The organism is Bradyrhizobium sp. USDA 376, assembly GCF_054063675.1.
The window spans coordinates 8,454,439-8,509,811 of sequence record NZ_JBSSGN010000001.1 but is presented as its reverse complement, the minus strand read 5'-3'; the positions used below and the strand labels follow the sequence as shown (position 1 = coordinate 8,509,811).

Annotated in this window: 53 protein-coding genes, 1 tRNA gene, 1 pseudogene and 1 riboswitch (2 of these 56 only partly in view); of the genes and pseudogenes, 28 read left to right on the top strand and 27 right to left on the bottom strand. The window is 63.6% G+C overall.

Going from position 1 to position 55,373, the window contains the following annotated elements; genetic code table 11:
* Positions 1 to 789 carry the 3' portion of an extensin family protein gene (locus ACVJ19_RS40030; RefSeq protein WP_453954553.1) on the top strand. The gene continues 294 nt to the left of window position 1, outside the view, so the window shows 789 of its 1,083 coding nt (coding positions 295–1,083); its start codon lies beyond the left edge, outside the window; the stop codon is at positions 787 to 789.
* A gap of 36 nt (positions 790 to 825) precedes the next feature.
* Here ACVJ19_RS40030 and ACVJ19_RS40025 read toward each other — a convergent pair whose 3' ends face one another.
* Entirely contained in the window at positions 826 to 1,512 is a 687-nt protein-coding gene (locus ACVJ19_RS40025) for a L,D-transpeptidase (RefSeq protein ID WP_453954551.1), read from the bottom strand.
* 326 nt (positions 1,513 to 1,838) lie between these two features.
* Between ACVJ19_RS40025 and ACVJ19_RS40020 the strand changes: the two genes are divergently transcribed.
* On the top strand, positions 1,839 to 2,816 hold the full coding sequence (locus ACVJ19_RS40020; protein WP_453954550.1) for a magnesium transporter CorA family protein: 978 nt from the start codon (positions 1,839 to 1,841) through the stop codon (positions 2,814 to 2,816).
* Between the two features lie 205 nt (positions 2,817 to 3,021).
* Positions 3,022 to 3,255: a hypothetical protein gene (locus ACVJ19_RS40015; RefSeq protein ID WP_211401638.1), complete on the top strand. Its 234-nt coding sequence runs from the start codon at positions 3,022 to 3,024 to the stop codon at positions 3,253 to 3,255.
* Between the two features lie 77 nt (positions 3,256 to 3,332).
* On the opposite strand, the gene ACVJ19_RS40010 is transcribed toward ACVJ19_RS40015, so the two are convergent.
* From ACVJ19_RS40010 to pdxH, 3 genes are read right to left on the bottom strand one after another with little or no spacing between them, the layout of a single operon-like run.
* Positions 3,333 to 4,109: a class I SAM-dependent methyltransferase gene (locus ACVJ19_RS40010; RefSeq protein WP_453954548.1), complete on the bottom strand. Its 777-nt coding sequence runs from the start codon at positions 4,107 to 4,109 to the stop codon at positions 3,333 to 3,335.
* Positions 4,110 to 4,116: 7 nt separating this feature from the next.
* The gene (locus ACVJ19_RS40005) at positions 4,117 to 4,869 is read right to left on the bottom strand and encodes an SDR family NAD(P)-dependent oxidoreductase (RefSeq protein WP_453955304.1); all 753 of its coding nucleotides are present in this window, start codon (positions 4,867 to 4,869) and stop codon (positions 4,117 to 4,119) included.
* Positions 4,870 to 4,919: 50 nt separating this feature from the next.
* Positions 4,920 to 5,561 carry a pyridoxamine 5'-phosphate oxidase gene (pdxH, locus tag ACVJ19_RS40000; RefSeq protein ID WP_453954547.1) on the bottom strand — a complete coding sequence of 214 codons (642 nt, stop codon included), beginning with the start codon at positions 5,559 to 5,561 and terminating at the stop codon, positions 4,920 to 4,922.
* A gap of 113 nt (positions 5,562 to 5,674) precedes the next feature.
* On the opposite strand from pdxH, the gene ACVJ19_RS39995 reads away from it, so the two are divergent.
* Both ACVJ19_RS39995 and ACVJ19_RS39990 read left to right on the top strand, forming a co-directional pair.
* A complete protein-coding gene (locus tag ACVJ19_RS39995; RefSeq protein WP_453954544.1) occupies positions 5,675 to 6,082 on the top strand; it encodes an RT0821/Lpp0805 family surface protein in 408 nt (135 codons plus the stop codon).
* 109 nt (positions 6,083 to 6,191) lie between these two features.
* Positions 6,192 to 7,157 (top strand): DnaJ C-terminal domain-containing protein, encoded by a 966-nt coding sequence (locus tag ACVJ19_RS39990; protein WP_453954543.1) that lies wholly within the window; start codon positions 6,192 to 6,194, stop codon positions 7,155 to 7,157.
* Positions 7,158 to 7,558: 401 nt separating this feature from the next.
* On the opposite strand, the gene ACVJ19_RS39985 is transcribed toward ACVJ19_RS39990, so the two are convergent.
* Together ACVJ19_RS39985 and ACVJ19_RS39980 are read right to left on the bottom strand one after the other, a co-directional pair.
* Positions 7,559 to 8,329 (bottom strand): anti-sigma factor family protein, encoded by a 771-nt coding sequence (locus tag ACVJ19_RS39985; RefSeq protein WP_453954541.1) that lies wholly within the window; start codon positions 8,327 to 8,329, stop codon positions 7,559 to 7,561.
* A gap of 106 nt (positions 8,330 to 8,435) precedes the next feature.
* Positions 8,436 to 8,924 (bottom strand): sigma-70 family RNA polymerase sigma factor, encoded by a 489-nt coding sequence (locus ACVJ19_RS39980; protein WP_011085414.1) that lies wholly within the window; start codon positions 8,922 to 8,924, stop codon positions 8,436 to 8,438.
* Between the two features lie 172 nt (positions 8,925 to 9,096).
* Between ACVJ19_RS39980 and fabI the strand changes: the two genes are divergently transcribed.
* From fabI to ACVJ19_RS39960, 4 genes are all read left to right on the top strand, one after another.
* The gene (gene fabI, locus ACVJ19_RS39975) at positions 9,097 to 9,924 is read left to right on the top strand and encodes an enoyl-ACP reductase FabI (protein ID WP_453954539.1); all 828 of its coding nucleotides are present in this window, start codon (positions 9,097 to 9,099) and stop codon (positions 9,922 to 9,924) included.
* A 12-nt stretch (positions 9,925 to 9,936) separates the two neighbouring features.
* Entirely contained in the window at positions 9,937 to 10,536 is a 600-nt protein-coding gene (locus ACVJ19_RS39970) for a histidine phosphatase family protein (RefSeq protein ID WP_453954538.1), read from the top strand.
* 179 nt (positions 10,537 to 10,715) lie between these two features.
* Positions 10,716 to 11,804 (top strand): chorismate synthase, encoded by a 1,089-nt coding sequence (gene aroC, locus ACVJ19_RS39965; protein WP_453954537.1) that lies wholly within the window; start codon positions 10,716 to 10,718, stop codon positions 11,802 to 11,804.
* 231 nt (positions 11,805 to 12,035) lie between these two features.
* Positions 12,036 to 13,226 (top strand): adenylate/guanylate cyclase domain-containing protein, encoded by a 1,191-nt coding sequence (locus ACVJ19_RS39960; protein ID WP_453954535.1) that lies wholly within the window; start codon positions 12,036 to 12,038, stop codon positions 13,224 to 13,226.
* Between the two features lie 43 nt (positions 13,227 to 13,269).
* On the opposite strand, the gene clpS is transcribed toward ACVJ19_RS39960, so the two are convergent.
* From clpS to ACVJ19_RS39935, 5 genes are read right to left on the bottom strand one after another with little or no spacing between them, the layout of a single operon-like run.
* Complete coding sequence (gene clpS, locus ACVJ19_RS39955; RefSeq protein ID WP_018648662.1) at positions 13,270 to 13,575, bottom strand: ATP-dependent Clp protease adapter ClpS; 306 nt, start codon at positions 13,573 to 13,575, stop codon at positions 13,270 to 13,272.
* Between the two features lie 43 nt (positions 13,576 to 13,618).
* Positions 13,619 to 13,960 carry a DUF190 domain-containing protein gene (locus tag ACVJ19_RS39950; RefSeq protein ID WP_453954534.1) on the bottom strand — a complete coding sequence of 114 codons (342 nt, stop codon included), beginning with the start codon at positions 13,958 to 13,960 and terminating at the stop codon, positions 13,619 to 13,621.
* 2 nt (positions 13,961 to 13,962) lie between these two features.
* Positions 13,963 to 14,388 carry a fluoride efflux transporter CrcB gene (gene crcB, locus ACVJ19_RS39945; RefSeq protein WP_453954533.1) on the bottom strand — a complete coding sequence of 142 codons (426 nt, stop codon included), beginning with the start codon at positions 14,386 to 14,388 and terminating at the stop codon, positions 13,963 to 13,965.
* Positions 14,389 to 14,394: 6 nt separating this feature from the next.
* On the bottom strand, positions 14,395 to 14,784 hold the full coding sequence (crcB, locus tag ACVJ19_RS39940; protein ID WP_453954531.1) for a fluoride efflux transporter CrcB: 390 nt from the start codon (positions 14,782 to 14,784) through the stop codon (positions 14,395 to 14,397).
* A 16-nt stretch (positions 14,785 to 14,800) separates the two neighbouring features.
* A complete protein-coding gene (locus tag ACVJ19_RS39935) occupies positions 14,801 to 16,009 on the bottom strand; it encodes an MFS transporter (RefSeq protein ID WP_453954530.1) in 1,209 nt (402 codons plus the stop codon).
* Positions 16,010 to 16,104: 95 nt separating this feature from the next.
* Positions 16,105 to 16,194, bottom strand: a riboswitch (Fluoride riboswitch).
* Between the two features lie 248 nt (positions 16,195 to 16,442).
* On the opposite strand from ACVJ19_RS39935, the gene ACVJ19_RS39930 reads away from it, so the two are divergent.
* Positions 16,443 to 17,312 carry a DUF1194 domain-containing protein gene (locus ACVJ19_RS39930; protein ID WP_453954527.1) on the top strand — a complete coding sequence of 290 codons (870 nt, stop codon included), beginning with the start codon at positions 16,443 to 16,445 and terminating at the stop codon, positions 17,310 to 17,312.
* A gap of 131 nt (positions 17,313 to 17,443) precedes the next feature.
* Here the strand turns inward: ACVJ19_RS39930 and ACVJ19_RS39925 are convergent, their stop codons facing one another.
* Together ACVJ19_RS39925 and ACVJ19_RS39920 are read right to left on the bottom strand one after the other, a co-directional pair.
* Positions 17,444 to 18,217, bottom strand: coding sequence for an enoyl-CoA hydratase/isomerase family protein (locus ACVJ19_RS39925; RefSeq protein ID WP_453954526.1), 774 nt, complete (start codon positions 18,215 to 18,217; stop codon positions 17,444 to 17,446).
* A 200-nt stretch (positions 18,218 to 18,417) separates the two neighbouring features.
* Positions 18,418 to 18,849: a hypothetical protein gene (locus ACVJ19_RS39920; RefSeq protein ID WP_453954525.1), complete on the bottom strand. Its 432-nt coding sequence runs from the start codon at positions 18,847 to 18,849 to the stop codon at positions 18,418 to 18,420.
* Positions 18,850 to 18,982: 133 nt separating this feature from the next.
* Between ACVJ19_RS39920 and ACVJ19_RS39915 the strand changes: the two genes are divergently transcribed.
* Complete coding sequence (locus tag ACVJ19_RS39915; protein ID WP_453954523.1) at positions 18,983 to 19,366, top strand: bleomycin resistance protein; 384 nt, start codon at positions 18,983 to 18,985, stop codon at positions 19,364 to 19,366.
* A 30-nt stretch (positions 19,367 to 19,396) separates the two neighbouring features.
* On the opposite strand, the gene ACVJ19_RS39910 is transcribed toward ACVJ19_RS39915, so the two are convergent.
* On the bottom strand, positions 19,397 to 20,455 hold the full coding sequence (locus ACVJ19_RS39910) for a class I SAM-dependent methyltransferase (protein WP_453954522.1): 1,059 nt from the start codon (positions 20,453 to 20,455) through the stop codon (positions 19,397 to 19,399).
* Positions 20,456 to 20,676: 221 nt separating this feature from the next.
* Between ACVJ19_RS39910 and ACVJ19_RS39905 the strand changes: the two genes are divergently transcribed.
* On the top strand, positions 20,677 to 21,279 hold the full coding sequence (locus ACVJ19_RS39905; RefSeq protein WP_453954521.1) for a hypothetical protein: 603 nt from the start codon (positions 20,677 to 20,679) through the stop codon (positions 21,277 to 21,279).
* A 4-nt stretch (positions 21,280 to 21,283) separates the two neighbouring features.
* Here the strand turns inward: ACVJ19_RS39905 and ACVJ19_RS39900 are convergent, their stop codons facing one another.
* The 9 genes from ACVJ19_RS39900 to ACVJ19_RS39860 form a co-directional block, all read right to left on the bottom strand.
* The gene (locus tag ACVJ19_RS39900; protein WP_453954520.1) at positions 21,284 to 22,348 is read right to left on the bottom strand and encodes an Acg family FMN-binding oxidoreductase; all 1,065 of its coding nucleotides are present in this window, start codon (positions 22,346 to 22,348) and stop codon (positions 21,284 to 21,286) included.
* A gap of 161 nt (positions 22,349 to 22,509) precedes the next feature.
* Positions 22,510 to 23,757, bottom strand: coding sequence for a class I SAM-dependent RNA methyltransferase (locus ACVJ19_RS39895; RefSeq protein ID WP_453954519.1), 1,248 nt, complete (start codon positions 23,755 to 23,757; stop codon positions 22,510 to 22,512).
* Positions 23,750 to 24,484: a TlyA family RNA methyltransferase gene (locus ACVJ19_RS39890; RefSeq protein WP_453954517.1), complete on the bottom strand. Its 735-nt coding sequence runs from the start codon at positions 24,482 to 24,484 to the stop codon at positions 23,750 to 23,752. Before ACVJ19_RS39890 ends, ACVJ19_RS39895 begins: the two co-directional genes overlap by 8 nt.
* A gap of 38 nt (positions 24,485 to 24,522) precedes the next feature.
* Positions 24,523 to 25,077 (bottom strand): nucleoside 2-deoxyribosyltransferase, encoded by a 555-nt coding sequence (locus ACVJ19_RS39885; protein ID WP_453954516.1) that lies wholly within the window; start codon positions 25,075 to 25,077, stop codon positions 24,523 to 24,525.
* Positions 25,078 to 25,308: 231 nt separating this feature from the next.
* Positions 25,309 to 27,237, bottom strand: coding sequence for a 1-deoxy-D-xylulose-5-phosphate synthase (dxs, locus tag ACVJ19_RS39880; RefSeq protein WP_453954515.1), 1,929 nt, complete (start codon positions 27,235 to 27,237; stop codon positions 25,309 to 25,311).
* 588 nt (positions 27,238 to 27,825) lie between these two features.
* The gene (locus ACVJ19_RS39875) at positions 27,826 to 28,077 is read right to left on the bottom strand and encodes an exodeoxyribonuclease VII small subunit (protein WP_061021206.1); all 252 of its coding nucleotides are present in this window, start codon (positions 28,075 to 28,077) and stop codon (positions 27,826 to 27,828) included.
* A gap of 73 nt (positions 28,078 to 28,150) precedes the next feature.
* Positions 28,151 to 29,080: a histone deacetylase family protein gene (locus ACVJ19_RS39870; RefSeq protein ID WP_211409783.1), complete on the bottom strand. Its 930-nt coding sequence runs from the start codon at positions 29,078 to 29,080 to the stop codon at positions 28,151 to 28,153.
* A gap of 137 nt (positions 29,081 to 29,217) precedes the next feature.
* Positions 29,218 to 30,873 carry a bifunctional metallophosphatase/5'-nucleotidase gene (locus tag ACVJ19_RS39865; protein ID WP_453954513.1) on the bottom strand — a complete coding sequence of 552 codons (1,656 nt, stop codon included), beginning with the start codon at positions 30,871 to 30,873 and terminating at the stop codon, positions 29,218 to 29,220.
* 512 nt (positions 30,874 to 31,385) lie between these two features.
* The gene (locus ACVJ19_RS39860; protein ID WP_453954511.1) at positions 31,386 to 32,144 is read right to left on the bottom strand and encodes an enoyl-CoA hydratase-related protein; all 759 of its coding nucleotides are present in this window, start codon (positions 32,142 to 32,144) and stop codon (positions 31,386 to 31,388) included.
* A gap of 113 nt (positions 32,145 to 32,257) precedes the next feature.
* Here ACVJ19_RS39860 and ACVJ19_RS39855 point away from each other — a divergent pair, with 113 nt between their 5' ends.
* The 3 genes from ACVJ19_RS39855 to ACVJ19_RS39845 all read left to right on the top strand — a co-directional run bounded on the left by ACVJ19_RS39855 (position 32,258) and on the right by ACVJ19_RS39845 (position 34,783).
* Positions 32,258 to 32,470: a hypothetical protein gene (locus ACVJ19_RS39855; RefSeq protein WP_453954510.1), complete on the top strand. Its 213-nt coding sequence runs from the start codon at positions 32,258 to 32,260 to the stop codon at positions 32,468 to 32,470.
* Complete coding sequence (locus ACVJ19_RS39850; RefSeq protein WP_453954508.1) at positions 32,448 to 33,695, top strand: MFS transporter; 1,248 nt, start codon at positions 32,448 to 32,450, stop codon at positions 33,693 to 33,695. The genes ACVJ19_RS39855 and ACVJ19_RS39850 overlap by 23 nt, the downstream gene beginning before the upstream one ends.
* A 131-nt stretch (positions 33,696 to 33,826) precedes the next feature.
* A complete protein-coding gene (locus ACVJ19_RS39845; RefSeq protein ID WP_453948050.1) occupies positions 33,827 to 34,783 on the top strand; it encodes an IS481 family transposase in 957 nt (318 codons plus the stop codon).
* A 192-nt stretch (positions 34,784 to 34,975) separates the two neighbouring features.
* Here ACVJ19_RS39845 and ACVJ19_RS39840 read toward each other — a convergent pair whose 3' ends face one another.
* Entirely contained in the window at positions 34,976 to 36,751 is a 1,776-nt protein-coding gene (locus tag ACVJ19_RS39840) for an acyl-CoA dehydrogenase (RefSeq protein ID WP_453954507.1), read from the bottom strand.
* A gap of 265 nt (positions 36,752 to 37,016) precedes the next feature.
* On the opposite strand from ACVJ19_RS39840, the gene ACVJ19_RS39835 reads away from it, so the two are divergent.
* Together ACVJ19_RS39835 and ACVJ19_RS39830 are read left to right on the top strand one after the other, a co-directional pair.
* Positions 37,017 to 37,091, top strand: a tRNA-Gln gene (locus ACVJ19_RS39835).
* Positions 37,092 to 37,189: 98 nt separating this feature from the next.
* Positions 37,190 to 39,169, top strand: coding sequence for a hypothetical protein (locus tag ACVJ19_RS39830; protein ID WP_453954506.1), 1,980 nt, complete (start codon positions 37,190 to 37,192; stop codon positions 39,167 to 39,169).
* A gap of 489 nt (positions 39,170 to 39,658) precedes the next feature.
* Here ACVJ19_RS39830 and ACVJ19_RS39825 read toward each other — a convergent pair whose 3' ends face one another.
* Entirely contained in the window at positions 39,659 to 40,672 is a 1,014-nt protein-coding gene (locus ACVJ19_RS39825) for a CarD family transcriptional regulator (protein WP_453954505.1), read from the bottom strand.
* 788 nt (positions 40,673 to 41,460) lie between these two features.
* On the opposite strand from ACVJ19_RS39825, the gene ACVJ19_RS39820 reads away from it, so the two are divergent.
* Positions 41,461 to 42,363: an ArdC family protein gene (locus ACVJ19_RS39820; RefSeq protein ID WP_453955303.1), complete on the top strand. Its 903-nt coding sequence runs from the start codon at positions 41,461 to 41,463 to the stop codon at positions 42,361 to 42,363.
* A gap of 108 nt (positions 42,364 to 42,471) precedes the next feature.
* Here the strand turns inward: ACVJ19_RS39820 and ACVJ19_RS39815 are convergent, their stop codons facing one another.
* Positions 42,472 to 42,840 carry a hypothetical protein gene (locus tag ACVJ19_RS39815; protein ID WP_453954504.1) on the bottom strand — a complete coding sequence of 123 codons (369 nt, stop codon included), beginning with the start codon at positions 42,838 to 42,840 and terminating at the stop codon, positions 42,472 to 42,474.
* Between the two features lie 52 nt (positions 42,841 to 42,892).
* A complete protein-coding gene (locus tag ACVJ19_RS39810) occupies positions 42,893 to 43,126 on the bottom strand; it encodes a hypothetical protein (protein ID WP_453954503.1) in 234 nt (77 codons plus the stop codon).
* 87 nt (positions 43,127 to 43,213) lie between these two features.
* Between ACVJ19_RS39810 and ACVJ19_RS39805 the strand changes: the two genes are divergently transcribed.
* From ACVJ19_RS39805 to ACVJ19_RS39760, 10 genes and pseudogenes are all read left to right on the top strand, one after another.
* Entirely contained in the window at positions 43,214 to 43,588 is a 375-nt protein-coding gene (locus tag ACVJ19_RS39805; RefSeq protein WP_453954502.1) for a relaxase domain-containing protein, read from the top strand.
* Complete coding sequence (locus ACVJ19_RS39800; RefSeq protein ID WP_453954500.1) at positions 43,582 to 44,478, top strand: cytochrome d ubiquinol oxidase subunit II; 897 nt, start codon at positions 43,582 to 43,584, stop codon at positions 44,476 to 44,478. The genes ACVJ19_RS39805 and ACVJ19_RS39800 overlap by 7 nt, the downstream gene beginning before the upstream one ends.
* A complete protein-coding gene (locus tag ACVJ19_RS39795; protein WP_453954499.1) occupies positions 44,471 to 46,369 on the top strand; it encodes a sensor histidine kinase in 1,899 nt (632 codons plus the stop codon). The genes ACVJ19_RS39800 and ACVJ19_RS39795 overlap by 8 nt, the downstream gene beginning before the upstream one ends.
* Complete coding sequence (locus ACVJ19_RS39790) at positions 46,359 to 47,735, top strand: sigma-54-dependent transcriptional regulator (RefSeq protein WP_453954497.1); 1,377 nt, start codon at positions 46,359 to 46,361, stop codon at positions 47,733 to 47,735. The genes ACVJ19_RS39795 and ACVJ19_RS39790 overlap by 11 nt, the downstream gene beginning before the upstream one ends.
* A 152-nt stretch (positions 47,736 to 47,887) precedes the next feature.
* On the top strand, positions 47,888 to 49,606 hold the full coding sequence (locus ACVJ19_RS39785; RefSeq protein WP_453954496.1) for a PHA/PHB synthase family protein: 1,719 nt from the start codon (positions 47,888 to 47,890) through the stop codon (positions 49,604 to 49,606).
* A gap of 604 nt (positions 49,607 to 50,210) precedes the next feature.
* Positions 50,211 to 52,588, top strand: a pseudogene (locus tag ACVJ19_RS39780) (TonB-dependent receptor).
* 362 nt (positions 52,589 to 52,950) lie between these two features.
* Positions 52,951 to 53,178, top strand: coding sequence for an MbtH family protein (locus ACVJ19_RS39775; protein ID WP_453954492.1), 228 nt, complete (start codon positions 52,951 to 52,953; stop codon positions 53,176 to 53,178).
* A 12-nt stretch (positions 53,179 to 53,190) separates the two neighbouring features.
* A complete protein-coding gene (locus ACVJ19_RS39770) occupies positions 53,191 to 53,946 on the top strand; it encodes a thioesterase II family protein (protein ID WP_453954491.1) in 756 nt (251 codons plus the stop codon).
* The gene (locus tag ACVJ19_RS39765; RefSeq protein ID WP_453954489.1) at positions 53,915 to 54,883 is read left to right on the top strand and encodes a TauD/TfdA family dioxygenase; all 969 of its coding nucleotides are present in this window, start codon (positions 53,915 to 53,917) and stop codon (positions 54,881 to 54,883) included. Before ACVJ19_RS39770 ends, ACVJ19_RS39765 begins: the two co-directional genes overlap by 32 nt.
* A 64-nt stretch (positions 54,884 to 54,947) precedes the next feature.
* A protein-coding gene (locus tag ACVJ19_RS39760; protein WP_456739507.1) for an amino acid adenylation domain-containing protein crosses the window boundary here: on the top strand, positions 54,948 to 55,373 show its beginning. The gene runs 6,195 nt beyond the window's last position; the window shows 426 of its 6,621 coding nt (coding positions 1–426); its start codon is at positions 54,948 to 54,950; its stop codon lies off the right edge, out of view.

The window sequence follows — 55,373 nt, the reverse complement described above, 5'->3', positions numbered from 1 at the left end:
GACACCAAGCCCGCCGAGGCTGCGCGGCCGCCGGAGAAGCAGGTTTCGGCCTGCCGTCTCGCGCTGACCGAGGAGGTCGCGGTCGCGCCGTCCATCCCGGATATCCGCGGCCCCGGCGCCTGCGGCGGCGAGGATCTGGTGCGGCTGGAGGCCATCGTGCTGCCGGACAAGCGCAAGGTGACGGTGAAGCCGGCGGCGATCCTCCGCTGCACCATGGCCTCCGCGATCGCGGACTGGGTGCGCAAGGACATGGCGCCGCTGGCCGCGAGCCTCGGCTCCACCATCAGCGATCTCGACAATTTCGACAGCTTCGAGTGCCGCGGCCGCAACCGCATCGCTGGCGCGATGCTGTCCGAGCACGGCAAGGCCAACGCCCTCGACGTCCGCGCCATCAAGCTCGCCAACGGGCAGTCGATCGGCCTCACCGACCGCTCCATGTCGCGCGACGTGCGCGAGCGCGTGCTGCATTCGGTCTGCGCGCGCTTCTCCACCGTGCTCGGTCCGGGCTCGGACTGGTACCACGAGGACCATATCCATCTCGATCTCGCGCAGCGGCGCAACGACTACCGGATCTGCCAGTGGAACGTCTGGGATCCCCTGCCGCAGGTCGCGCCGCTCTTGCCGGCGGAGCGCCCCGAGGGGGCGCCGCCGCGCGAGGTCGCGGCCAAGCCTGAGGCAAAGGAAGGCGCAGATGACGAGGCGGCGGAGAAATCCTCTCCGCCCGAGGACAAGTCGACACCCGAGAAGAAGGCTCAGCCGCACAAGCCGGCAACAAAAAAGCGCCGGTAAGACCGGCGCTTTTGGATTTCAGAGATCAGGAGGCGATCAGTAGCTGCCCGCCTGGCCGGTGGCACTGCCGCCGAGCGCCAGCCGCGAATTGTAGGGGGAGTCGCCATGCTTCGGCTCGAGCACGACCACGATCGTGCCGACCTTGACGCGATCATAGAGATCGATCGCGTCCTCGTTGGTCAGGCGGATGCAGCCTGACGAAATCGAGGCGCCGATATATTCCGGCTGGTTGGTGCCGTGGATGCGGAACAATGTGTCTTTCCCGCCGGAATAGAGGTAAATCGCGCGAGAGCCCATCGGATTGTCCGGGCCGGGTGCGACATAGGTCGGCACGCCCAGGCGCGAAATTTCGCCGGGGGTGGGGTGCCAAGCCGGCCACTCGGTCTTGCTGCCGACCTTGGCGATGCCCGACCAGGCCATGGCCTCTTCGCCGACGGTGATGCCGTAACGGATCGCCTTGCCGCCATCCTGCACGTAATAGAGATAGTGATTGTCCGAATCGACCACGATCGAGCCCGGCGATTCCTTGCGGTGGTACTCGACGATGGCGCGGCGGAACGGCTCCGCGACCGGGGTGTTCTCATACCGAACCTTGGCAAGAAGTTCCTTGTCCTTCGGCTTGAAGGCCTTGGTGTCGGTCGCCTCGAAATGCGTGGCCTGCATGCAGCCCGACAGCATCAGGCCCGCGGCCAAAATTCCCAACTTAACTTTCAGCGACGACATGGTTTGGTTCCAATCAAAACAATACCGTGCGGAAGGCCCGAGCCTAGCGCCCAAGTTCCTCGACTCCGTTAGTCCCATTATCGTTGAAATCTGCCACAATTCCAGCGCGGAAGGTCTTTTCCCGCGCTGCGAGACCCAAGCTGTGGCTTTTCTGCCGCAAGTTTTGCGATGCTATGGGGATTTTTTGGCAAAGGAGGTCCGGACTGTCGATTTCGCGCCACAGTAGCGCCGCAAATGCAAACCCTCCGTTAATGTTGTTGTCATCGTGAACCTGCCAGAATCGCGCTAAAGGCTGTCATTCTGTCGCAGGTCCTCTGGAGTTGTTCATGTTTTCGGTGTTTGTTCCCTCCGAGTCCTCCCTCAAGAAGGCGGTCGTCGAGGATCTCACGGCGCTGCCGGAGAACGCGGTCTGGATCGACCTCGTCAACCCCTCAGCCGCCGAGGACAAGGCCGTGGAGCGGCTGGCGGGCATCGCCATCCCGACCCGGGAAGACATGCAGGAGATCGAGATCTCCAGCCGCCTCTATATCGAGAACGGCGCGCGCTACATGACCGCGACGCTGATGTGCCACTCCGATACCGACATGCCCCGGACCACGGCGGTGACCTTCATCCTCGGCGATCATCGCCTGGTGACGGTGCGCTACGACCTGCCGAAGCCGTTTGCGCTGGTCGAGGCCAAGCTGGCCCGCTCCTGCACGCCGTCCATCACCGGCGAGATGGTGCTGATGGAACTCGTGGACGCCGTGATCGACCGCTGCGCCGACATTCTGGAGCGCTGCGGCGCCGAGATCGACCAGGTCTCGCACGACATCTTCGAGCCCGAGAGCGAACGCCACGGCCACGCCAAGCAATATTCCCAGATCCTGATCTCGATCGGCCGCAAGGGCGATTTGACCTCCAAGGTTCGCGAGAGCCTGGTGTCGATCGGCCGTGTCGTCGCATTCCTCTCGGCGGTGGTGGAAGGCGTCAAATGGTCGAAGGACATGCGCGAGCAGCTCAAGACCATGCAGCGCGACGTCGTCTCGCTGACCGACCATGCCTCCTATCTCTCCAACAAGATCACCTTCGTGCTCGACGCCATGCTCGGCGTCGTCAATCTCGAGCAGAACAACATCATCAAGCTGTTTTCGGTCATGGCCGTTGTCCTGATGCCGCCGACGTTGATCGCCTCGATCTACGGCATGAACTTCAAGGCGATGCCGGAACTCGAATGGGTGCACGGCTATCCGATGGCGCTGGTGATGATGCTGATCGCTGCGATCGTCCCGTACTGGATCTTCAAATGGAAGAAGTGGCTGTGATCGTTCCCGCTCTCGGAAAATAGCTACCGAGACCTTACGCCGGTCGCAGAGACACGGCGCATCGTGTCGCAGAATAGAGCGGGATTGCGGCGTCGCGGTGATGTGTGCGCTCCGCCCCAATTCCTCCGGTAAAATTTGAGCGGTGGGCTGAACGTTTGCGCGAAACTTGTCTGCGATAAGTGGTGCGTAGCCGCGAGGAACAACCATGGTTGAAAAACACATAACGTCGCCCCGCAACGTCATCGATCTGGCGAACTATCGTCAGGTCCTGGCGAGCGGCAAGGCGTCGTCAATGTCGGCACGCCTGTGCCGGCACTGTGGTGCTCCGCTGCTCGATGGCGAGAACGACGACGACTGCTCGACCGCATTCAATGCCGGAGCTCCAAGTGCTTCAGCTCCAAGACTGCGCGATCGGTCGCGTCGGATTCGAGTCGATTGAGGAACGGAAGGAAGGGCGGGCGATCCAGGTCTTGCGGCGGCGTTGTCTGGATCGCCTTGCTTCCATCCTTCGGCATATCAATCAGCGCGCTTCACGATCTGCGCCGTCGAGACAATGGTCTCGGCGATGACGCCGTTGCTACTGAACGGCGCCAGATGCTCCCCGACATCATTTAGCATCGCCTCGACATTGTCGCCCAATGCATCCGGCGACGACGACGAGTAGGTGAGGGTGCGCCGCGTCAGGTCCTCGACGCTCACGGTGTGGCTGGTCTCGACCGTGACGAGCTCGGTGGGCTGGAACGCGCTGTCGCGAAAGAATGCGGGGAGGTCGCGGTGCGTCCGCGTGCCCCGGCCTGCCTCCTCCCACAGCTTGGCCGGCGACCAGCGGCGGCGGATCTCATTGTAGCCATCGAGCCAGGGATTGCTGCCGTCGGTGGCTGAGAACGAGGCGCAGATCGCAATCGCGCCCTCGCGTGCAACCAATGTGTCGAGCCGTGCCAGTGTCGGCTCGGGATCCATCCAGTGCAGCGCGCGGCCGATGGTCACGACATCGAATGTGCCGATATCGGGGGCAAGCGTTTCGGCCTTGCCTTCGATCAGCGTGAGCGCGTGGCCCGCGCTCGCGGCTGCACGGCGCGCCGCATCGAGCATTGCAGGTTCAGGGTCGATGCCGACGATGCGGCCGACATAGGGAGCGAAGCCGAGTGCCAGCAGCCCGGGCCCGGTGCCGAGGTCGATCAGGCTGCTTTGTTTGGAGAGGCCGAGCTTATGCGCGACGCGGCGAAAGAATTCGCTCGGGTAGGGCGGCCGCAAATGCTCGTAGAGCGACGCCGTGCTCGCGAACCGGCCCATGCTTCGCCTACACGTGCTGGCCGCCGTTGATGTGGATCTCGGCGCCGTTGACGTACGAGCTGGTGTCCGTGCACAGCACATAGATGATCTTGGCCACTTCGTCAGGCGTGCCGAGGCGGTGCATCGGGATCTGCTGATCGACGATCTTCTCGGTCCCCGGCGACAGGATCGAGGTGTCGATCTCGCCCGGCGCGATGGCATTGACGCGCACGCCGACGCGGCCGAAGTCGGAGGCCATCTCGCGGGTCAGGGATGCGAGCGCGGCTTTGGAGGTTGCGTAGGCCGCGCCTGCGAATGGATGCACCCGCGAGCCCGCGATCGAGGTGACGTTCACGACCGACCCCCTGGCCGCCTTCAACTCATCAATCAGCCCGCGTGCGATCATGATCGGCGCGAAGAAGTTGACGTGGAAGACGTGTGTCCAGGTGTCGAGATCGGTGTCGACCGAGCCGAGCCGGGAGCCGCCCGGGCCCTTCGGCGAGATCGCGGCATTGTTGACGAGCGCATGGAGCATGCCGCCTTCGAGCCGGTTGCGGATTTCGGAGATCGCGCGCGCGGTGTCCTGGGGATCGCCGAGGTCGACCTGGATGTGATCCTCCGGCCCCGCGTCCCACGGGCAGTCCTCGGGGAAGGCATGCCGCGAGCAGGTGATCACACGCCAGCCCGCCGAGGAGAAGCGGATCACGGTGGCGTGGCCGATGCCCCGGCTTGCACCGGTCAGGAGTAGCGTGCGGCGCGGCGCATTGGACGAATGCGGCATGGACATCTTTCAGGTCAGCCCAAGAATCAAGGTAAGGCTCAGGATAAGGCTCAAGGATACATCCGCGTCTTGGACCACGGCTGGCCGGCCGCGTCACGGCGAAATTCGATGCGGTCGTGCAGGCGGAATGGGCGGTCGTGCCAGAATTCGATGCGTAGCGGCGTGATGCGCCAGCCACTCCAGCCCGGCGGCCGCGGTACCTCGCCGATGACATATCTGGCCGCGACCTTGGCGATGGCCTGCTCGAAGGCGAAGCGGCTCTCCAGTGCTTCGGATTGCTTGCTCGCCCAGGCGCCGATCTGCGCCTGCTTGGGCCGCGTCGCGAAATAGGCGTCGGCTTCAGTGTCGGTCACCGGCGTCACGTTGCCGCGGATGCGGACCTGACGGCGCAGCGACTTCCAGTGAAAAAGTAACGCTGCCTTAGGATTTGCGGCGAGTTCACGGCCCTTCTGGCTGGCGATGTGGCTGTAGAAGACAAAACCCTCGGTATCGAAGCCCTTCATCAGCACCATGCGCACATCGGGCAGCCCGTCGGGATCGACGGTTGCGAGTGCCATGGCGTTCGGATCGTTCGGCTCGCTCTTGATCGCCTCGTTCAGCCAGGCCTCGAACAGCGCAAAAGGCTCGTCGGCGGCGGTGAAATCACCGGATGTTAAGGGTGTCTGGTGTTTGATCGAGGTCGTGTCGGTCATGTCTGGAGTCCGAGTTGCGTCCCGCGGTCCAAAACGCGTTGTTGTCCGCTACCGCCCTATATAGGACATGGGGACGCGTTGGCCTATCGGCGATCCGGCCGTCCGGCCTTGCCATGACGATCATTCTGATCGGGCTGGGCGCCGGCGGCTGCAGCTTCTCCCGTGGTGACAAGAGTGCCTATGCCAAGGCGGACAACAGCGACCTCACCGGCTCGATCGTGCGGCCGGCGAAAGACACCGCGCCGACGGAGACCGATCTCGCCTTCGCCCGCAACGCCGCCTCGGACGTGCTGAGCAAGGGCGACAAGGATTCCAGCCAGCACTGGGAGAACCCGGACACGGGGGCGCGGGGCTCGGTGACGCCGATCGCGCAGTCCTATGCCGCCGAGGACGGCCGCAAGTGCCGCGATTTCCTGGCGAGCTACGTCAACGGGAACACGGAAAGCTGGCTCCAGGGCGCCGGCTGCCAAAGCAGTCGTGGCCGTTGGGAGATTCATACGCTAAAGCCGTGGCGGAGCTAGGAATCGGCGCGCGCCCCTAGTTGCAAAAATGCCACTCTCTCCCCACATCACCCGGAGTGGGGCGGGGAGCCCTTTGAACAATTTCGATTCCTTGAAGGAGACGTGACGGATGCGCGACCCCTATGAGGTCTTGGGGGTGCCGCGGAGCGCCAACGCTGCCGCCATCAAGAGCGCCTATCGCAAGCTTGCCAAGAAGCATCATCCCGACAGCAACAAGGGCGACCCGAAGGCTGCCGAGCGCTTTTCCGAGATCAACTCGGCCAACGAGATCATCGGCGACGAGGACAAGCGCAAGCAGTTCGATCGCGGCGAGATCGACGCCGAGGGCAAGCCGCGCTTCCAGGGCTTTCCGGGCGGCGGCGGGCCGCGCGGTCGCGCGGGTCCCGGCGGGTTCGAGAGCTATACGTTCCGGAGCGGCGGTGCGGGCGGCCCGGGCGGCGGCGGCGCGTTCGAGGACATCCTCAACAGCATGTTCGGCGGCGGGATGCGCGGCGCGCGGCCCGGGGCCGGCGGCGGTGCCCAGTTCGAATTCGACACCGGCGGGGTCGGGCTCGATCTCGACGTCAACGTCGCCATGTCCGTCTCGCTGGAAGAGGCGGTCAAGGGCGGCGAGAAGCGTGTCCGGCTGCCGACGGGCAAGGAGCTCAACGTCAAGATTCCCGCCGGCGTCACCGAGGGCCAGCAGATCCGGCTGCGGGGGCAGGGCGAGAGCGCCCAGGGCCATCCGCCCGGCGATCTGCTGATCACCATCAGCATCGCGCCTCACCCGCACTTCAAGGTCGAGGGCGCAGACTTGCGGATCGACCTGCCGGTCACGCTCTATGAGGCGGTGCTCGGGGCCAAGGTCCGCGTGCCCACCCTCGGCAACGCCGTGGAGCTCTCGGTCCCCAAGAACACCTCCAGCGGCCGGACCTTCCGTCTCAAAGGCAAGGGCCTGCCGAAATCTGGTGGGACCGGGGATCTCTTTGTCACCATCAGGATTATGCTACCGGACGGGAACGACGCCGAGCTTGAAGCATTGATGGAGAAGTGGCGGGACCAACACCCCTACAATCCGCGTAGCGGGCTTGGCTAAAGCATGATCCGGAAAAGTGCGTGGCGGTTTTCCGGAAAGATCATGCGCAAACAAGGAGCTAAAGCGCGAGCCATCGCGCTTTAGGGCGACATCGAACTGAAGGGGTTCTCCCAGAGGCCTAAGGCATCGTCCAGGAGATGATGCTCATCATATGCCTGAGGCGTGGTCGCGCTTCATGGTTTCGACGTGTCGGCTGTCCGGCGGGGCAGCCGATAAAAAGGTGCGGCCTCGAGAGGGGGACCAGCGCGGTACCAAAAACCCCAATCGAGGCCGCCCGCGTCGATCGGCGGATCGAACGCCACTCATAATCGCGTGAACACCCGGTGCGATAATGAGACACGCCCGTGTCTTGATTCCAAATTTTCAATGACGGAATCGAGGCACCGCGCCTGTGCAGTTGTCTAGGTACCGTTTTTCTCTGCTTGGTCGTAGACGGCCTGCGCCACCTTGGTCAGCCGGTCGCGATCACCGCCGCCGCTGACGACATAGCCGACGCCGCGCTCGGCCCAGAACAACGCACCATCCTTGTCCGTCTTGGCGTAGCGCATTTGCGTTGCACCACTCTCGGTCTTGGCGGAGTAGATCGTGTACCGCTCGCCCGAGGCGCCCTCATACATCAGGAACGACGCCGGCCCGTTCGGTCCCGGCAGCAGCCGGCCGCCAACCAGCTTCAGTCCGCTCGCCTCCAAATTCGGCGCGAACACGGTCCAGCCGCAGCGCCTGGTCAGCCAGGCCTGCAGGTGATCGCGCTCGTTGCCGCCGACCTCGACGGGGTGGCGGACCTCGACGACGTAGAGGCGGTGGGCGTCGAGCGCGTCCGCCGTAAAGCTCTGGAAGGTCGAAGGTGCGTTGGCGGCGCCGTGCGCCACCCAGCCGGCGGTCCCGCCGGCGACGAAGGCAACCAGCACGGCCGCGGCGGCGCCATAGAACCATTGCCGGGGACGGCGCTCCAGCCGCTCCAGCTCGAGCCGCGCCGGCACCGGCTCCTGGGCGACGGAATCGTAACGGGCGTGCAGCATATCGGCCATGGTCTGCCAGGACTGCACCCGCTCGGCATCCTCGGGGTGGGCGGCAAGCCAGGCCTCGACGTCGGCGCGTCGCTCGGCCGGCAGCTCGCCGTCGACATAGGCGTGGAGCTCGTCCTCGGTAATGGGAATGTTGCGGTCGTTCATATCGGTCGTCTCTGGCTCTGCGGCCCAAAATATCCTTCGTGACTCAACTTCGCGTCGCTCACCGTCAGGCTGCGGGCGGACAATATTCGATGCATCAACCCGGCCATCATTTCACCCGCCTGAGCGCCGGGCGCTCACCCTCCAGCGAGGCTTTCACGTGGGCTCTCGCCCTTGCCAGGCGCGACATCACGGTGCCGATCGGCACGCCCTGGATGTCGGCGACCTCGCGGTAGCTCATGCCCTCCAGCATCACCAGCAGCAGCACCGAACGTTGCTCCTCAACCAGCGTTGCCAGCGCCTTCTCGATGTCGCGTCCCTCGGCTTCGGTCCCGCTGGCGTCGGGGTTGTTCTCCGTCAGCTGCATGAATTGCGGGCGCCTTGCCAGCGAGCGCCGCCGGTTCTTGTTGAGGTTGGTCAGGATCGTGTAGAGCCAGCTCCTGACGTCGCCTCCGAGAAACAGGCGCTCCGAACGGAGCGCACGCACCAACGTGTCCTGCACCAGATCGTCGGCCGCATCCGCATCGCGCGTGAGCGCGCGGGCGTAGCGGCGCAACGCCGGGATCATGGCTTCCACGCTCTGGCGAAACGCACTCATGCCGTCTTTGATGTCCTGCCGTTCGGCGCAAGCGCCACAATCATCATAACACCCGAATGGAACGGCTATTCCGGCGCTCGAAACAGCGTTAACGCCGCGTATTAGGGCTGTACCGCAGGGGAGGGCTGGTGTACCTCCAGACCTCAACGAGAGCTCGACGGGACGTTCAAAAATGGCGCAGAATTCAGGTCTGATGCAAGGACTGATGCAAGGCAAGCGCGGGGTGATCCTCGGCGTTGCCAACAACCGCTCGATCGCCTGGGGCATTGCCAAGGCATGCCACGCCGCCGGCGCCGAGCTCGCCTTCACCTATCAGGGCGATGCGCTGAAGAAGCGCGTCGAGCCGCTTGCCGCCGAGATCGGCGGCCTCGTGCTCGGCCATTGCGACGTCACCGACGCTGCGACCATCGACGCGGCCTTCGCGGTGCTGAAGGAGAAGTGGGGCAAGATCGACTTCCTGGTGCACGCGATCGCCTATGGCGAGCAGCTCGACGGCCGCTACGTCGACACCACGCAGGAGAATTTTTCCAAGTCGATGCTGATCTCCTGCTACTCGTTCACGGCGGTGGCGCAGCGCGCCGAGAAGCTGATGACCGACGGCGGCTCGCTGATCACGCTCTCCTATTACGGCGCCGAGAAGTGGATGCCGCATTACAACGTGATGGGCGTGGCCAAGGCGGCGCTGGAAGCCAGCGTGCGTTATCTCGCCGCCGATCTCGGTGAGAAGAACATCCGCGTCAACGCGATCTCGGCGGGACCGATCAAGACGCTGGCGGCGTCCGGCATCGGCGACTTCCGCTATATCCTGAAGTGGAACGAGACCAACGCGCCGATGCGGCGCAACGTCTCGACCGAAGACGTCGGCGGCAGCGCGCTGTATTTCCTCTCCGACCTCTCACGCGGCGTCACCGGCGAGGTGCATCACGTCGATTCCGGCTATCACGTGCTCGGTATGAAGCGACCGGATGCGCCGGATATCTCGCTCGGCGGGAAGGACTAGTTCTGACCTGCAATGCCCGGGCCTACGATCTATTATCTTCGCCACGGCGAGACCGAGTGGAATGCGCTCGGGCGGCTTCAGGGCACCAAGGACATTCCGCTGAATGCGCGCGGCTGCAGTCAGGCCGTGCAGGCCGGCGGCGTGCTGGCCGATCTGTTCAAGCGTGACGGCCACGACAAGGCCGCGCTGCCCTACGTATCGAGCCCGCTCGGCCGCGCACGCCAGACCATGGAACTCGCGCGCGGCAAGCTCGAATTGCCGCCTGCCGACTATGCGCTCGATGATCGCCTGCGCGAGATCGGCTACGGCACCTGGGAAGGGCTGACGCTGGCCGAGAGCGAAGCCGCCGATCCCGATATCTATGCCAGGCGCCTCGCCGACAAATGGACGGTGGGGCCGGTGGGCGGGGAGACCTACGCGGACGTGCAGGTCCGTGTGCGCGCCTGGTACGATCAGCTCCGGACCGACACCGTCGCGGTCGCCCATGGCGGGACCTGCCGGGCGCTGATGGTGTCCTTGGGGCTGGAGACGCCGGCCAGCGCCGCCGAGCTCTACATCGAGCAGGGCGCCGTCTACGTGTTCCGCGACGGGCGGCTGGAGAAGTTCAGTTAGGCCGCTCCGCCGTCATTCCGGGGCGCCCGTAGGGCGAACCCGGAATCTCGAGATTCCGGGTTCGGTGCTGCGCACCGCCCCGGAATGACGGGAACGGGGTTGAACGCTTTGCCCCTCAGGGCTACGAACGTTGACAAACAACGTTTATGTAAAGCGTCAACGTCAGGCGGCAGTTCGGCATGTCCTTCAACACCTTCGGCCACATGTTCCGCGTCACCACCTTCGGCGAGAGCCATGGGGTCGCGATCGGCTGCGTGGTCGACGGCTGCCCGCCGATGATCCCGCTCACCGAGGCCGATATCCAGAAGGATCTCGACCGCCGCCGTCCTGGCCAGTCGCGCTTCACCACCCAGCGCCAGGAGCCGGACCAGGTGAAGATCCTCTCCGGCGTGATGGCGCATCCGGAGACCGGCGTGCAGGTGACGACGGGCACGCCGATTGGGCTTTTGATCGAGAACACCGACCAGCGCTCGAAGGACTATTCCGAGATCAAGGACAAGTTTCGTCCCGGCCACGCCGACTTCACCTATGAGGCGAAGTATGGCCTGCGGGACTATCGCGGCGGCGGCCGCTCCTCTGCGCGCGAGACCGCGATGCGGGTTGCCGCCGGCGCGATCGCGCGAAAGGTGCTGCCCGACGTGACGGTGCGCGGCGCGCTGGTGCAAATCGGCCCGCACAAGATCGACCGCAAGAAGTGGGACTGGGACGAGGTCGCCAAGAACCCGTTCTTCTGTCCGGACAAGGACAAGGCCGCGTTCTTCGAGACCTATCTCGACGGCATCCGCAAGAGCGGCTCCTCGATCGGTGCGGTGCTCGAGATCGTCGCCGAAGGCGTGCCGGCAGGTCTTGGCGCACCGATCTATGCAAAGCTCGATTCCGATCTCGCGGGCGCGATGATGACCATCAACGCGGTGAAGGGCGTCGAGATCGGCGCCGGCTTTGGCGCGGCCGAGCTCACCGGCGAAGAGAACGCCGACGAGATGCGCACCGGCAATAACGGTACGCGCTTCCTGTCCAACCATGCCGGCGGCGTTCTGGGCGGCATCTCCACGGGACAGCCGATCGTGGTGCGCTTTGCGGTGAAGCCGACCTCGTCGATCCTCCAGCCGCGTCTCACCGTCGACCGAAAGGGCACTGATACCGAGATCTTCACCAAGGGCCGCCACGACCCCTGCGTCGGCATCCGCGCCGTCCCGGTCGGCGAAGCCATGATGGCCTGCGTGCTGGCCGATCATTTCATTCGGGATCGCGGGCAGGTGGGGCGCTAGTGCGGCAATCTCTTCACCTCTCCCGTAGGGAGAGGTCGGATCGCATCAAAGATGCGATCCGGGTGAGGGGTTTCAGTCTCACTGTACGCTGCGGCCCCTCACCCGGATTGCTTTCGCAATCCGACCTCTCCCCGCCGGGGAGAGGTGGCGCACTGCGGATGATGCTTAGTGTCGCGGTACCAGCCCACCGCGCAGCTTGACGTCCGCACAACTTCGTCCGCAAATGCGCGCATGGAAACCTCCGAGCTCCAGCGCATCACCAACTGGCTGATCGACGGCGCGAGGTCGTCCGGAACCCCGGCCGAGATGATCGCCGACGTCTGCGAGCATCTGGTCGAGGCCGGCCTGCCGCTGTGGCGGTTCGGCATTTTCATCCGCACGCTGCATCCGGAAATCTTCGGCCGCAACTTCATCTGGCGACAGGGCGAGGAGGTCGAGATCGGCTCCGTCGATTTCGAGGTCCTGGAGACGCCCGAATTTGCCAAGAGCCCGCTTCGGATCGTGTTCGAGCAGGGGCTGGAGGTTCGGGGACGGATGGACGATCCGGACAGCAGGCGGTTCCCGTTTCTCGACGACATGCGGGCCGAAGGGGCGACCGACTATATCGCAGTGCCCATGCCGTTTCTCGACGGCTCGGTCCATGCGACGAGCTGGGTGACACGGCATCCCCGCGGCTTCAGCGACGACCACATCGCGGCAATCCGCTCCATCGTGACGCCGCTCGCGCGCGTCGCCGAGATCATCAGCCTGCGCCGCACTGCCGAGATGCTGCTCGACACCTATGTCGGCAACCGCGCCGGCGCGCGCATCCTCGGCGGCCAGATTCGCCGCGGCCACAACGACACCATGCAGGCCGCGATCTGGCTCTCGGACCTGCGCGGCTTCACCGCGCTGTCGGATCGCCTGCCGGCCGAGACCGTGGTCGAGATCCTCAACCAGTATTTCGACTGCCAGGTCACCGCGATCCGCGGCCATGGCGGCGAAGTGCTGAAATTCATGGGTGACGGCCTGCTCGCGGTGTTTCCGATCGACGAATATGTCGGCGATGCCGCGCATGTCTGCACGCGCGTATTGGAGGCTGCGCGCGAGTCCCGCGCCAGCGTCGAAGCGCTCGCCTTTCCGGTCGGCGACATCGTCGAGCGCTTCCGCTTCGGCGTTGCGCTGCATGTCGGCAACATCCTCTACGGCAATATCGGCGGCGGCAATCGCCTCGACTTCACCTGCATCGGCCCCGCCGTCAATCTCGCCGCACGGCTGGAGAAGATCACCGGCCGGCTGGGGCGAACCGTCGTCGCCTCGGAAGGTTTTGCCAAAGTCTGCCGCCACGACTGGCACGAGCTCGGCGAGTTTCCGATCGCGGGATTTTCCAAGGCGCAGCGCGTCTACGGGCTCGCCGAGGAGACGCCGGTGGTGATGGCGTGACGCGCACCGGGCTGAAGGTCATTCATCGTCGCACGATGAAGTCCTACTCCTCCGGCTCGGTCGTGAACAGCAGCGGATAACCCTTGGCGCGGCCAGCGTCGGTGGCGCGCGTCGCTTTCGTCTCGGCGACGTCCTTGGTGAACACGGCGACCACGCAGGTCCCTAGCTTGTGTGCGGTGATCATCACCTTGTAGGCCTGATCCTCGGTCATGCGGAATTCGGCCTTCAGCACCATGGTGACGAATTCGCGCGGCGTGTAGTCGTCGTTGATCAGGATGACCTTGTGCAGCTTCGGCCGCTCGACCTTGGTCTTGGTCCTGGTTTTCGGCTTGGTGACGGTGTCGTTCATTCCGCCTCCTGGACACGGCGGGCTCGGGTTCCGGCCGGAGCGATCAGCTCGCGGCCTTCGCACCATATTGCAGGACCTGCACCTTCTCCAAGGTGATCAGGCCGCTCGACATCATGCCGTCCAGGATGGGCAGGAATGCATTGATGTTGTCCTCGCTGTCGACGATCTCGATCAGCAGCGGCAGGTCTTCCGAGAGGCGCAGGATTTTCGAGGTATGCAGCCGGCTCGACTTGCCGAATCCCATGGGACCACGCAGCACGGTGGCGCCGGCGAGGTGCAGCTCGCGCGCCTTCGTCACGATCGCTTCATAAAGCGGCTTGCCGTCATAGTGGTCACTCTCGCCGATGAAGATGCGGAGCGAAACTGCCTGATTGGGAATTTGCATGGTCAGCTCCTTTTCAAGCGGTTGTAGCGGCTCGCCAGCATATGCCCGGCCCACACCGACACCAGCCAGCAGACGACCGAGGACGTGACATAGGCAAGTGCGGTGTATTTCATGCCGCCATGGAACAGGCGGAAGGTTTCCAGGCTGAAGGCCGAGAAGGTGGTGTAGCCGCCGCAGAACCCGGTCATGACGAATTGCCGGTGCTCCGGGCGCGCGAGCACGCGACCATCAGGGCCGGTCAGCGTCGCATAGAAGCCGATGATCAGCGAGCCCGTGGCATTGATGAACAGCGTTGCGGTGGGGAAGGCGGGCCCGGTGTCGAGCAGAAGGGACACGAAATAGCGTGCCAGTCCGCCGAGGATGCTGCCGAAGGAAACCCAGGCATAGAGCACCGCGCTGCGCCAGCGGTCGGTGGAAGGGGAGCTCATCAGCCTCTAGCCTCCCAAACGGTCCGCAAGGAGGAAGCCGCAAGTCACGGCCGTGAGGCACAGCCCGACCGAGGCGGCGACATTGCCGAGCGCATGCAGCGGCTCGCCGTTGCGGGCGAGCGTCAGCGTTTGCAGGCTGAACGAGGACACCGTGGTGTAGCAGCCGAGGAATCCGGTCACCGCGAACAGCCAGGGATTGGGCGAGGCGAAGATCGAGCCCGGATGCGTCGCCAGTGCGCCAAAGATGCCGATCAGGAAGGCGCCGGTGACGTTGATGGTCATGGTGCCCCATGGAAATGTCTCGCCCAGCCGCCGCGCGATCACGCCGGAGACGAAGTAGCGCGCACAGCCGCCCAGCACGCTGCCGATCATGATCGCGAGCACTCCGCTCAGCACGATGAACCGCCTCCCGTCATTGCTTGCTCTCCGTTGCGAGCCCGTTGCCGATGGCGAGCAGCCCCGCGAGCGACACCAGTGCGAAACCGAGCCCGGCCAGGAAGGTGCCGGCCGGGCCATAGGCGTCCCACAGCGCGCCGGCGATCACGCTCGCCGCCAGCAGGGCAATGCCCGTGAACAGGTTGAAATAGCCGAATGCGGTGCCGCGCAGGCTCGGCGGCGCGGCGTCGGCGACGAGCGCCGAGAGCAGGCCCTGCGTCAATCCCATATGCAGTCCCCACAGCACGACACCGAGCGCCAGGCCGCCAAGGTTCGGCAGCAGCGCGAGTGCAAGGTCGGCCCCGGCGAGCAAGAGGAGACCGACAGCGAGCAGGCCCGTCCGGTTGATCCGGTCCGACAGCACGCCGGCCGGATAGGCCGAGAGCGCGTAGGCGATGTTCATGAGCACCAGCACCGCCGGCACCCACATCGCATTGAGGCCGATGTTTTGCGCGCGCAGGATCAGGAAGGCCTCGCTGAAGCGGGCGAGCGTGAACACGACGCCGACCGCGACGACGCGCCAATACACCGATCCGAGCTGCCGCATCGCAGCGAGATTGAGCGGATTCTTCGGAGGCTCCCGGCTCGGGTCCGGGTCCGGCTCGTTGACGCCAAAGGCGATCAGGCCGAACGACAGGAAGGCCGGCAGCACGGCGAACCAGAACACGAGGGCAAAATTGTCCGCCGTCCACCACATCAACCCGATCGCGACCAGCGGCCCGACGAAGGCGCCGATGGTGTCGAGCGACTGGCGCAGGCCGAAGCTCGCGCCGCGCAGGCCGCGCGGTGCGATATCGGCGATCAGTGCATCGCGGGGTGCGCCACGGATGCCCTTGCCGACGCGGTCGATGAAGCGCGCCGCCACCAGCCACCCGACGCTCGGTGCAAGCGGGAATAGCGGCTTGGTGAAGGCGGCAAGTCCATAGCCCAGCGCGGCGAGCAGCTTGCGGCGGCCGAGCCAGTCCGACAGCGCGCCGGAGAAGATCTTGATGATCGAGGCGGTGGCCTCCGCAATACCCTCGATGAAGCCGACCGTGAGCGTGGAAGCCCCGAGCACGGTGACGAGATAGACCGGCAGCAGCGCGTGGATCATCTCGGAGGAGATGTCCATCAGCATCGAGACGAAGCCGAGCACCCAGATTCCCCTGGGCAGCCCGCTGCGCACAGCATTCGGTGTCGTCGTCACGCCTTCTCCGTCTTCCGCTTTCAGGCAACAAAAAACCCGCCATCGGCGGGTTTGTCCATGCTCCCGCCAAAGGCGGAGGCTCAATGATTGCCCCACCTCAAGCAGGAGTCATCAGCCCATACGGTCCAAGATTCGGGCTCAAGGCCGCCGGGCGGTTGTCGGGGGACTCCATCCCCATCTGTGCAGCCAACCTAGCATGGAAATCGCGCCGGACAAGTGGGCGGGGTGCGTGTCTCCACCGGCACCGGAGTTCTCGGTTCGCGAGCCCCGGAATGAACTGCGCGAGCGATCGCGCGTGTTCCGGTGTCAGCGCTGTGGCCAAACGACGGCAACGCGCGGCAGCGATGCACTTGAATGTGAAGCGCAAGCGATCTTCGCACTTTGCGGCAAGGCGATTGCATGTCACCATCGCGTCATACGACGGGAGACTGCGATGCGCTTGCTGTTCTCGATCGGGGCTGTGCTGGTGGCCGGCGTGCTTGCCGGGGGGGACGTCGCGGGCATCGCGGCACCGGGGCCGAAGTTTGAACCGCCCAGGACCGAGCCACAGCGGCTGGCGGCGGACAAGGATGCGCAGACGGTCGATGTCGAGCTGATCCTCGCGGTCGACGTCTCCTACTCCATGGATATGGACGAGCTGGCGATCCAGCGCGAAGGCTACGCGCAGGCGATCCAGTCGAAAGAGTTTCTCCAGGCGCTGAAGATGGGTCCGAACGGCCGGATCGCGGTCACCTATTTCGAATGGGCCGCCTCCACCGACCAGAAGATCATCATTCCCTGGCGGCTGGTCGACGGGCCGGAAACTGCCGACGCGGTCGCCGCCGAAATCATGAAGACGCCGATCCGGCGCGCCTCGCGCACCTCGATCTCGGGCGCGATCACCTTCGCGATGCCGCTGTTCGACGAGGATCCCTATCGGGGCCTGCGTCGCGTCATCGACATCTCCGGCGACGGCCCCAACAACAATGGCGGCCCGGTCACGGTGGCGCGCGACGCCGCGCTCGAGAAGGGCATCGTCATCAACGGCCTGCCGATCATGGTCAAGGAACCGTCCTATTCGACCATGGATATCGACAATCTCGACTACTATTACGAGGACTGCGTCATCGGAGGTCCCGGCTCCTTCGTCATCTCGATCAAGGACCGCGACAAGTTCAAGGAAGCGATCCGCACCAAACTGCTGATGGAGGTCGCCGGCCGCATGCCGGAGCGGCCCGTGGTGCGCGTTGCAGATAAGGACAAGGAGCCGCGCGTCAACTGCCTGATCGGCGAGAAGATCTGGTCGGACCGCTGGGGACGCTAAAGCATGATCCGGAAAAGTGCGAAGCGGTTTTCCGGAAAGATCATGCGTAAACAACAACCTAAAGCGCGATGACGATTCATCCCAATCTCATCGCGCTTTAGGAGCACGCGCCTCGGACGGCGGACAGTCCTCTACCATTTCGGCGCCCGCTTCTCCACGAAGGCCCGCAGGCCCTCCTGCGCCTCGTCCGACGTCGCGACGTTGCAGAAATCGTCCACGGCGCTGGCGATGCTGCGCCGGTAGTCGAGATCGATCTGCCGCATGAAGGCGGCGCGCCCCATTCGCAGCACCGCGGCCGATTTCGTCGCGAACTGCGCCGCGAGCCTCTCGGTTTCCGCCTCGAGCTCGGCATCGGCGACGACGCGGTTCACCACGCCGAGCTCGCGCGCCTCCGCCGCGCTGAAGACGCGGCCGGTGAACAGCAGCTCGAAAGCACGGTGGCGTCCGACGATGCGCGGCAGATGGGCATAGTGAATGGCGGGGATGACGCCGACATCGATCTCGGGATAGCCGAACGTCGCGCTTTCGGAGGCCAGCACCACGTCGCATGACACCGCCATGGTCATGCCGCCGCCGCGCGCCGCGCCGCCGACCGCGGCGATCGACGGCTTTCCGAGCCCGTATTGGGCGTCGTAAAGATCGATGTAGAGCGCCTGGAGGAATTCGCGGATCTGGGCGCCTGACTTGCCCAGCAGGATGTCGAGGTCGAGGCCCGCCGAAAAGCGTTTTGCGATGGCGCTCGCCAGCACGACAACGCGCGCATCCGCATCGTCGGCAGCGCGGCGGAGTGCCGTCACCACCGCACGGATGACATCGAGGCTCAGCGCGTTGACGGGCGGCCGGCACAGCGTGATGCGGGCGATGTTGCCGACGCGTTCGTAAGCGACGGGGGTGTCTGGTGTCACCGGGGTCTCCAAGTCTTCAAGTACGTATTACGGACGCGCCCATAAATCCGTCATCCTGAGGTGCGAGCCATGGGACGCAACGCGTCCCATGGGGGGCCTCGAAGGATGCACGGCCCCGATGCAGCCGGGCCGTCGCCCTTCGAGGGCCGCTGAAGAAGCGGCCACCTCAGGGTGACGGTGATAGAATTTCGCCGGGGCAACTATTTCGCCGCCAGCGGCGGCAGCGGGGGCACGCTGTCGTTCGGCGCTTCGGCCTGCATCGTGATCAGCGTCATCGAGACCAGGTCGTAATAGCCGATCAGGCCGATGATATCCATGATGCCGCGCTCGCCGAATTTTTGCTGCGCGGCGCGGTAGACCTCGTCGGACACCTTCTTGTCGCGATACAGCGCCATCGCGAGCTCGTAGAGCGCGGCTTCGTCGTCCTTCATCGTCTGCGGCCGCACGCCGTTGGCGATGTCCTTGGCGACCGCAGGATCAAGGCCGGCCGCGATCGCATCCGCCCATTCCTTCTGCGGCGAGGTCAGCTCCTCCGCCTTCAGCGGCACGAAGCGGGTCGGCTCGGCGGTATGGCCGGCTCCCGATATCGGCACGGTGAACAGCGCGGCCAGTGCCAGGCCAAGATATTTCATCGTCATCCTCCCATTCCGGCGGACTCGCGCCGCCTTGTTCGGTGGCCAGCTTACGTTGCGGGACGCGCCGTACAAGGGCTCGGGAATGCATGCTAGACTGCGCCCCGGAGATTGCTCGCGATGGAGAAGGCCGATGACCGACGAACACCCGATGATGGCCGGCGCCGCCACCGTCTTCGTCGTCTCCGACATTGCAGCCAGCCTCGCCTACTACCGCGATGTTCTCGGCTTCGAGGTTACCTTCGAATACGGCCAGCCGCCGTCCTATGCCTGCCTCTGCCGCGACGAGGTCGGCCTGCATTTGCTCGCGGCAAGCAGGACGAAACGATTGCCCGGACATGGCGGTCTCTGCATCTTCGTCCGGGACGTCGACAAGCTCTATGCCGAAGTGTCGGCGCGCGGCGCCAGGTTGCTCAACCATCCGGAGGACCGTGACTACGGCATGCGCGACTTCGACGTCCTCGATGGCGACGGCAATCAGCTGACATTCGGCATGGGGACGGACGCCGCGGCCTGACATCGTCGGCCGCGCGCGCCCGGCGTTGAATCAGATCCGTGCCTCCAGGATCAGATTGAATGGCGTCTCGGCGGCGCGGCGGAAGCGCGACAGGCCGCCTTCGCGCGCGACCTTGCGCAGCCGCGCTTCGCCCGCCTGCGCACCGAGCGCCAGGCCCACCTCCTGGTCGAGCGAGGCCGGCGTGCAGATCATGGTCGAGGCCGCATAGTAGACGCGGCCGACCGGATTGAGATTGTCTTCGAGGCGATCGCCTGCGAACGGCTCGACCAGCATGCAGGTGCCGTCCTTGGCCATGGTCTCGCGCACGTGGCTGATGGCGCCGACGGGATCGCCCATGTCGTGCAGGCAATCGAAGAAGCAGACGAGGTCGTAGCCTTCGGCGGGATAGCTCTTGGCCGAGTGCACCGCGAAGGAGACCCGGTCGCCCAGCTTTGCCTCGTTGGCTCCCTTCCGCGCCGCCTCGATCGAGCCCTCGTGATAGTCGAAGCCGTAGAAGCGCGAGTTCGGGAAGGCTTCCGCCATCAGCCGTGTCGAGACGCCGTGGCCGCAGCCGACATCGGCGACCTTGGCGCCGCGCTTCAGCTTGTCCACCACGCCGTCGAGCGCCGGCAGCCACTCCTGCACCAGATGATGCATGTAGCCGGTGCGGAAGAAGCGGGCGGTGCCGCAGAACAGGCACTCGCTGCGCCGATTCCAGCCGACACCCTTGCCGGTTTTGAACGCGTCCGTGACCTTCGGCTCGTCGAGAAACGCCGCGGCAATGACGTTGCCGACCGCGCCGAGGAACACCGGGCTATCCTGGTCGGCAAGCGCCATCGCCTGCTCGGGCAGCATCGAGAACTTTCCTGAAGCGGTATCATATTCGACGTAGCCGGATGCCGCCTGGCTCGAGAGCCATTCGCGGACATAACGCTCCGTCGTCCCCGTGGCGCTGGCGAGCTCGGCGGAGTTCATGGGTCCCTTGGCGGCGAGGGCACGGTAGAGACCGAGCTTGTCGCCCAGCAGGACCAGCGAGGCGTTCATCGCCGCCCCCACCTCGGTGATCATCTTGCCCATAAAGGCATTCAACCTGTCGGAATTGACCTCCATGATAGCCTCCATGCAATGACGGGCATTTTCAAAGGTCTGCGCAATCAAAGCGCGGGCGCGAGCTTGCGCGCGTCCCTTAAATGGGTCAATCCGACGCGGATGAGGTTCAACGCGTCAGGAAGAGGTGATCGGGAACAGGACGCCGCATCACTGGCACCAGCGTCGCTGGTATTCGCACGCTCCCGGGCGTATAATTTACAAACTTTTTGACGGTCTCCCGAATGCCAGGCCTTGCTTCTTCTCGTGCGCTCGCAACTCTCTTCGCCGTGCTCTGCTTCTGCGGAGCCCCGGCTCATGCGCAAGTCGCACCCCTGAGATATTGGATCCCGGGCGGGGCCTTCGGCTATGGCGGCAGCGATGGCCAGAGCTCCGACACCTACGGCAATTTTCCGAGCTTCAATGCCGCCGACGCAGGCGGGCATTCCAGTTTTGCGAACGGCTTCTTCGTCGGCAGCCAGCGTGGCAACCTCAATTGGAGCGGCCTCAGCCAGACCGGTCTCGCCGGCAATTTCAGCGCGCTGTCCTATGACAGCACGCAGTTCGGCTACAACACCAAGACCGCGGGCGGCATGCCCGTCACGTTTTTTGCCGGTTTCGACACGCTGAAATATGGCAACGGCATCGGCAGCTCGATCGCGCCGCTGACCTCTGGCGCCGCACCGGGATACAGCGCATTTGCCGGCGTCGAGTTCAAGCCGACCTCCAACCTCAGCCTGTCGTTCGGGGCCGGGTTCACCCAGCAGGACTCGGGCCGAATGGACAGCGATATCAGGTCGAACATGCTGCCCGGCGAGTCACCGGCGCTGAGCGGGCTGCGGCGCTAGGAGACTATTGCGTCGGCCGCATCACCAGTTCCGGGGCGCGGCGGAGCGATTTCGGCAGATCCGGCCCGGCTCCGAAGCGCATCACGATATCGGGTCGCCGCTCGCCGAGTCCGAGCGAGGCTGCGAACTGCGGCCGTAGTGTCGCCACCTCGACCGGCTGGTTGACGAAGGAATATTTGAGCCCGAGCGCGGTCGCCTGCAGGGCGAACCGCTGGCAGGCACGGCCGGCCGCAATCCAGTGCGACGTGTCGCTACGATCGGCCGCAAGCACGACGACACCCGCGGAGCTGTCGAGCGCGGCGCGGTATTTCCCGTTCTCGCCACTTTCGGTGAAGAAGAACCTGAGCAGCGGTCGCGCGATCCATGCCGGCAGGGACGGGTTTCCCGAGGCCCGCGAGAACAACCCGTCCATGGTCGCGACCGCATCCGCTTCGTTGAAGCGCATCCAGCTTACGAGCTCGCTCATGAAGGCCTTGTCGCGCATTTGCGCGGCATTGCCTTCGAGCACGTAGTCGGTGACAGCGGCGATGGCGGCGCGTTCGGTGATCAGGATTGCCGAGACGTTCGGCTCCCGACAGGCGTTCTCGAGCCGGCGCAGCATGTCAGGCGCCACCGGCTTGCCGTCGAAGGCTGCACGGGTGCACTGCCTGAGGGGAATCGCGTTGACCAGCGCCGACGTTTCGGGGGGCGCTTGCTCCAGCGGGATCCGGACCGTGTTACCGTCGACCATCGGGTTCGCCCGCCAGCCGAGCGCTGATGCCGCGAGGACGAGGTTCTCGACGGCGCAGCCGAGGCTGACGAAAAGGTGGTGATCGTCCGGATCGACCACCGGACAGCGGCGCGCGAAGTCGGGCGCAATCACGATTTCATTGCCGCGGGTGGAGAAGATCCAGGGCTGGGTGTTGTGGCTGTTGGCGGCGAGCGCGGCAAAACGCACGAGTTCGCGGACCCGCGGCGCCGGTTGCAGCGGTGCTCGCGACGCTCGTACCGTTTCCTCATAGGTCGTCGTCGCCGCAGCCGAGGGGCGGGCGGTGATTGCCGCCGCGGAAAGTCCGAGCGCGGTGGTCATGAGTTGTCGCCGGTCGATCGCCATCATCCGCTCCGCGGTCCTTTCGCACGACGCTTCTAGCGCAAGCGGAAGCTCGGGCGGTTGACCGGTATCAAGGCTCGGATCGGCACCGGATCAATTTGGCGAGGCGCCCGCTGTCGGCCGTCCCACGGGGCTTGCAGCTACCGCGCAAACCGCGCCACCAGCTCGACATGCGGCGTGTGGCGGAACTGGTCGACCGGCACCACGGTTTCGATCCTGTAGCCGCCGTCGATCAGGAGCCGCGCGTCGCGGGCGAAGGTCGCGACGTTGCAGGACACGGCGACTACCACCGGCACCTTGCTCGCGGCAAGCTTCAGCGCCTGTGCCTGCGCGCCCTGGCGCGGGGGATCGAACACCACGGCGTCGAAGTCGCGCAGCTCCTGCGGCACCAGGGGGCGGCGGAACAGGTCGCGCGGCTCGGCTTTGATCGGTTTGAGCCCCGGCGTGCGCGCTGCCTTTGCGAGCGCTGCGATCGCGCCGGCATCGCTGTCATAGGCGGTGACGCGCGCCTTCTCGGCGAGCCGCAAAGCAAACGGTCCGACGCCGCAGAAGAGGTCGAGCACCTCCCTGGCCTTGCCGACGCGCTCGGTGACCAGCGCGGCCAGCGTCTCTTCGCCCGCGACGGTGGCTTGCAGGAACGAGCCCGGCGGCAGCGTCACCTCGGCGCGGCCCATCCGTAAGGTCGGCGCGAGGCGCTGCAGCACCAGCTCGCCATGCCGCGTCAGCCGCGCCAGGCGATGCTGCTCGGCGACGCGCGACAATGTCGTGACGAGCGGCGTCGGCAGCGGGCCGGAGCCGCGCACGTCGACGTCGAGGCCGTTGATGGTGGCGGTGACCTGGATGTCGAGCGGCTTGGTCACCGGCATCTTCGACGTCAGCGGCTCTGCGATAGCCCAGGCGGCATCGAGCGCGCCCTCGAGTGCGGGGTCGAGGATCGGGCAGCGGTGGATCGGGATCACGTCGTGCGAGCTCGTCGCCGAGAAGCCGACCTTGAGGACGTCATGCGTGCCGAAGCGGCCATGCAGCGTGACGCGCCTGCGCCCCACACCATGGGCATCGACCAGCGGCGCCACCTCGCAATCGATGCCGGCCTGCGCCAGCGTCTCGACCACGATGCCGCGCTTCCAGGCATGATACGGCTCCGCTGCCCAGTGCTGGATGGCGCAGCCGCCGCAGATGCCGAAATACGGACAGAACGGCTCGATGCGCTCGGGGCTGGCGACATCGACCGCCAGCAGCTTGCGGCGGTCGGGATGGTGTCCCGCGACGTGATCGACCTCGACGGTCTCGCCGCCAAGCGTGTACGGCACATAGATCGCATCGCCCGTCGCGAGCGAGACGCCGTCGCCGCGATGGCCGACATGGTCGATCGTCAAGCGCTCAACCACGGCGCGCGCCCAGGAAGAATTCGATGTTGCCGTCGCCGCCGGTGATCGACGAGGGGAACACCTCGATGTCGGTGCAGCCGAGGGAGGCTGCAAATGCCGCGATGTCGTCGCAGATCTCCTGATGCACGGCGGCGTCGCGGATGATGCCCTTCTTGTTGTGCTTCCTGTCAGCCTCGAATTGCGGCTTGATCAGCGCCAGCAGGCTCATCGGTGCCGCCGCCAGCGACAGCGCCACCGGCAGCACGCTCTTGAGCGAGATGAAGCTGACGTCGATGACGACGATATCGGGCCGCGCCGGCAGCCGCTTGCCGTCATAGGCGCGGATGTCGGTCTCCTCCATCGACACGATCTTGGGATGACCGCGCAGCGAGGGATGCAGCTGGCTGGTGCCGACATCGACCGCAAATACGAGGCTCGCGCCGTTGGCCAGCAGCACTTCGGTGAAACCGCCGGTGGAGGCGCCAACGTCGAGGCAGACATGATCCTCGATCTCGATCGGGTAGCGCTCCAGCGCGCCGGCAAGCTTGACGCCGCCGCGCGAGACGTAGGGGTGCGCGGGCTCAGCCTGGATCACCGCGTCCTCGGCGATCGTCTCCGACGGTTTTGAAACCTGCTTGTCGTCGGCGGTGACGAGGCCGGCCTCGATCGCCGCGCGCGCCCGTGCCCGGCTCTCGAACAGGCCGCGCTCGACCAGCAATACATCCGCGCGCTTGCGGGGAGGGGACATCACGCTCTCATGAGACGATTCTTGGGACGATTGACGCGCTATGGTGCAATCAATCGCGCGGCTGCCATCCGGACGCAAGTCTCGAACGCGGCAAGATCGTGCCAGACGTCGATCGGCATCGTGGCCGGCGTCACCAGCGGGCAGCCGTGCAGCTCCAGCGCGTGGATCATCATGAGGTTGTCGACGAGGCCAAAGTCCTCGACCGTCAGCCCCTGGGCATCGACCAGCCGCCCGTCCTCGGAGGTGACGTCCATGAAGCGACTGATGCGGTCGGCATAGGCGGCGCCGTCGTTGGAATAGGCGAGACAAAACTTGCGGCGGCCGGCCATATAGCCAAGCTCATAGACGGTGCCGGGATCGGCGCCGGCGCCGCGGAACGGGGTGAGGTTGGCGATGATGGCATCGGCCGCATCCATCATGGCCTCGTTGCCGCAGAAGATCTGCCGCGAGGCGTCGGGCGCCGCAAGGTCGATGGCGTTCTCGAGGGGATAAAGGCCGGTGAGCCCGTGCGCCGCGCAGATCGCAGCCTTGCGCCGGCCGATCTCGACGGCATCCGGCAGGAACACGTCGGGGCCTGCCAGATAGATCTTCATGGGAACCGTTCGAAATCAGGCGAGCTGCGGACCGCAGCGAAAACTGCGCTCCCTCCCCCGCCTGCGGGGGAGGGATGGGGAGAGGGTGTCTCCGCGAGCGAGAACTCCCTGGAGGAGAAAGCCCTCACCCGGATCGCTTCGCGACGTAGCCGAGGCTTCGCCTCGGCGTTTTCGGATACGGCCGCCGAAGGCGGCCTTTGCCTCTCCCGCAAGCGGGAGAGGTGAGACCCATCAAGCCAGCTTGACCGTTTCGGCCTTCACGTCCTTGCCGAGCGCTTCGAACACCTTGGCGACGATGCCCTTGGCGTCGAGACCGGCGCGGCCGTACATCGCGGCGGGCGTGTCGTGGTCCTGGAACACGTCGGGGAGCACCATCGAGCGGAACTTGACCATGCCGGTGTCGAGCACACCCTGGTCGGTCAGGAACTGCGCGACGTGCGAGCCGAAGCCGCCGACCGAGCCTTCCTCGATCGTGATCAGGATCTCGTGGTCGCGGGCGAGCTTGAGCACCAGCTCGGTGTCGAGCGGCTTCATGAAGCGCGCGTCCGCAATCGTGGTCGAAAGGCCGTGCGCGGCGAGCTCGTCGGCCGCCTTCTCGCACTCGGCGAGGCGGGTGCCGAACGAGAGCAGGGCGATCTTGTTGCCCTGGCGGATCACGCGGCCCTTGCCGATCTCGAGCGGAATGCCGACTTCGGGCATCTCGATGCCGCGGCCTTCGCCGCGGGGATAGCGCAGCGAGCTCGGACGGTCGTCGATCGCGACCTGGGTCGCCACCATGTGCACCAGCTCGGCTTCGTCCGCCGCCGCCATGATCACCATGTTGGGCAGACAGCCGAGATAAGCGTTGTCGAACGAGCCGGCATGGGTCGCACCGTCGGCGCCGACGAGGCCGGCACGGTCGATGGCGAAGCGGACGGGCAGGTTCTGGATCGCGACGTCATGCACGATCTGGTCGTAGCCGCGCTGCAGGAAGGTCGAGTAGATCGCGCAGAACGGCTTGTAGCCTTCGCTGGCAAGACCGGCGGCAAACGTCACCGCGTGCTGCTCGGCGATGCCGACGTCGAAGGTGCGGTCCGGGAACGCCTTGTTGAAGATGTCGACGCCGGTGCCCGACGGCATCGCCGCGGTGATGGCGACGATCTTGTCGTCCTTCTGCGCTTCCTTGACGAGGCTCGCGCCGAACACGTTCTGGTAGGCCGGCGCATTCGGCTTGGCTTTCGCCTGCGTGCCGGTCGCGACGTCGAACTTGACGACGGCATGGTACTTGTCGGCGGAAGCTTCCGCCGGACCGTAACCCTTGCCCTTCTGGGTCACGACGTGGACCAGGATCGGGCCTTCCTCCATGTCGCGCACGTTCTTCAGCACGGGCAGGAGATGATCGAGGTTATGGCCGTCGATCGGGCCGACGTAATAGAAGCCGAGTTCCTCGAACAGCGTGCCGCCGTCCATCATGAAGCCGCGCGAATATTCCTCGACGCGGTTGGCACGGTTGGCGATGATCTTGGGCAGGCGCTTGTTGATCTGCTTGGCCGCCTCGCGCAGCGTGCGATAGGTCTTGCCGGAGTAGAGCCGCGACAGATAGGCGCTCATGGCGCCGACCGGCGGCGCGATCGACATGTCGTTGTCGTTGAGGATGACGATCAGGCGCGAGTTCATCGCACCGGCATTGTTCATGGCCTCATAGGCCATGCCCGCCGACATCGCGCCGTCACCGATCACGGCGATAACGTTGTTCTTGCCGCCGGAGAGGTCGCGCGCCACGGCCATGCCGAGGCCGGCGGAGATCGAGGTCGAGGAATGCGCCGCGCCGAACGGATCGTAGTCGCTCTCGCTGCGCTTGGTGAAGCCGGACAGGCCGCCGCCGGTGCGCAGCGTGCGAATGCGGTCGCGCCGGCCGGTGAGGATCTTGTGCGGATAGGCCTGGTGGCCGACGTCCCAGATCAGGCGGTCGCGCGGCGTATCGAAGACGTAGTGGATCGCGGTGGTGAGCTCGACCACGCCGAGGCCCGCGCCGAAGTGACCGCCGGTCACCGAGACGGCATCGATGGTCTCCTGCCGCAGCTCGTCAGCGACCTGGCGAACCTGCTCGATCTTGAGCTTGCGCAGGTCTTCCGGCGTCTGGATGGTGTCGAGAAGCGGCGTCTTACTGTATGCGTTCACGGCGATTTCCAATTTGTCAGCGCCGGAAGTTCGTTCCGGTGCGCGATGGGTTTGCACAATATCGGCGCAGCGCGAGTCCTTAAACCGTCGGAGCCACCTGCATGGGGCAAGGCCCCGTCTTCAAGCTTAGGTGAGCTTAAGTGCGCTCCGGTTCAGTCTCTGTGATCCCTGTCACTCAGATCGGCTTCGTCCGTCCCAGCCAATTTCATTAGCAGTTTGAAGCGCTTGTCGTTGGTAATCGGTGCCCACGCAAGGCTTACAAAAAGCCACACTCCGCGCAGCTTTACACCAAAGCTTGGGCCAAAGCCAACCCGCTGGGCCGATTACGGGCATGCACGTGCAACCCCCGGGCCAGAGTGGTTAATCTGGCGCCCGCGGCGAGGTTCCAGCCTTGCCCGGTTCCGCGGCGGTATTTTTTTGGCGCGCGCGAGGGCTTTTGGGCGGATTCGAAGGGCCGAGCAGCCCCTCGGAGAGCGAGTTCCCTGATCCCTTGTCCGGGGTCGGTCCGCCGCGTGAGGGAATCAGCGGCGTGCAATCATGAAAAAATGCAGGCTTCAGATGCCCGGAACGGGGGCATGATCGTCGGCCCTACTGGACGTCGAGCGGTGCGGTTCCGGTGGGCTGGCCGCTGGCATCGGTGGTGATCTTGTCGACGCGGGCCTCGGCCTGGCGCAAGAGTTCCTCGCAGCGGCGCTTCAGGGCCTCGCCGCGCTCGTAGATCGTCACGGATTCCTCAAGCGGCACCTTGCCGTCCTCGAGCCGCTTCACGATCGTTTCGAGTTCCTCGATCGCGCGCTCGAAGGTGAGCCTGGAGACGTCGACTTGGGTATTTTCGGCCATATCCGTTTCCGATTGCCCGATTCGCATGCCTTGCAGTGAAGGCGGGTTTTGCGGGCTTAATGTGGCGGGTCCGTCAGGCGCCCATCAGGGCGCCGACATGCGCCGTAACAGATTCTTTCAGTCCTTGCAGGTCATAGCCGCCCTCGAGCACCGAGACAACGCGGCCTCCAGCAGTCTTGTCGGCGAGATCCATCAGCTTGCGCGTGACCCAGGCATAATCCTCCGCGCGCAGGTTCAGCGAAGCCAGCGGGTCGCGGTAATGCGCATCGAAGCCCGCCGAGATGATGAGCAGCTCGGGGCTGAATTTTTCGAGCTGCGGCAGGATCAAATTCTCGAACGCGGAGCGGAACTCAGGGCCGCCGTCTTCTGACGCCAGCGGCGCGTTGACGATGGTGTCGTGGTCACCGCGTTCGCTCTTCGCGCCGGTGCCCGGAAACAGCGGCATCTGATGCGTCGAGCAGTACATCACGGTCGGGTCCGACCAGAAGATGTCCTGCGTGCCGTTGCCGTGGTGCACGTCGAAATCGACGATGGCCGCGCGCTTGATGCCGTATTTGCGCTGCGCATGGCGCGCGGCGATCGCGACGTTGTCGAAGAAGCAGAAGCCCATCGGCTTGCCGATCTCGGCGTGATGGCCCGGCGGGCGCACCGCGACGAAAGCGTTGCGGTGCTCGCCTGCCATCACGGCTTCGGTCGCGGCGACCGCGCCGCCGACGCCGCGCATCACCGCCTCCCACGTGCCCGGGGACATCGAGGTGTCGCCGTCGATATAGACCTGGCCGCTGGTCGGCGCGATGTGGCGCAGCTCGGTGACGTAGTGCTCGTTGTGGCAGAGCGTGACGAGGTCGAGATCGCCTTCCGGCGCCTGGTCGCGAACGAGAAACTGGAAACGCTCGTGCGACAGCGCTTCCTCCACCGCGCGCAGGCGGTCCGGTCGTTCGGGGTGTCCCGGCGGCGTGACGTGGTCGAGGCATGCCTTGTGGGACAGGAGAAGCGTGCTCATCAGGTCGGCCTCATGGGATGTGGCTCTTGACGTCGCTTGACGCATCCGGCGCCAAAACGCAATGCCAAACCCAATCTATCTATGCGCTTGGACGGGAATGGCAAAGGGTTGTCCCGTTCCGGCCCGTTTGATTCGGATCAATTCACGCGCAGGATGCGAGTCGGAGGCAGCGGGCCGATCGGCCCGTGCGCCCGAAAGAAGGCGAACAGCGCGTCGGCGTCGTAGCCGCCATATTGCGGCGCCGAGCCCTGCTTGGCGACCGTGAATCCGTCGCCGCCGACGGCGAGATAATCGTTGAGGGTGACGCGGTAGCCGCTGGCCTGCTCGATTGGCCTGCCGTTGAGCGTCATCTTCTCTGCCATCACGCGCTCGCCGAACGGCTTCGAGCTGTCCCAGGTATAGCTGAACCCGTTCGACACCTGCAGGATCCGCGGCCGCTTCGGATCGAGCCATTGTTGTTCCAGCATGTCCTTGAGCTGGCTGCCCGTGAGCGTCATGGTGACGAGACGGTTGCGAAACGGCTGGCTGGCGAAGACATCGCCGAACGTTATCGCGCCGTTCTCCTTCGGGACGATATCGGTGCGGATGCCGCCGGGATTGGTGAGCGCGATGACGGCGCCGCCATCCCTGGCGTCCCTGGTCGCAGCGAGCTGCGCATCCGCGATGACATCGCCGAGCGCGCTTTCGCCGGCCTCGTTCGGAACGCGCGACAGCGTCTGCGTCACCGATCCGGCCGGCCGGTTGGCGATCGGCGCCGAAAGCTTGTCATAGGCGTCGATCAATGCGGTCTGGTCGGGGTCCTTCGCGAGCGAGGCATTGGCGACGATGACGTTCTCGGCCCTGGCACCGACGATGTCGCGCGTTGCCGGGTCGAGCTTGAGGTCGATCGCCGTGACCAGCGTGCCGTATTTGTCGCCGCTGGTGACGAGCCGCCCGTCGATATCGCAGACATAGGCGCGATGGGTATGGCCGCTGACGACGACGTCGACCGCGCGGTCGAACTTTTTCACGATATCGACGATCGGCCCCGCAATCGCAGGGCATTCGTTGTAATCGCCTGCGGGCTCGCCGCCCTGATGGATCAGCACCACGATCGCCTCGACGCCGCGCGCCTTCAGCTGCGGCACCAGCGCGTTCACCGTCTCGGCCTCGTCGCGGAATTCGAGCCCTGCGATGCCTGACGGCGAGACGATGCCTGAGGTCTCCTTCAGGGTCAGTCCGATGAAGGCGACAGGGATGCCGTCGAACTCCCTGATCTCGTAAGGCGGCAGCACGCTCTTGCCGGTCGCGGTCTCGATTGTGGAGGCCGCGAGATAGTGGAATTTGGCGCCGGTGAAGGGGTGCGGCCCCTGGCAGCCGTCGAGCGGATGGCAGCCGCCGTTCTGCATGCGCAAGAGCTCGGTCTTGCCTTCGTCGAATTCGTGGTTGCCGACAGAGGTGATCGCAAGCCCCATCATCGAGAGCGACTCGATCGAGGGCTCGTCGTGAAACATCGCCGACAGGAACGGGCTCGCCCCGATCAAATCGCCGGCGGCAACGAAGATCGTGTTCTTGTGCCCTTCGCGCAGCTGCTTGACCAGCGTCGCCAAGTACTCGGCGCCGCCGGCCGCGACCATCACCTTCCTGGTCTTGTCTTCGGGATCATTGATGCGGATGCCGCCCGGCGGCGGCCGCAGATTGCCGTGAAAATCGTTGATCGCGAGAATGCGCAGCTCGACAGGTGCGGCGGTCTGGGCAGAGGCGGGGAGGGCGCAGGTCAGCGCGAGTGCGGCAAGGATGGATCGGTATTGCATGGAACGAGACTAGTCGTTTCGCGCGAAGATTTCACGAAGCCTTTTGTTGAAGCACGCGCGTGCCGCAAGCTCCCACCCGCCCCTTGAGGGGGCGGGTCGGTTCGCATGGAATGCGAACCGGGGCGGGGTGACAGACTATCCTTGCAGAAGGTGCTGGAGAGGTTTGCGGATTCTCTGGAGGCGTCGGTGAGAGTCTTCGCGTGGCTCACCCCACCCCGCTCGCGCTTCGCGCGAGCGACCCTCCCCCTCCAGGGCAGGGCTATCGCAGATGGCTTCTTGGTGACGGCCAGAGCAAGCGCCTCGTCCTTCGAGACGACCGCTCCGCGGTCTCCTCAGGATGAGGCTAAGCAGCATTGCCCCCGTTGAAATTGCTGCCGCGCACTCCGCCCTCATCCTGAGGGCCCGCCATCGGCGGGCGTCTCGAAGGATCCGCTGCGGGCGAGCTATCCGCCACGCATCTTCATATGCGATAGCCCTGCCCTCCAGGGGAGGGTGGAAGCCGCGTCCTTACCTCATCGCTTCTTCCTGTTCGCAAAGGCGTTGAACGCAGCGATCGCATCGTCCGATTTCAACCGTTCGCCGAACAGATGGGCCTCCCGATCGATGCGGCGGGTCAATTCCTCCGGCGGGGCGCGCAGCAGTTTGCGCGAGGTCGCGACCGCCTCGGCCGGCAGCCGGCAGATCTCGCGCGCCACCTTGCGCGCCTCGATCTCGGTGTGTCCCGGCGAGACCACGCTGTTGACGAAGCCGGCGGCTTCCGCTTGCGCAGCGGTGAAGGTCCGCCCCATCACCAGCATCGCGAAGGCGCGCTGGTACCCCATCGTATTCGGCATCAGGAGGCTGGCCGCGCCGACCGGCACGAGCCCGAGATGGATGTAGGGCGCGGAGAACGTCGCGGCTGTCGAGGCGAGCACGTAGTCGCAATGAAACAGCATCACGGTGCCCATGCCGATCGACGCACCGTCAACGGCGGCGATGATCGGCTTGGTGTTGAGGGCGAGCGAATAGAGAAACTTGGCGCCGTCCGACAGCGTCTCCGGCCGCGCTGCGTCGGCATGGAGAAAATCGTCGATATCGTCGCCTGCGGTGAACACGCCGGAGCCGCCGGTGATGATCATGCAGCGGATATCGGGATTGTTCTGCGCGGTGTCGATCGCCCGGCTCATCTCCCGATACATGTCCTGCGTGATCGCGTTCTTCTTGCCGGGGCGGCGCAGCGTGATCACGCGCGTTCCACGCTCTTCGGTGACGACGATATTGCCGTTCGGCATAACACCCCCTGCGGTCGCCGCGACGCTTGCATTTGGCGAGTCTCGCAAGCGTCAGCCTACATCATCTTGCTGGCGTGCCAATCCGCCCGCTCCACCTTTTCGAGAGCGATCCCGTGAGCCCGGCGGATGACACCGCTGTCATGACTCTCTTCCGTCCGGGAACCGCACCGCATCATACCGGTTGTATCGCTTCGCACAGGCAGTTGCGCAATGCAACAAATGGCTACAATGTTTCATTTGAAAAACCGGTGGTTGTAGGGCACGATTATCTCATGTCGTTTCCTTTGATCGATTGCGCGATTGATGATTGCCGCAACAAGCGTTGACGAATCTTCGCTGTCCTATCGCGGCTGGCGCGTCGTGCTGGCCTGCTTCCTGATGGCCTTCTTCATGTTCGGCTTCGGCCTCTATGGCCAGGGCGTCTATCTCGCCGAGCTCCAGCGCGCCCATGGCTGGCCGGGCACGCTGGTCTCCGCGGCCAGCACCTTCTCGTTTCTCCTGACCTCCGTCCTCGTCATTTTCACCGACGATCTGCTCAACCGCATCGGGCTGCGCTCGCTGATCCTGTGCGGGCTTTCCGCGCTGGGCGCCTCGACCGTGCTGCTGGCGCTGATGCAGACGCCCTGGCAGCTTTATCTCGCCTATGCGCTGATGTCGGTCGGCTGGACCGGGATGGGCACCGTGGTGATCGCAACCGTGCTGAATTCCTGGTTCGACCGGCGCCGCGGCCTCGCGCTCAGCCTCGCATTCAACGGCGCGACCTGCGGCGGCATCATCCTCGTTCCGCTGCTGCTGTCCTTGACCGGCAGCATAGGCTTCCGTTCGGCGATGCTGGGGGCAACGATCGTGATGGTGGTGCTGGTGCTGCCCGTGGTCGTCGGCTTCATCGGCTGGCCCGGGGGAACGTCGTTGGCATCGGGGGGACGACCGTCCGGTGCCGGCACAGCCGCGCCGGCCCATTCGCGCAAGGCGCTGCTCGCCAATGCGGCGTTCTGGACCATGGTGCTGCCGATCGCGATCGCGCTGCTGGCGCAGATGGGATTCATCATCCACCAGGTGACGTTCCTCGAACCGCTGATCGGGCGTGCCAGCGCGGGTTTTGCCGTGACCATCATGGCGGCAATGGCGGTGGTCGGGCGCCTGTCACTCGGCCTGTTCGTCGACCGGCTCGATCCGCGGCTCGCCTGCGCGGCGTCGATGACGAGCCAGGCGGCCGCGCTCTTCGTGCTTCTCCAGAGCACGAGCCCGACCGTGCTGCTGGCGTGTTGCGCCGTCTACGGCTTCTCGATCGGCAACATGATCACGTTCCCGCCCCTGATCATCCAGCGCGAGCTCGGCTCCGCCGCCTTTGCCGCCGCGATGGGATTGGGCACCTCGATCAGCGGCGTCGTCAGCGCCTTCGGCCCGGGCATCGTCGGCCTCGTGCGGAGTTTTACGGGGAGCTACACGACGGCGTTTGCGATGTGCGTTGTGCTGGATCTCGTGGCGGCGGGAATCGTGCTGTGGCGGCCGGGGAAGAGCGGGGCGCAGCGAGGTATGTCCGAAAGTTGAGAGTTGGCGAAGTGCGCGCCAAATATTCCGCTGTCGTCCCGGCCTAGTTGTGGTCTCTCAGGAGGTTGTCCATCTGGTCTGAACCGAGGAAGCTGAGGTTGCGAAGCTTCAGTGTTCCAAGGAGAGACCAGATGAACGTGCACAAGAATGCGCCTTTGACGCCCAAAGGTCGAGAGGCGATGGTCCGAAGCGTGGTGCAAGGCGGGCTGAGCCAAGCTGGCGCGGCCGACCTGTTCAATACGACGCCGAAGACGGTCGCCAAATGGGTCAAGCGGTTCCGCGCGGAAGGTGTGGAGGGATTGCGTGATCGCTCCTCCAGGCCCCTTTCATCGCCAAGCCAAACCCCGGTCGCCACGTGCACCGCTGTGGAGGCGTTGCGCCGGCAGCGCCACACCGGCAAACAGATCGCTGCCGAGGTCGAGGTGTCACCGGCCACCGTCAGCCGCATCCTGCGCCGTTTGGGATTAAACCGGATACGCGACCTGGAGCCGGCCGAACCGGAGCGCCGCTATGAGCGCGAGACGCCCGGCGAGATGCTCCACATCGACATCAAAAAGCTCGGGCGTTTCGAGCGTGTGGGCCACCGCATCACCGGCGATCCGAGTGGTCCGAACAAGAGCCGTGGCGCTGGTTGGGATTTCGTCCACGTCTGCATTGACGACCATTCCCGCGTCGCGTTCTCCGAGATCAAGCCCGACGAGACCGCGGACAGTGCTGTTCCTTTTCTCAAGGCGGCTGTGGCTTATTACAAAAGCCTCGGCGTCACCGTCACGCGCGTCATGACCGACAATGGCAGTTGCTACCAGTCCTTCGCCTTCCGCGACGCTTGCCGGGACCTCGGCATCAAGCATATTCGCACCAAGCCCTATACACCCAGAACAAACGGCAAGGCCGAGCGCTTCATCCAAACCGCGCTTCGCGAATGGGCTTATGCCAAAGCCTATCCAACATCAGATCGGCGCGCCCAAGAGCTGCCGTTCTGGCTGCACCAATACAACTGGCACCGGCCCCACGGTGGTATAAAATCTCAAACGCCGATCAGCAGGCTCGGTTTGACCGAGGACAACCTCTTGAGGCTCCACACCTAGTGCGCAATTGCGCACGGGGGCCGGGACCCATACCGCGTGATCTATCGATGGAGTCTCGATCGCAGTGCCGCAGGAAGACCGCTCAACTACGAATCTTCGTCAAACGACTGCTTGTGGTTATGGGTCCCGGCCCCCGTGCGCAATTGCGCACTAGGCCGGGACGACACCGAGTGTGTGGCGAGTGCCTTCCAGCTACAGCAACACCGCGTCCGCCGCCGCGACCGACTCCGCGCTCTCCGTCACGGTGCGCTCGAGCGCGCCGGCCTGCACGGTGATGTTCTCGGCGAAGAAACGCGCGAGCGAGACGTAGCGCGCGGCGTCCGTATTGCCGTCGGCTTTCGCGGCGAGCGCCTCGGAGGCGAGCATGCAGCCGCCGAGCGTGGCGCCGAACTGTTGCAGATACGGTGTTGCGCCGGCCAGCGCCTCGTTCGGCGCCGAGGCGACGCGCTCCAGAAGCCATTTGCTGGTGCGCCTCAAAGCCTCCAGCGCCTCGCGCAGCTTGGTGCCGGTGGTGCCGAAAGCGGGATCGTTGGAGGCTTCGACCTGTTTGACGGTGGCCAGGAGCTCGTCGAGCAACGCCCACACGGTGGCGCCGCCATTGGCCGCGAGCTTGCGCGTCACGAGGTCGATCGCCTGGATGCCGTTGGTGCCCTCGTAGATCGCGGTGATGCGCGCGTCGCGATAATGCTGGGCCGCGCCCGTCTCCTCGATGAAGCCCATGCCGCCATGCACCTGCACGCCGAGATAGGCGACCTCGTTGCCGATGTCGGTGGAATAGCCCTTGGCCATCGGCGTCAGCAGCGCCGCGCGTGCGGCCGCATCGGCGCGCACCTTCGGATCCCTCGCGCGGATGGAGACGTCGAGCGCGACCGCGGTGGCGTAGCAGATGGTGCGCGCGGCGGCGGTCTGCGCCCGCATCCGCATCAGCATGCGCTTGACGTCGGGATGCACGAAGATCGCGTCCGAGCCTTCGCCCTTCTTGCCGATGGCGCGGCCCTGCTTGCGCTCCTGCGCATAGGCGAGCGCCTGCTGATAGGCGCGGTCGGCGACGCCGACGCCCTCCAGGCCGACGCCGAGCCGCGCCTGGTTCATCATCGTGAACATGCAGCGCATGCCCTGGTTCTCTTCGCCGATCAGGAAACCGATGGCGCCGCCATGATCGCCCATGGTCATGGTGCAGGTCGGCGAGGCATGCATGCCGAGCTTGTGCTCGACGCCGCTGGCGAAGATGTCGTTGCGCTGTCCCAGCGAGCCGTCGTCATCGACCATGAATTTCGGCACGAGAAAGAGCGAAATCCCCTTGGTGCCCGCGGGCGCGTCGGGCAGGCGTGCCAGCACGAAATGCACGATGTTGTCGGTCATGTCGTGCTCGCCATAGGTGATGAAGATCTTCGTCCCCTTGATGCGGTAGGTGCCGTCGGCCTGCTTTTCGGCGCGGGTGCGCAGCGCGCCGACGTCGGAGCCGGCCTGCGGCTCGGTCAGCTGCATCGTGCCGGTCCATTCGCCCGAGACGAGCTTTTCGAGATAGATTTTCTTCAGCTCGTCGCTGCCATGGGCATCCAGCGCCTCGATCGCCGAGGCCGTCAGCAGCGGGCAGAGGCCGAAGGCGACGTTGGCCGCGCTCCAGATCTCGGTGCAGGCGGCGTTGATCGCCATCGGCAGGCCCTGGCCGCCGAAGTCCTCAGGCCCCGACACCGCGTTCCAGCCGCCCTCGGTCCAGCGCTTGTAGGCATCGGGCCAGCCCGGTGCAGTCGTGACCTTGCCGGCATCCAGCTTGATGCCGTGCTCGTCGCCGATCTTGTTGAGCGGCGCCAGCACGTCGGTTGCGAACTTGCCGGCTTCCTCCAGCACGGCGGCCGCAATGTCGGCGTCGAAATCACCGTAATGGCCGGCGTCCACCGCCGCCTTCAGGCCGGCGCCATGGTTGAGCGACAGCAGCATGTCAGAGATCGGCGCGCGGTAGGTCATGGTTCACTCCCCGGGGACTGGTCTTGGCCGCGGTATTCCATGAAAAGCCGGCAGTCTCAACTGCCGGGACGCCGGACGGATCGGCTCCGGAACAGGGCCTCCGCCCGGGTTCTATAATTATAATAGAGTGTGTCGCCGCCGATCCCGGGGGCTGTGGTATTTTGCCCCTCCAGGCGGTTGAAATGCGGTGCCGCACCCTATAGACCGGCTGCGACCCAAGGGAATCTGCGGTAGCCGGTTCTTCCGCCGTCCCGAGGTCGCCTGTTGGGGCGTAGCCAAGCGGTAAGGCAGCGGATTTTGATTCCGCCATTCGGAGGTTCGATCCCTCCCGCCCCAGCCAGTAAATGCCTAACCCATTGAGAAGATTCGACCTCCCGGCATCGGCTGGGGAGGCGATCGACGACTGTATCACGCGCCTGTAGCACAGGAGATCAGTGTGTGCGCGTGATTCAGTATGTCTTCCGACGCGGGGCCGTCTACTGGTGGCGGCGACGGCTTCTCAAGAAAACCGGGGAGGGAGAACTCACGCCGGTTGCGATCAGCTTGAGAACGCGTGACCTTTCCAAGGCGCGTACCATTGCTGCCCATCTGGCCGTGGCGAGTGATGGCATCTTGCGCCAGGAGGGAAGGGACGTGCTATCGCCTGTACAGGTTCGATCGATGTTGGAGTCCGTTGCGCGCGCTCACCTGGCGAAGCTCGATCGGCTGGCAATATTGGAAACGGCCGACGGCATCGCGGCGGAGGATGGTCGCGCATCCGATCGCGTCATGGGTTGGGTTAGGCGCCTCCAGGCGTCCCAAGGCATCGCGGCAAGGGTCGGCCCGGCCGAACGCGGCTTCCTAACCACCAACGGCTTGACCGAGGAGGAAATCGAAGAGGTCGATTGGACGCTCGATCTCCTGCGGAAGAGTTCGCGCGGCGGTTTTCCGCGCCAGAAACTCATCGCGTTGTTGGAAGGTTGCGGAGCGCCCCAGGGACAGGGCGATATCCAGCAGGCCGAGCGGATCTATTACCGCGGACAGGCCGCGGCCTTGCTGTCGGTCGACCGGCGATGGTCAGGCGAGTATCGAGAAGACGACAAGCTGGTCGAACAGCTTCTGTCGGCCAATGAGAACGCTTCGATTGCGATAGTAGACGCCGACCAAGTTCCGCGGGAGCATCCTACAACATCGGGCGCAAAAGAGACTGTAACGGTACCGACGCCGCGGGGCGATGTTCCTTTAGCTCTGGCCTCCGCTCATCAGGAGGCTTCAATTACCGAACTGGCCGAAAAACTCATCAACGAAAAGGCCAAGCTTGGAGAGTGGAATAGCAAGACCCAGCGACAAGTTCGCTCCCTTGTCGCGACCTTTGTCGAGATGATCGGCAATGATCATGTGCGCTCGCTCGCCCAGAGCCGCGTTGCGGAATATCGTTCGCTCCTGCTCGCTCTGCCGCGAACCTACGGCAAGGGCCAGAATGACCGGAACATTCCTCTAGCAGTCTGGCTCGAACGAGCGAAAACGCTGCCGGAAAATGAGGTCGGGCGCGAGTCGGGTACGCTTAATCGCCACCTTACGCAGCTTCAGGAGGTCCTCGTCTACATCGAAGCGTGCGGTCACAAGATTCCCGAGTTTTCTGGTGTTTCAAAACTGTTGTCTAAGAAAAAGGGCCGGGCTCGCGACGAGCGCAATCCATTTTCTCCTGAAGATCTCGCTGCGATTTTCCGCCAGCCGCCGTGGACAGGATGCCAAAATCTCGAAAATCGGCTGGTCCCGGGGGCAATGATTTATCACGACGCTCTGTCGATCGTGCCTTACCTTGCAAGATATACGTTAGGGCGCCGAGAGGAACTCTGCGGGCTCGATGTTGAAGATGTGCTGGAGGAGGATGGCATCCACTACATCTTTATTCGTCCAAACGAACATCGAACGTTGAAGAACCCGCAGTCAAAGCGGAAAATTCCGCTGATCGGCGAAGTAGCCCGCCTCGGATTTCTCCGCTACCACGCGGAGATTAAAGCTCTTGGCTACAAGCTGCTGTTCCCTGAGCTTCGCGCGGCAAGTGATCGCACACCCTTGGGTGATGTCTTCTATGGTGACTGGATCAAGGTTCAAGATGCTGCGGTCCCAAAAGCCGCCGAAGAACGCAAGGTTTTTCATTCATTCAGGAAGGCAGGCGGGGCAGATCTGAAGCACGCGGGTGTCGTCTCTGAACTGAGAGCCGATATTCTTGGGCATGGCGGCGAGAACATTACAGAAGAACGATACGCAAGTACGGCTAAGCTGCATCAGATGCTTGAGGCGCTTCAGAAGCTCCCAATAGTGACCGCGGGAATTGAAACGAGGCAAATTTGTCTCCGGCGAGACGTTCTGAAGAAGAGTGCACGCCCGTCCGCTCGCCCCAGAAGGAAAATTAAGAGAGCAGAGGAATCATAATCCTGGGGGTTGGGGTTCGAGTCCTTGCCCCGCTACCAGATCCAGCGTACCCTTTGATTTTCCATAGTTGGCCGATCGAAGTACGAAGTCTGCGGAAGAGTTGTTGGCGCGGATGTCGAGCAAGGTCGACGAGCTGTGCGCCGAGAGAGACCGGCTAGTTGGCAACTCCCGCCGCAGATATGAAGGGAAGGACAAGTTCATCCTCCGGCCGCAAATTCGCATCGGCGGGAAGCGGAGCTGACGCTCTGGGCTCACCTGATCCTCTCAAGTGCTACGACGAAAAGGCGGACAATCCGCCATGGATAGTCGATACGTACACGGCCGGTCGTAAAGTCACAAAACACCCGCGTTCGCACAGACTATGCAGGTTTCCACGTCAAGGGCGTCTTTCTACTGAGCGCGTCCTAGGGTGCGCCCTCAAGGGCGACCGTTGAAATTGCTAGCGTGGGATCCATGGCCCCAGAGTAATTTTGTCGGTGAGGCTGTTTGCTATATCGCGGACCACTGGCGCGGCCTCGCAATGAGGATGGACTCAATGTCTCGGACAGCTTCAGCCTCGGTGATGCGATGGACCACTGAAATTTCTCGGGCAAGCCGATCAACCGCAGCGTCGTAAAGCTGGCGCTCAGCATATGACTGACCCGGATTTATTGCTGGCCGGTACAGATCCCGAGCCACTTCCGCGAGGGCAATGATGTCTCCAGAGTTGATTTTTGCGTCGTACTCTTGAGCGATTCGAGACCAATCGCCTTTGGGAACGTGAGGTTTGGAGCCGAGCACAAGCTGTGCCCGATTGATCAAGGTCGGATCGGACAGCTTACGCATCCCAACGTTGGCAATCTTTGCAGTCGGCACGCGCAAGGTCATTTTGTCTTTGACGAAGTTGATCACGAAAAGCTCGAGTTTGGCACCGGCAATCTCTTGTTCTTCAATAGCGAGGATCTGCCCAACGCCGTGAGCCGGGTACACCACAAATTCATTGGATCTGAAGCCGTGACTCTGCGCGGCCGGTCCGACGAGAGAACTAGCGTCGGCTAGAGGCATGCCGCCACCTAAGTGTTCTCGATATAGCCGAAGTATTTCAGAGCGATCCGTGCCGCGTTCGGCGAATGCAAATAGCAAGGCGTCGCCGCCTTTATCCATCATCTTCTGACGCAAACGGAGCACCGTTTCGGCTGCCGCAATTCCCGTTTCATCCGCAGGAAGCCGTACGAGATGGCTGACTAGTTCTAACGGCGAGCGGCCCGCAACCTTGATTTCTTCGATTCCCTTGCCGATTTCCGCGTATAGCGAGGCGCGACTGATAGCGCAAAGCTCCAGCACTTCTTTGATCGAGTAAGCCATCTTCTGCGGCAACTCAGGGGCCGGTAGCGGTGACGGCCGGGTCTCCTGGTTCTGTTGGACTTCCCGTAGAGGGGGACAAAGCATTATGTCCTCAAGGAGATCTACTGCTTGGCGCACATGATTGAATAGTTCGCGCACCTGCGCATCGCGATTGCGCATCGGTTTTCCTCTCTCTGTACTGAAGAAGAGCTACGGTGTCGTTGAGGTCGCCGTGGTGAGCGCAGGCTGCGGCGCTATGATGACCGTCCGGGTGGGGTAATTGCAATTGCGCCGCCGGCGCCCGTTAATACCGACCCGCTCGAGAGCAAGTATAAGGCGCCATTGTAGTTACGGTAACGGTGTCGTTGCCACCGTTGCATTCCAGTTTACGTAGCCGTCGCAATCGTCCCAGGCGTAGTGGCCGGTCGCGTCGATCGTTCCCGGTCGAAGGCCGTCGCTGGGGGAGCAGACGCTAAGAGGAATGCGAGCAGTAGGGCAGATAACCAGAGACGATATCTCATATCTCACTAGTATAGACCGAAAAGAAAAGCCCCGCCGAAGCGGGGCATAGCTCCAACTACATGCTTGCTCGCTGGTGTTTCCAGCAGCGATTGAACGTCGATTACTTCTGGCTGGCTGTGGATTGCCTTGAGAAGTATTTTAAAGCAGTCTTGCTTTTGAATGTGCGATCATCACTTGATTTCGGTCACGAAATCGAAAAGCTGTACGAGGCAGTGACCTGGCAGCCTCCGGCTGATCTCTTTCGCCTGGTTTGGGGCCTGCGGCCCCCATGCCGTCAAGGCCAAGCCCTTCGCGTGCTGCGGGCGGAAAACGATGGCCGTGTCGTCGCTCCGCTCCAGCCCGCACCAAATCCATCGTTTCCCGGTCTTGACGCCAATCCCCCGCTCATCGGCGCGAGCCTAGTCCGGTTGCATGCGCAACCGCTTCTGAGACTAGGAGAAAGATCAGTGAAAGCAGATGTCTACGAGCGTATCACCAGCCGCATCGTCGCCGAACTGGAGCAGGGTCTCAGGCCGTGGCTCAAGCCGTGGAATACCGAGCATGCAGCGGGACGCATTACGCGGCCCCTACGGATGAACGGCCAGCCGTATCAGGGAATCAACGTGCTGATGTTGTGGGGCGAGGCTGTCACGAAGGGCTTTTCCGCGCCGATCTGGATGACCTTCAAGCAAGCCGCTGAGATTGGCGCACATGTCCGGAAAGGCGAGCACGGCAGCCTAGTCGTCTATGCGGATCGCATCCGCAGGACGGAGCTGGATGAGGCGACGGGCGAAGAGGCAGAGCGCGAAATTCCGTTCCTGAAAGGCTACACCGTGTTCAATGTCGAGCAAATCGAGGGATTGCCGGCGCATTTCTATGCCCCGGCCGCACAACTCCTTAATCCAGTGCAACGCATCGAACGGGCGGATACATTCTTTGCCGAAACCGGCGCAACCATACGGCACGGCGGCAGCATGGCCTATTATAGCTCATCTGATGATCGGGTGCAGATGCCGCCGTTCGAATCATTCCCTGACGCCGAGACGTACTATGCCACGCTGGCGCACGAGATGACTCATTGGACGAAACCCGGCAAGCGCCTTGATCGTGACTTCGGGCGCAAGCGCTGGGGGGATGAAGGTTATGCGATGGAAGAGCTTGTCGCCGAGCTTGGCGCAGCATTCCTTTCGGCAGACCTGGATCTCACGCCGGAACCAAGGGAGGACCATGCATCGTACATCGCGTCCTGGCTCCAGATGCTGAAGAACGACAAACGCGCGATCTTCACTGCGGCGTCGCATGCCCAGCGCGCCGCCGACTACCTTAACGGCTTGCAGTCGGCCACTCGGATGATGAAGACGTCGGAGTGACGCTGCTTGGCTTCGCTGACCGCCGGTTTGATGTTGTCGAAACGGGATGAGATTTTAGAGTGTGTGCCGACGCAAAGGCTGCGCCGGCACTTGGTGTTGCAGGTCTAATTAGAACCTGAAGACGGCGCCGGTCTCGACCTGGAGGCGCAGTCTGTTCTCGTCGTCAACGTGGATCTGCAGCCAGTCGGCGGTGTCGATGCGCCCCACCAAGCTGGTGACGCAATCATCCGCGCCGAGGTTGCGGAAGACGACGCGGCCGGCCTGCAGCTCGTCGCGAACACTCTGGGAGGTTTCGGCGTCGGTGCTGTCAACCCAGACGTCGATCGACCCGAGAGCGCCGACGCTGATGTTGGCGATGCCGCCAATGTCCTCCGCGGTCGGCATCGTGGCGTGCGCGGCATCCAGAACGAGCAGGGTGAAACGCCGCGCCAGCTCATGGCTCCGAGCCAGCAGTTCGATAACAGTCTTAGGATTCATATGAGAGTACCTCTACATTGGTGAAGTCTAGGTGGAGACGGGAGACCGCTGATTAGGGAGGCCCCCGCGCTTGTGGCCGCCGAGACAGACCGAGCAGACGATCGATTGCTTCGCCCAAATAGAGCTCGATGATCTCGATCTCGCGACCGGACACCGGAATCGGATCGATCCAGGTCGTCGACAGTCCATAGCGTTCGGCTTCGGCGGCGCTTTGTACCCGGCGCTCCCGGTCATTCGCTTGGTCCGCCCGTGTTCGATCGGTCGCTGTGTTGGAATGATTTGACATGGCAGCCTCCGTTGATGAGGCGCCATTGAAGCGCAGGAATCCCTCGTTCCTTTTGGAAGCCAAAGTGCTGGTTGATTGGAAGGCAAAGTGACGTACGAGCGACGTCACTTTGGCTTCCAAAAGGGCCCTGCCTACCTTCTGGAAAAATCGACCTCCATTTATTCGGAGGTCATCGTGGTTGCGAGCATCGGCAAAGGGACTGTTGCGCAATACTATCTGCGCAGGACGGAATATTATCTCACCGGCAAAGAGCCCGCCGGCGTTTGGTTGAGCGATTCACCGGCGCTCGGCATCAAGGTTGGGCAGTTAGTTGAAGGCGATCTGTTCGAGAAGTTGCACGCCGGTCTTGGACCGGACGGACGCAAGCTGATCACGAATGATGGCGGCAAAGAGCGGGTCTCCGGTTTCGATCTGACGCTGAGCGCCCCGAAATCGGTCAGCATCTCGGGATCGGCATGTTGATGCATCGGGCGACGCCGGACGAGCGGGACACCATGGTCGCCTCGATCGGCCCGTTCTGGGACGCGAATGAGACCTGGCTCGTTCTCGGTGTCGGCCTTCTCCTCGTCGCCTTCCCGAAAGCGCATGGACTGGTCCTGTCGGAATTGTACCTGCCGACCGCCCTCATGCTGGTCGGTCTGATCCTCCGCGGCGCGGCCTTTGATTTCCGGGTCAAGGCCAAGGCCGACCGGAAGGCGATGTGGGATCGCATGTTCATCGCCGGATCGATGCTGGCGTCGGTATGCCAGGGCTGGATGCTCGGCCGCTACATCAGCGGGTTCGGCGAGGGCTGGAATTATCCGATCTTCGCCGGCGCAATCGCGATTGCTCTGCCGATGGCCTATGCGCTGCTCGGCGCGACATGGCTCGTGATGAAGACGCATGGCGAGCTGCAGGAGAAGGCGATCGAGTGGAGCAAGATCGCCTTCGCACCTATGGTCCTGGGCCTGATCCTGATCTCGATGGCAACGCCGTGGATCAGCGAGACGGTCCGCGTCAGGTGGTTCACCCTGCCGGCGATGATCGCGGTGGCCTCGATCCCGATCACGACCAGCGTTGCGCTGCTGACGGTCCGCCTTTTGCTGGGGGCACCGGCCGTGCGCGGCGCGCTGTGCTGGCTGCCCTTCGCGCTGCTGGTGCTCGTGTTCTTCCTGAGTTTCCTTGGCCTCAGCTACAGCATCTACCCCTATGTCGTGATCGACCGGCTCACGGTCTGGCAGGCTGCCAGCAGTCCGGAGTCGCTCCGAGTCATACTGATCGGGGTCTGCGTGACGCTGCCGGTCATCATCGCCTATACCGGATTTTCCTATCGCGTATTCCGAGGCAAGACCATAGAGTTAGACTATGCGTGAGTGGCCTGCCGCGATTGCCGGCGCTCCCGGGTTTGTGCTGGTTCACAAGATGACGGAGCTTTCATCCCTGGTGAACGTCAAGGAGCCTGCCAAGGTCGGTTCGGTGGCGCCTGCTTCCATGCGTTGGTTCATTCGCGGCGCATTTGCCCTTGCGTTGGTCGCCGCCGCGGCGTGGCTCGGATACGCGGTCACGTTTCGCCGGGGACTGGACCATTTGCACGCCGCCGCCCAGCAGCGGCTGGCCGTCGAGGCTGCCAGGCTCGACGGCTATCTCTCGAGATTTGAATATCTCCCGTCTCTCCTGGAGACGTCACCCGGCGTGTTCCGGCTGCTGGAGGCGCCCAGCGATCCCGCACTGCAGCAAGCCGTCAGCCTCTATCTGAAATCGATCAACCTGCTGGCGGGAGCCGACAACCTCTATGTCCTCGGGGTCACCGGCGCGACGCTGGCCGCGGCTGATTTCGACCAGCCTGGAACACCCTTCGGCGAAAATCTGTCGTATCGTCCCTATGTGAGCGAAGCGCTCGCGACCGGTCGCGGCGCATTCTTCGGTGTCGGTATCACCACCGCGCGTGCCGGCTATTATCTGTCCTATGCCCTGAAGGATCGCGGGACGACGAGGGGGATCGCGACCGTCAAGGTCAATCTGGATTCGTTCGAGCGGGCGTGGCGCAACACCGACAACGACATTCTATTGGTCGACGAGCGCAAGGTCACGATACTCGCCTCCCGTGACGAGTGGCGCTATCGCCCGATGGCGCCGCTGTCGGTTCAGACACGCGATGACATTGCGCGATCCAAACCCTACGGAAACCACGATCTTGTTCCACTTGGATGGACGTCCGTCGATCAGTCCGCGAACGGGACGGCACGGATCACGGCGGAGAACGGTACCGCCTATACGGTCAGCGAGCTGCCAATCAACCGCGGTCTCTGGAAGCTCGTGCTTCTCGATGACGAGGCGCCCACGCAGCAGACCGCGCTCGTCATCGGGATCATATCGGGTCTCGCCGCCCTCGTCGCGCTGCTGGCGCTTGGTCTTGTCGAGCAGCGCCGCCGGGAGATCAAGCAACGTTTGGCGAGCCAGGCCGAGTTGCAGGCGGCCAACGACATGCTCGAGACCCGGGTGCAGGAGCGCACCGCAGAATTGCGGGCTGCGCAGGATGAACTCGTCCATGCCGGCAAGCTGGCTGCCCTCGGCCAGATGTCGGCCGGCATCGTGCATGAGTTGAACCAGCCGCTGGCGGCCCTGCAAACTGCGGCCGACAATGCGGTCCTGCTCGTCGACCGCGGATCGATTGGCGATGCTCGCGGAAATCTCACCCGAATTGGCGAATTGGTGCGGAGGCTCGGCCGTTTGACCAGCCAGCTCCGGGTGTTCGCGTACAAGTCGAGCAGCCCGCTTGGCGCGGTGTCCGTCGAGCATGCGGTGGCTGAAACGCTCAAGATTTTGGCCGGACGTGTCAAGGAGGGCGGTGTTGCCGTGGCGACGGAGATGGACGCGAAGCTCTGCGTCATTGCCGATCAGACGCGGCTCGAGCAGCTGCTGTGCAACATTGTCGCCAATGCGCTGGATGCCGTGGAAGGTGTCGAGCGGAAGTCGATCCTGATCCGGGCGGGCAGGGAAGAGGCGCAGATCGCCCGTTGCCGCATCACGATCAGCAACAGCGGGCCGGCGATCGCCTCCGATGTCCTGCAGCGCATGTTCGAGCCGTTCGTGACGACCAAGCCCGCGGGCAAGGGGCTCGGCCTCGGCCTGATGCTTTCAAATCACATTGCACGCTCGTTCGGCGGTGAACTGCATGCGCGAAACCTGACGCCTGAAGGTGCGGAATTCGTCGTGACCCTTCCATTGGCAGAGATAGCAGAGGCGGCCTCGCATGGGCGATGACCAATCGATCGGCGTGATCTATGTCGAGGACGACGACGACGTCCGGATCGGCGGCGTCCAGGCGCTCGAGCTCGCGGGATTTTCCGTGTCCGGGTTCGCTTCCGTCGAGACCGCCAACGGTTCCGTTCGTGCCGACATGCCCTTTGTCGTGGTCTGCGACGTGCGCCTGCGCGGGCGCAGTGGTCTCGATTGGCTGTCCGACCTGCGGCGGCTGGATCAGGATCTGCCGGTGATCCTGATCACCGGTCATGGCGATATTTCGATGGCCGTGCAGGCGATGCGGACCGGCGCTTATGACTTCATCGAGAAGCCCTGCTCCTCGGAGCAGTTGATCTCGGTGGTGCGCCGGGCGGCGGAGAAGCGGCGGCTGACGCTCGAGGTGCGATCGTTGCGGTCCGCCCTGGCGGATCGCCAGGGCATCGAGGTCAGCCTGCTCGGTCGGTCGCCGCAGATCCAGGAGGTGCGTCGGCTCGTCTCCACCCTGGCGGCGACCAATGTCGACGTCACGATCTATGGTGAAACCGGGACCGGCAAGGACGTCGTCGCGCGCTGCCTGCACAATCATAGCGGCCGCCGCGGCGGCAACTACGTCGCGGTGAACTGCGGCGGCCTGCCGGAATCGCTGGTCGAGAGCGAGCTGTTCGGCCACGAGGTGGGAGCCTTCACCGGTGCCACCCGCCAGCGGATCGGCAAGATCGAATACGCCAATGGCGGAACGCTGTTCCTCGACGAAATCGAAAGCATGCCGCCGAGCGTGCAAGTCAAGCTGCTGAGGTCGCTGCAGGATCGCTCGATCGAGCGCGTCGGCACCAACAAGCCGATCGCGGTGGATTGCCGCGTCGTGGCCGCGAGCAAGGTGAATCTGCTGGAGCTCAGCGAAAAGCGGCTGTTTCGTGCCGATCTTTACTATCGCCTCGGCGTCGCTTTCATCGAGCTGCCGCCGCTGCGCGAACGGCGGGAAGACATCCCGCTGCTGTTCGAGCACTTCACCCTGGATGCGGCGAGGCGCTTCGAGCGCGACGCCCCGATCCTGGACGAGCAAACCATGTCTCATCTCCTGGCCTATTCGTGGCCGGGCAACGTACGCGAGCTTCGCAACGTCGCCGACCGTTTCGTGCTCGGTGTCCTCGACAGCAAGGCGGTCAACAAGTCCGGCTTCGGCGCGTCGGATGTGTCTTTGCCGCGGCAATTGGAGAACATTGAGCGATCGATCATCGAGGATGCGCTGCGGCGGAAGCAGGGCGACGTCCAGGCAACGGCTGCGCTTCTCAGCATTCCGAAGCAGACGCTGTACGATAAAATCAAACGCCTCTCCGTGAACGTCGACGGCATCAGGGAGGGCGCGACCGTCCGCTCCGGATCCTAAGATCGCAGCGAACGATTGCGGCGCGCAGGGGCTGTCCCTGTGCGCGGCGGGACAGCTAGCTCTCGGTGCATGCGAGAGCAAAGGGCGCCAGGCAGAAGCTGCCCGAAAACCAGACGTCAACAACCAATCAAGCTTGCCAAGTGAGGAACGCCATGAATCGGCCATTCAACATGCCTGACGAATTTGTCGAAGGCTTCATGAAGGCGGGGGAAAGCCTGTGGCGCTCGCTTGGATGGGCGCCGAACGGCGATCGCGACGGGGCGAACCTCGGCTCAGCCCTGAATTCATCGGGGCGTCTCGCCGAATTGCAGGCCGAGCACCTGAAGCGGCTGTACCAGCTCACCGAGCACGTCGTCAAATCGGCCGCCGGCGTGCAGGGCGAAGGAGGCATTGAGCCTGCGCGCGGCGACCGCCGGTTCAACGCCACGGAATGGCGGGACAATGCGGCCTATAGTCTGTTGAAGCAATGCTATCTGCTGAACGCGCGCTACTGCGTCGACTTCGTCGAGGCGCTGGATCTCGACGAGAAGGAAAAGCATCGGCTGCGCTTCTTCACGCGCCAGCTCGTCGAGGCGATGAGCCCGACCAATTTCCTCGCCACCAATCCGGATGTCATCAAGCTCGCGACGGACAGCGAAGGCCAAAGCCTCAAGACGGGCCTGGAGAACCTGATGAGTGATCTGGGCAGGGGTAGCCTGACGATCACGGATGAGGAGGCTTTCGAGGTCGGAAAGGATGTCGCCGCATCCAGGGGCGCGGTTGTGTTCGAAAACGAGCTGTTTCAGCTCATTCAATACGAACCTGCGACGGAGCAGGTGGCCGCCCGGCCTCTGCTGATCGTGCCGCCCTGCATCAACAAGTTCTACATTCTCGACCTCCAGCCGGCCAATTCGTTCGTTCGATTCGCGGTCGAGAACGGCTTCACGGTCTTCGTGGTTTCGTGGCGCAACCCGGATGCCTCCTGCGGTCACATTCGATGGGACGACTACGTCGAGGATGGCGCCATGCGCGCCATCGACATCGCCCGATCGATTTCGGGCGCAGACAAAATCAACGTCCTGGGCTGGTGTGTCGGCGGAACGATCCTGTCATCCGCTTTGGCCATTCTGCGAACGCGCGGCGATGAATCGGTTGCCAGTGTGACGTTGCTGACAACCATGCTCGACTTCCAGGAACCCGGCGATCTCGGCGTGTTCGTGGACGAGGAGGGGGTGCGGCAGCGCGAGCAGACAATCGGGAAGGAAGGCATCTACCGCGGCGCCGAGCTCGGCTTCGTCTTCCAGACGCTGCGGTCGAAGGAGCTGATCTGGCCGAACGTCATCAACAACTATCTGAAGGGAAAATCGCCGGAGCGTTTCGATCTGCTGTTCTGGAACGCCGATGTCACCAACCTTCCCGGGCCAATGTATTGCTTCTACATCAGGAACATGTACCTCGAGAACAATCTTCGGGAGCCGAGCCGGTTGACAATGTGCGGCACACCAGTCGATCTGGGCCGGGTCGATCTGCCTGCTTACGTGCTGGCGACGGCCGAAGATCACATCGTGCCGTGGCGATCGGCCTATCGCACCACCGGCCTGCTCAGTGGCAACACCCGCTTTGTGCTCGGCGCCAGTGGACACATTGCCGGTGTGATCAATCCCGCCTCCAAGAACAAGCGAAGCTATTGGCTGTCGGATCGGCGTTGCGACGATCCCGCCGCGTGGCTTGCGAGCGCTGACGAAAAGCCGGGCAGTTGGTGGAACGATTGGATCGCATGGCTCAAGCCCTGGGCTGAAGATCGGGTGCCCGCCCGGACGCAACTCGGAAGCAACCTCTATCCTCCGGGGGAAGCAGCACCAGGCCGATATGTGAAAGCGAAGGCGAGCTGACATCGCTGAAGGCCCGTACCAGTCATAGGCCTGGTTCGGCGCGTGACGGCCGGTGAGAGCCTGAGCACGGAAATCGCCTATCGCGACGTCTTCGATCATTGCGCAAATAATGCCGATGCTGTTGCTCATCCTAGAAGCGCACTGGACGCAGAAGGGGTGCGACACTCTGCGCAGGTCTCCCACTGCGTGGCTCCGAGGACTTCGGACGGTTTGGCTCCCGTTCGAAGTCGGCGATGTTTTTCCTGGGGGCTGGCAAAGAGCATCCCGGATTGCATCAGCCGAATTACGACTTCCAGATCAGCTGACAGAATTGGTGCAAGAGTATTCATGCGTACGATACGCAGCCTGCTCGGCCAAATGGAGATTCCGGACGGAGTGACGGAATATCGCCAGCATGTCGCATGCTGATCGACGATTAGAACGAGTTGAAACTAGAAACATTCAAAATCGTTGCAACGAATTGGAAGCCGCAGAAGCGCTCCTCCAATCGCGACGGTTTGTCGTACAACCTTAGATAACTTCTAGTTCCCAATCCCTTCTCGGACCACCCTCGTATGTTAGGAAGCGCGGGGACGTGCTTGCTAGTGGAATTGGGGTGCAAGGAATGAGGCGTGAACTCTCGGCCAGTAAAATCGTGCGGACGCTATCGCTGGGAGCGGTGAGTTATCTTGCGCTGTCGCTGGAATCGTCAGGTGAATTTCAGCAGGCGTTTGCGCAAACCAATCTGCCGCCGGTGACCGTCGATGCTCCCAAGCCAAGAGTTCGGCAGTCGATCCAGAGGTCACAGTCGACGCGCGCCTCGCGCGGACAAAGATCCGTCGCCGCGGCGGCTCCTCGCCAGGCGGCGCCCGTTCCCTATGTGGTGCCGTCGACCGGTACGGTCGGCACGGTGCCGCCCGCGTACGCAGGCGGCCAGGTCGCAACCGGCGGAAGTCTCGGTCTTCTCGGTAATCGCGGCGTGATGAACACGCCGTTCAACCAGACCAGCTATACGGCGGAGCTCATGCAGAACCAACAGGCACGCACGATTCGCGACGTTCTGGCCAACGATCCTTCGGTCCGTGTCGTGCAGGCAGCAGGTGGCGGCGCGGACAGTCTCTTCATTCGCGGCTTCTACTATGACAGCGGCGACTACGGGCTGAACGGTCTCTATGGAATCGCTCCGTATTATTCCTCGGGCGCAAATTTCGTCGAGCGCGTCGAGGTGCTGAAGGGGCCAAGTGCGCTTCTCAACGGCATGACAGCCGGTGGCACCGGCGTCGCAAGCGGTGGCGCGGTCGGCGGCAGCGTCAATCTGATCACCAAGCATGCGCCCGACGTCGATATTACGCAGCTCACGGCAACGTACGTTTCAAAATCGCAGTTTGGCGAGAATATTGACGTTAGTCGCCGCTACGGTGAACACAAGGAATGGGGTGTTCGGCTGAACAGCACCTATTCGAACGGCAATACGCCTTGGAATCGTCAAACGGATGAATTCGGCAACGCGGTTCTGGGTCTCGATTATCGCGGAGAGCGCGTGCGCGCGGCAGTTGATATCGGCTATCAGGCCGACAATCTGAATCCGCCGTTGCGTTTCTTCAATGTTCCGACCACGACGACGGTCATCCCTTCGCCACCGAAGGCCGGACTCAACTTCCAGGTTCCGTGGGCGTATTATGCCCCGACCGACTTTTTTACGACCGCCAGAGGCGAGGTGGACCTCACCGACTGGATAACCGCGTATGGGGCGTTCGGCGCTATCACGATAGCAACATCAACTACGCCTATCCGTCGCCCAACATCTCCAATGTCGCGGCAGGGGGATTGACGTCGCCGCCCGGCGTCTTCCAGTTGGGAGGTTTGTGGTCGCGGCCGTTTGCCGGCAAGGAAACATTCGAAACGCTCGCGGGCGAGGCCGGTGTCCGGGCGACGGTGGATACTGGCCCCGTCAATCATGCAGTGAACGTCAACTACTCGATCAACGACCGGACCTACAATCAGAAAGTCTGGACTCGCTCGAACAGTGCGCTTGCGGACCTGATCTTCTGGAATCTGTACACCGAGCCGACAAACATAGCGAAGCCGAATTTCTCGACGTTGTCTGCCAGCCAGGCCACTGGCGTATCCCTCTCGAGCGTCGGCGCTTCCGACACTATGTCGATCCTGAACAAGCGCGTGCAGCTTACGCTTGGGGTTCGCCGTCAGACCGCTGGAACGGAAGTGACGAACTTCCTGAGCCCGGCCTTGAGCCGACCGGAGCAAGACACGTCCGTCTGGAGCCCTGCATACGCAGTTCTCGTCAAGCCGGTCGAAAACGTCGCGCTCTATGCGAATTACATCGAAGGCCTCCAGACACCCGTTGTGGTCAGCGGCGCCTTCGCGAATGTCGGCACAGTGTTCCCGCCGGCGCAGACGAAGCAGGCTGAGGCGGGCATGAAGATCGACGCGGGTCGATTCACGACCACGCTGAGTGTGTTCGATATCAGCCAGCCGAGCATCATTTCGGTGGGCTCCGGCGTTACCGCAACGCAACAACTCAACGGCAGACAGCGCAATCGGGGTGCTGAACTCAACGTATTCGGCGAGATCACGCCCGACATCCGTGTTCTCGGCGGCGTCGCGCTGATTGACGGTGTGCAGGAGCAAACTCAAGGCGGGATCAACGACGGAAAGAAGGCGGTCGGCGTGCCCGTCGTCAACGTCAATATGGGTGCGGAGTGGGACACGCCGTTTGTACCTGGCCTCACGTTTACGGGCAGGGTCATCTATACGGGCTCGCAATACGTCAACGTCACGAATACGCTGACCTTGCCTGAATGGACGCGTGTCGATATCGGGGCGCGATATACCTTTACGTCGCCCTGGAACGGAAAGCCGATCGTCGTGCGCGCCAATATCGAGAACGTCGGCAACAAGGCGTACTGGGCTTCGGCCTATAGCGGGGTTATCACGCTCGGTGCGCCCCGGACCTATCTGGTGTCTACCACCTTCAATTTCTGAATCGCTTCCTTGGAAATCGGAGTGCATGCCGTCGCGGTCGCTCCGCGGCGGCATTGTTTTGTCATGAGCCATTCGATGCAATTGATGACGATGCGATGAATTATGGCCCGCGACAAAACGCGCGATCCTGTCGCATCGGAAAAGTTCCTCCTTGCGCAGTTAGAATTGCAGCAATCGACGACGCGCTCCGAAATCTCGATATTTTCCCGCGTGTTGATGCGCAAGCGCGGAGGTTGCATTGTGTCCGTCCGTCGCCAGTTTTGAGGTCTTAAAAAATGTCGCGTCGATATTGCTTTGACCATCGTCTGCTTCTGACCTAGTCAAACGTCTCTGCTCTCGCTTTTCGAAAAGGGGATCGCGCCATGATGGTGTTCGACAGGGACGACGTCACCTTCACCGTCGTCGTCAATCATGAAGAGCAATACTCCATCTGGCCGACGTTCAAGGAAATTCCTGGCGGCTGGAAGGCGGTGGGCAAGACGGGCAGCAAGAAGGAATGTCTCGACCACATCGAGCAGGTGTGGACCGACATGCGCCCGCTCAGCTTGCGCAAGTTCATGGACGAAGCGACGCCTCAGCAGTCGGCGTAGCCCGGTCGTCCGATGCGACTTCTTTGTCTGCCTTATTCCGGCGGCAGTGCCATGTTTTATGCGCGGTGGCGCAGGCTTTTGCCGTCGTGGATCGACGTTCGGCCGGTGGAGTGGCCCGGGCGCGGCGCGCGCATGGACGAACCGCTGGCGACCGACCCGCGTGTGTTGGTAGCGCAGCTCGCTGGCGAACTGGCCGCGCGGATCGACGGGCCTTACGCATTGTTCGGGCACAGCCTCGGTGCCGTGATCGCGTACGAGCTCGCACATGGCCTGCTTGATCGTGGAGCACCTGCGCCGGCCATTCTCTTTGCTTCGGGCGCGGAAGCGCCGGCGGTTCGGGACGGCAGCAAGTGGCGCCAGCCCTTGAGCGACGAAGCGCTGATGCAGGAGCTGCGCAGTCTTCAGGGCACGCCCGACGAGGCGTTGTCGAATGCAGAGCTGATGCGATCCGCGCTGCCGGTGCTCCGCGCCGACTTCTTGATGTGCGGGGCCTATGTCTACCGGCCCCGCCGTCCGCTGCCATGCCCCGTGCACGTCTTTGGCGGAGCGGACGACGAGACCGGCCGTGAGGCGCTTGAGGCCTGGCGGCAGGAGACCTCGGCGTCATTCATGCTCGATATTCTGCCCGGGCATCACTTCTTCATTCACACGCAGCAGGCTGAGCTGATCGACCGGATCGGCGCGGCGCTGGCCCGGCAATCGGGGCGATCGATTGGTTTGCATCGGAGCGAGGATCATGAGCGCGTTCTCCGTCCAGCCACTCATTGAGGGCAGAACTCTTCCCCTGCTGCTCAAGGCAGATGAAGCCGGGGAGCCGCTCGGCAAAGCACTTCCCATGCTGCGCGAAGCGATCGACCGGCACCTGACCGACAGTGGCGGCATCGTGTTTCGCGATTTCTCGCTCGATGGTCCCGATGCGTTTCGGGCTTTCGCGACCGATTTCGGTCATCCGCTGCTCACTTACGAGTTCGGATCGACGCCGCGTTCGCAGGTGACTTCCGGGGTCTATACATCCACGGAGTATCCGCCGCATCAGCATATCCCGCTGCACAACGAGCAGGCCTATACCCGCGATTGGCCGATGAAGATCTGGTTCTATTGCATGCAGCCGGCGCTGGAGGGCGGGGAGACGCCCATCGCCGACAGCCGCGCCATCCATCGCGACATGCCGCCGGCCATTCGCGAGCGATTCGCGGACAAGGGCGTGATGTATGTGCGGAACTACGGCAACGGCCTCGACGTCGACTGGCAGCAGGTGTTCGGCACCGACTCCAGATCGGAGGTGGAGGCGTACTGCGCTCGTCACGAGATCGAATGCGAGTGGAAGGAGGATGGCGAGCTCCGCACACGCCAGGTCTGTCAGGGTACGGCGCGGCATCCCGTCACGGGTGAATGGGTCTGGTTCAACCAGGCACACCTGTTCCATGTCTCCAATCTCGAGCCGGAGGTGCGCGAGAGTCTTCTCGACGTGGTCGACGACGAGGCCGATCTGCCGCGCAACGTCTTTTACGGCGACGGTTCGATGATCGAGGATGAGACGTTGTCGACGGTCCGGACCGTTCTCGAGAAGCACAAGATCAGCTTTCCCTGGCAGGCCGGCGACGTCGTGATGCTCGACAACATGCTCACTGCGCACGCGCGTGCCCCATTCAAGGGACCGCGCAAGGTCATTGTCGCAATGGCCGAAGCTCATCGGCCGGGGTGATCGCCGCACCCGTCATTCGACCGGTGAGGATTTTCGGCCCGCGGCCGGATAGGGATTCGAGAACATGGACAGATCCAACCTCGTCGAACGCTTGCGGGAGCACGCCGCCCTGCGGCCGGAGAAGGTGGCGTTGCGATTCCTGGAAGGCGACGACGTCGGCGATGAACTGACGTTTGTCGCGCTCGATGTGCGGATCAGGGCGCTTGCCGCGTGGTTGCAGCAGATGGGCGGCGCAGGCGAGCGGGCGGTAATCCTGCTTCCGAGCGGAATCAACTATGCCGTGGCGTTCTATGCTTGCCTGTATTCGGGCGTGATCGCTGTGCCGGCTTATCCGCCAGAGGGCGGCCCCGAACGCTATGCAGGACGTCTCAACGGCATTTTGCGCGACGCGGCGCCTCGCTTCATCCTGGTGGAGACGGCTCTGCGCGCTCTCATCGAAGCGACGCTGCCCGAATTGGGCGACGTGCAAATCGTTGCGGTGGATACCATC

What these genes read in the sequence shown, in the direction of transcription:
- ACVJ19_RS39985 (WP_453954541.1), bottom strand. Translation starts at nt 8,329, where the DNA reads ATGAACGACCGCAACATTCCCATTACCGAGGACGAGCTCCACGCCTAT.
- ACVJ19_RS39825 (WP_453954505.1), bottom strand. Translation starts at nt 40,672, where the DNA reads ATGCGCAATCGCGATGCGCAGGTGCGCGAACTATTCAATCATGTGCGC.
- ACVJ19_RS39950 (WP_453954534.1), bottom strand. Translation starts at nt 13,960, where the DNA reads ATGCAAATTCCCAATCAGGCAGTTTCGCTCCGCATCTTCATCGGCGAG.
- aroC (WP_453954537.1), top strand. Translation starts at nt 10,716, where the DNA reads ATGTCCTTCAACACCTTCGGCCACATGTTCCGCGTCACCACCTTCGGC.
- clpS (WP_018648662.1), bottom strand. Translation starts at nt 13,575, where the DNA reads ATGAACGACACCGTCACCAAGCCGAAAACCAGGACCAAGACCAAGGTC.
- ACVJ19_RS39870 (WP_211409783.1), bottom strand. Translation starts at nt 29,080, where the DNA reads ATGAGCACGCTTCTCCTGTCCCACAAGGCATGCCTCGACCACGTCACG.
- ACVJ19_RS39970 (WP_453954538.1), top strand. Translation starts at nt 9,937, where the DNA reads ATGCCCGGGCCTACGATCTATTATCTTCGCCACGGCGAGACCGAGTGG.
- ACVJ19_RS39840 (WP_453954507.1), bottom strand. Translation starts at nt 36,751, where the DNA reads ATGACCTACCGCGCGCCGATCTCTGACATGCTGCTGTCGCTCAACCAT.
- ACVJ19_RS39850 (WP_453954508.1), top strand. Translation starts at nt 32,448, where the DNA reads ATGATTGCCGCAACAAGCGTTGACGAATCTTCGCTGTCCTATCGCGGC.
- ACVJ19_RS39815 (WP_453954504.1), bottom strand. Translation starts at nt 42,840, where the DNA reads ATGAATCCTAAGACTGTTATCGAACTGCTGGCTCGGAGCCATGAGCTG.
- ACVJ19_RS40010 (WP_453954548.1), bottom strand. Translation starts at nt 4,109, where the DNA reads ATGGGCCGGTTCGCGAGCACGGCGTCGCTCTACGAGCATTTGCGGCCG.
- ACVJ19_RS39905 (WP_453954521.1), top strand. Translation starts at nt 20,677, where the DNA reads ATGCCAGGCCTTGCTTCTTCTCGTGCGCTCGCAACTCTCTTCGCCGTG.
- ACVJ19_RS39960 (WP_453954535.1), top strand. Translation starts at nt 12,036, where the DNA reads ATGGAAACCTCCGAGCTCCAGCGCATCACCAACTGGCTGATCGACGGC.
- ACVJ19_RS39885 (WP_453954516.1), bottom strand. Translation starts at nt 25,077, where the DNA reads ATGAAGATCTATCTGGCAGGCCCCGACGTGTTCCTGCCGGATGCCGTC.
- ACVJ19_RS39810 (WP_453954503.1), bottom strand. Translation starts at nt 43,126, where the DNA reads ATGTCAAATCATTCCAACACAGCGACCGATCGAACACGGGCGGACCAA.
- ACVJ19_RS39765 (WP_453954489.1), top strand. Translation starts at nt 53,915, where the DNA reads ATGAGCGCGTTCTCCGTCCAGCCACTCATTGAGGGCAGAACTCTTCCC.
- ACVJ19_RS39875 (WP_061021206.1), bottom strand. Translation starts at nt 28,077, where the DNA reads ATGGCCGAAAATACCCAAGTCGACGTCTCCAGGCTCACCTTCGAGCGC.
- ACVJ19_RS39785 (WP_453954496.1), top strand. Translation starts at nt 47,888, where the DNA reads ATGAATCGGCCATTCAACATGCCTGACGAATTTGTCGAAGGCTTCATG.
- ACVJ19_RS39995 (WP_453954544.1), top strand. Translation starts at nt 5,675, where the DNA reads ATGACGATCATTCTGATCGGGCTGGGCGCCGGCGGCTGCAGCTTCTCC.
- ACVJ19_RS40005 (WP_453955304.1), bottom strand. Translation starts at nt 4,869, where the DNA reads ATGCCGCATTCGTCCAATGCGCCGCGCCGCACGCTACTCCTGACCGGT.
- ACVJ19_RS39920 (WP_453954525.1), bottom strand. Translation starts at nt 18,849, where the DNA reads ATGAAATATCTTGGCCTGGCACTGGCCGCGCTGTTCACCGTGCCGATA.
- ACVJ19_RS39980 (WP_011085414.1), bottom strand. Translation starts at nt 8,924, where the DNA reads ATGAGTGCGTTTCGCCAGAGCGTGGAAGCCATGATCCCGGCGTTGCGC.
- fabI (WP_453954539.1), top strand. Translation starts at nt 9,097, where the DNA reads ATGGCGCAGAATTCAGGTCTGATGCAAGGACTGATGCAAGGCAAGCGC.
- crcB (WP_453954533.1), bottom strand. Translation starts at nt 14,388, where the DNA reads ATGAGCTCCCCTTCCACCGACCGCTGGCGCAGCGCGGTGCTCTATGCC.
- ACVJ19_RS40015 (WP_211401638.1), top strand. Translation starts at nt 3,022, where the DNA reads ATGGTTGAAAAACACATAACGTCGCCCCGCAACGTCATCGATCTGGCG.
- ACVJ19_RS39890 (WP_453954517.1), bottom strand. Translation starts at nt 24,484, where the DNA reads ATGTCCCCTCCCCGCAAGCGCGCGGATGTATTGCTGGTCGAGCGCGGC.
- ACVJ19_RS40020 (WP_453954550.1), top strand. Translation starts at nt 1,839, where the DNA reads ATGTTTTCGGTGTTTGTTCCCTCCGAGTCCTCCCTCAAGAAGGCGGTC.
- ACVJ19_RS39800 (WP_453954500.1), top strand. Translation starts at nt 43,582, where the DNA reads ATGTTGATGCATCGGGCGACGCCGGACGAGCGGGACACCATGGTCGCC.
- ACVJ19_RS39795 (WP_453954499.1), top strand. Translation starts at nt 44,471, where the DNA reads ATGCGTGAGTGGCCTGCCGCGATTGCCGGCGCTCCCGGGTTTGTGCTG.
- ACVJ19_RS39775 (WP_453954492.1), top strand. Translation starts at nt 52,951, where the DNA reads ATGATGGTGTTCGACAGGGACGACGTCACCTTCACCGTCGTCGTCAAT.
- ACVJ19_RS39915 (WP_453954523.1), top strand. Translation starts at nt 18,983, where the DNA reads ATGACCGACGAACACCCGATGATGGCCGGCGCCGCCACCGTCTTCGTC.
- ACVJ19_RS39910 (WP_453954522.1), bottom strand. Translation starts at nt 20,455, where the DNA reads ATGGAGGTCAATTCCGACAGGTTGAATGCCTTTATGGGCAAGATGATC.
- ACVJ19_RS39930 (WP_453954527.1), top strand. Translation starts at nt 16,443, where the DNA reads ATGCGCTTGCTGTTCTCGATCGGGGCTGTGCTGGTGGCCGGCGTGCTT.
- ACVJ19_RS39845 (WP_453948050.1), top strand. Translation starts at nt 33,827, where the DNA reads ATGAACGTGCACAAGAATGCGCCTTTGACGCCCAAAGGTCGAGAGGCG.
- pdxH (WP_453954547.1), bottom strand. Translation starts at nt 5,561, where the DNA reads ATGACCGACACGACCTCGATCAAACACCAGACACCCTTAACATCCGGT.
- ACVJ19_RS39865 (WP_453954513.1), bottom strand. Translation starts at nt 30,873, where the DNA reads ATGCAATACCGATCCATCCTTGCCGCACTCGCGCTGACCTGCGCCCTC.
- ACVJ19_RS40025 (WP_453954551.1), bottom strand. Translation starts at nt 1,512, where the DNA reads ATGTCGTCGCTGAAAGTTAAGTTGGGAATTTTGGCCGCGGGCCTGATG.
- ACVJ19_RS39770 (WP_453954491.1), top strand. Translation starts at nt 53,191, where the DNA reads ATGCGACTTCTTTGTCTGCCTTATTCCGGCGGCAGTGCCATGTTTTAT.
- ACVJ19_RS39990 (WP_453954543.1), top strand. Translation starts at nt 6,192, where the DNA reads ATGCGCGACCCCTATGAGGTCTTGGGGGTGCCGCGGAGCGCCAACGCT.
- ACVJ19_RS39900 (WP_453954520.1), bottom strand. Translation starts at nt 22,348, where the DNA reads ATGACCACCGCGCTCGGACTTTCCGCGGCGGCAATCACCGCCCGCCCC.
- ACVJ19_RS39860 (WP_453954511.1), bottom strand. Translation starts at nt 32,144, where the DNA reads ATGCCGAACGGCAATATCGTCGTCACCGAAGAGCGTGGAACGCGCGTG.
- ACVJ19_RS39790 (WP_453954497.1), top strand. Translation starts at nt 46,359, where the DNA reads ATGGGCGATGACCAATCGATCGGCGTGATCTATGTCGAGGACGACGAC.